Below are 57671 nucleotides of genomic sequence, written 5' to 3'. Positions count from 1 at the left end.
GGTTGCAGGTTCTAGGAAGAACATGATGCCCATCAAACCTACAAGAGCAAGTACGATAGTGTATGGCAATGCCATGACAACCATGCGGCCGTATGATAGACGAATCAATGGTGCCAGTGCAGATGTTAGCAAGAATAGGAAGGCTGCTTGACCGTTTGGAGTCGCAACAGAAGGTAGGTTAGTACCTGTGTTGATTGCTACTGCAAGTAGGTCGAATTGTTCACGGGTGATTTGACCGTCGATCAATGCCGCTTTCACTTCATTGATGTAGACTGTCCCTACGAATACGTTATCCGATACCATCGACAATAGACCGTTTGCGACATAGAACAACGCAAGCTGCGTACCTTTGTCTTCAACGGCGAGAACCGCGTCGATAACAGGTTTAAACAACTCTTGGTCAATGATAACGGCTACAATCGCGAAGAATACCGCTAGTAGTGCCGTGAATGGCAGAGCCTCTTCAAACGCTTTACCCATTGAGTGTTCTTCAATCACACCCGTGAACGAAGTCGCGAGGATAATTACCGAAAGGCCAATCAGACCAACTGCCGCCAAGTGTAGTGCAAGTGCTGCAATTAACCACACGGCAATAAGACCTTGAATCCAAAGTTTAGCGACGTCTTGATTTGTACGTGTTTTGCGTTCTTCTCGGTCGAAATCAACAAGGATTTGACGAACGTTATCAGGCAGTTGTGCACCGTAACCACAAATTTTCAGCTTCTCTACAACTGCACAAGTGATCAAACCGCAGAAGAAGACTGGAAGTGTTACCGGTGCCATGCGAATCAAGAACTCACCAAAGAACCAACCAGCTTGGTCAGCAATGATTAAGTTTTGTGGTTCGCCAACCATCGTCGTTACGCCACCTAGTGCGGTACCTACACCAGCATGCATAAGTAGTGAACGTAAGAAAGCACGGTAGTTTTCTAGGTCGTCACGAGTTAGCTCAGTGATGGTGTCATCTTGAGTATGATCGTGGTCGCCAATTGGGTTTCCTGAAGCCACTTTGTGGTAAATCGAGTAGAAACCAACGGCAACGCTGATAACAACTGCGATTACGGTCAGCGCATCCAAGAATGCTGACAAAAACGCGGCAGCGAAACAGAATGCGAGCGAAAGTAACGTTTTAGAACGGATACCAAGCAGGATCTTCGTAAAAATGAACAGCAGAAGCTGTTTCATGAAGTAGATACCCGCAACCATGAATACCAATAGTAGAAGTACTTCGATATTGGCAACTAGCTCATGCTTCACCTGGGCAGGGCTAGTCATACCGATAGCAACCGCTTCTATTGCGAGGAGGCCTCCGGGTTGAAGTGGGTAACACTTCAGCGCCATTGCTAATGTGAAAATAAATTCCGCTACTAGCAACCAACCTGCAACAAATGGGTCAATTAAGAAGAAAACAATCGGGTTAATAATTAGGAAGGCTATAATGGCAACTTTGTACCAATCAGGCGCTTTACCAAGGAAGTTCTTGATAAAGGCATTTCCGAGCGACATCGGCATGATAATTCTCTTTATAACAAAATTATGAATAGACACTACAATAGTGCTTAAGTATCTGTTTGTTAGACTTATTATTTAGTCTTTTAAAACAATAACTTAGAAAAACAACAATCCATTGTCTTACTGTAGTCTTGCCAAGTTACTTCCCCTGAACTTAAGCACCGCTCACTTTCGACCGCAACTCTACACCTCGGCATTTTATAGTCAATAACAAAACGTGATGCTTCCGACTAAAACTGCTTTTTATTTGTAATAACGCGATCAAAACGGCGTTACTATACCACGAAAAGCTTAAAAAAATCACTTTGGAATTTAAAACGAAGTCAATTACGAGAAAAGATCAATTAAGAAAGAATATTAATCGTAAAACACAAATTTATTTTGCATATTTTGAGCAGAAAAATGTGACGAGGTAGGCTTTATTTTATATGACTTTATGACTGCTGTATTTTATACAGAATATGACTTTTGCGCCTTTGGTTCCAAGTGGTTGGTATTTTAAATTGAAGATATATGTAGAGTATTAACTCTATATTTAGAAATCGTTTCATTTATTGATCGTTAATTTTCGCTAATCGTTAAGTAGTGGTATGATGAGTGGTATCGACCCTTAGAAATCAATATTGGATAAAAACAGAATGGTCATTAAGGCTAAGAGCCCTGCGGGTTTCGCAGAAAAATACATAATCGAGAGCATTTGGAACGGCCGTTTTCCTCCTGGCTCAATTTTACCCGCTGAACGTGAACTATCTGAACTGATCGGGGTTACTCGAACTACACTACGTGAAGTATTGCAACGTCTTGCTCGTGATGGATGGTTGACTATCCAGCATGGTAAACCAACCAAAGTGAACCAATTCATGGAGACTTCTGGTCTGCATATCTTGGACACGCTAATGACGTTAGATGTTGATAACGCGACAAACATCGTTGAAGATTTGCTTGCGGCACGTACGAATATCAGTCCAATTTTTATGCGCTATGCGTTCAAAGCAAACAAAGAGGCGTCTGAGCGTACAATCCAGAACGTAATTGAATCTTGTGAAGCACTTGTTAGCGCACCTTCTTGGGATGACTTTATTGCCGCGTCTCCATATGCAGACAAAATCCTGCAAAGTGTCAAAGAAGACAACGAAAAAGATGAAGCAAAACGCCAAGAGATTCTGATTGCTAAGACGTTCAACTTCTATGACTACATGCTGTTTCAACGCCTTGCATTCCATTCTGGCAACCAAATTTACGGTTTGATTTTTAACGGTTTGAGAAAGCTTTATGATCGTGTAGGCAGCTACTACTTCTCGAACCCAGCATCACGTGATCTGGCATTGAGATTCTACCGTCAGTTGTTTGAAACCTGTGAAACAGGTCAGCGTGATCAGCTACCGATTTTGATTCGTCATTACGGTATGGAAAGTGCACAGATCTGGAATGAGATGAAGCTGCAACTTCCAACCAACTTCACTGAAGACGACAGCTAAGCTTCAACTTAACGACGTTTTCAAGAATAAAGAAACCGCAGTCACTCGACTGCGGTTTTTTATTTTAACTACTAGGCTAAAGATAACTTTGGTAGCGGTTGATACAGGACTTCAATAATATCTGACAGAATGTGGTCGTAAGTGTTAAATATGGTCAAAGATAAATCCGAAGTAATATCATACAACTTCTCTACTTTAAGCGTGTTGATATCCCCATCAATGTATTCGTTGAGTGCCTGTATGGAACTTACTGATGTAGGAGAGGCAAGGCTCAAAGGGCTGATAACCGCAAGCTGATTAAGCCTTCTTATCATTACTGACGCATAATTGCGCATTCGTTCAGGACCGCCGCGATCTTCCATATCTTGGATACTGATCCGTAACTGAGTTAATGTTTCTAAGCTGTCGATGACAGTTTGCCAATTCATGTGATATTCGTCATTAAGTTCATCTCTTTGAGCGATAGCCAACCACGCAATGGTCACTTCATCCATCAGGAACAAACAGTGACGAATTAACTGACCATGTTCCATCTGATTACGTGCTACAGAGTTATCCTCCCATTGCTCCATCAGTTTATCGATTTTGATTTGCAGCACGCGATACATGGGTTTGTTCTCGAAGTGTGACGTATCAAGTAATAGGTGTAACTTATTGCTCAACTCACGATGGACGTGTTCTATCTCATTTTCGTGGTTTTGATGATATTGGAGAGAGTGGTGAGTCATTGCTCGATGACGTCGTAATAGGTAGACAACATCACGCAATAAACTGAGTAGCTGGTATTTACGAGCATGTTGCTTCTCGCGCTTCGCAGCCAAGTGATAAATCCCCGCCAGAATGGCAATTGAAATGAAAGTTGAAATCAAAACAAACATAACCAACTCCTTGTTAGTGCTTTTGACCTAGCAAGTAAGTAGGAGCAGTTTTAATGCCAATAATTAAAGTCAATAAAAACAAGGTTTTATGAGTTTTGATTAAAATCAGGCGTACAAATTTGGTGCGTACTCTCACCAAAAGTGTGAATTTGGTCAAAAAAAATCCCCGCCGAATTGGCAGGGATTTTTAAGCAATACGATAACGTAATGAATTACATTACACGCATACCTGGCTGAGCACCTTCGTGTGGCTCAAGGATCCATAGGTCGCTGCCGCCAGGGCCCGCTGCTAGGATCATGCCTTCAGACATACCAAACTTCATCTTACGAGGTTTTAGGTTCGCTACCATTACGGTTAGCTTGCCTTCTAGCTCTTCAGGTTTGTAAGCTGACTTGATGCCAGAGAATACTTGGCGAGTCTCACCACCGATGTCCAGTTGGAACTTCAGTAGCTTGTTTGCTTTTGGCACTTCTTCACACGAGATGATGCGCGCGATACGCATATCAACGGCTGCGAAAGCATCAAACTCAATCTCTTCAGCGATAGGATCTTTGTCTAGCTCAGTTTGGCTTGCTTTTTCTTTCTCAGCTTCAGCTTTCTCTTTTGCTGCTATTTCTGCCGCAGCGTCTTCCTTCGATGCTTCGATCATTGCTTCGATGTTCTTAGGATCGATACGGTTAAACAACGCTTTGAACTTAGTGATCTCGTGATCAGTTAGCGGAGTAGCAACGCCTTCCCACGTTAGCTCTTCGTTTAGGAAAGCTTCAGTGCGAGCCGCAAGCTCAGGCATCACTGGTTTCAGGTAAGCCATTAGTACGCGGAATAGGTTGATACCTACAGAAGAAACTTCTTGAAGCTCTTTCTCTTTACCTTCTTCTTTTGCAAGAACCCAAGGTGCTTTCTCATCGATGTACTGGTTCGCTTTGTCTGCTAGCGCTGTGATTTCACGGATAGCACGGCTGAATTCACGAGTTTCGTACAGCTCACCGATACGCTCAGCTGCTGCAACGAATTCGTTGTAAAGCTCTGGTTCCGCAAATTCAGCAGATAGCTTGCCTTCAAAGCGCTTAGTGATGAAACCTGCGTTACGAGAAGCTAGGTTAACAATCTTGTTTACTACGTCAGCGTTTACACGTTGAGTGAAGTCTTCAAGGTTAAGGTCAAGGTCGTCGATACGGCTATTTAGTTTCGCTGCGTAGTAGTAACGTAGACACTCAGGGTCTAGGTGGTTTAGGTACGTGCTCGCTTTGATGAATGTGCCTTTAGACTTAGACATCTTAGCGCCGTTTACTGTTACGTAGCCGTGTACGAATACGTTGTTTGGCTTACGGAAACCAGAACCTTCAAGCATCGCAGGCCAGAATAGGCTGTGGAAGTAAACGATGTCTTTACCGATGAAGTGGTAAAGCTCAGCAGTGCTGTCTTTCTTCCAGTATTCGTTGAAGTCTAGGTCATCACGCTTGTCACATAGGTTCTTGAATGAGCCCATGTAACCGATAGGTGCATCTAGCCATACGTAGAAGAACTTGTCTTTTTCACCAGGAATTTCGAAACCGAAGTAAGGCGCATCACGAGAGATATCCCACTGTTGCAGACCAGACTCGAACCATTCTTGCATTTTGTTTGCTGTTTCAGCTTGCAGTGAGCCAGAGCGTGTCCACTCTTTTAGCATGCTTTCGAACTGAGGTAGGTCGAAGAAGAAATGCTCAGAGTCTTTCATTACTGGAGTTGCGCCAGATACTGCTGATTTTGGGTTAATCAGTTCAGTTGGGCTGTACGTCTCACCACAGTTATCACAGTTGTCGCCATATTGGTCTTCTGACTTACACTTAGGGCAAGTACCTTTAACGAAGCGATCTGGTAGGAACATTTCCTTCTCAGGATCGAACAACTGAGAAATAGTACGGCTAGAGATAAAACCGTTTTTCTTCAGCTCAAGGTAGATGTGAGAAGCCAGTTCACGGTTCTCTTCTGAGTGTGTGCTGTGGTAGTTATCAAAGCTAATATCAAAGCCAGCGAAGTCTTTTTGATGCTCTTCGCTCACTGCAGCGATCATCTCTTCTGGCGTAATACCCATCTGTTGTGCTTTTAGCATGATTGGCGTGCCGTGAGCATCGTCAGCACAGATGAAGTTTACAGTGTTGCCACGCAGGCGTTGGTAGCGAACCCAGATGTCAGCTTGAATGTGCTCAAGCATGTGACCTAGGTGAATCGAACCATTAGCGTACGGAAGGGCACAAGTTACCAGCAGTTTTCTTGGATCGTTTGCCATACTTAATAATCGCTTTTTGATAGGTATAAAAAATAGAGACTAATACTACCCCATGAGTTCCCTAACGCCAAGGCATCAAACCATGGATTGCCTTAGTTTTTTTGGGGTTCTGAATCTCGCCGCTGGGTGCTACGATTAGATGCATAAAGGAGGCCTCATGCATCAGTTCACTTCAAAACAAGATTTTTGTCATTGGCTTAACCAGTTTCAACATCCGCAGTTGGTGGAAAACTGGGCAGATATTAATGGTATGGTTGCGATCCCCGCGCAAGGTGGTATTCAAATTACCTTGCCGTTTGCGAGCAACGAACTCCAAGTTGCGTTGAGCCATTGGGTTAAAGAGCAACAAGCATCGGGTGATGTTCCAGCGTTCGATTTTCAAATCGAGTTGAATATCAAAGCGCTTGAGACGCAAGTTACCAATGCCGTTAAAGGCGTGAAAAACATTATCGCAGTTAGCTCAGCAAAGGGAGGCGTGGGTAAATCGACAACGGCAGTCAACCTTGCTTTAGCCATTGCACAGTCGGGGGCGAAAGTTGGCTTGTTAGATGCTGATATCTATGGCCCATCGGTTCCTATGATGCTAGGTCAAGAAGACGCAAAACCAGAAGTTCGCGATGCGAAATGGATGGAGCCTATTTTCGCACATGGTATCTATACTCATTCTATCGGTTACTTAGTGGATAAGTCGGAAGCGGCCATTTGGCGCGGCCCGATGGCCTCTAAAGCGCTTTCACAGTTGCTGACGGAAACCGATTGGCCAGAGCTTGATTACTTGGTGATTGATATGCCACCTGGTACGGGTGATATTCAATTGACGTTGTCACAGCAGATTCCAGTAACAGGTACTGTGCTTGTTACGACACCACAAGATCTTGCATTAGCGGATGCTCGTAAAGGGGCGGCGATGTTCCATAAAGTGAACGTCCCAGTTGTCGGTGTAGTTGAGAACATGAGTTATCACATTTGTGGTCAGTGTGGTGCGGTCGAGCACATTTTTGGTACTGGCGGAGCTGAAAAAATGTCGCAAGAGTTTGGCTTAGCCTTACTGGGTCAAATCCCATTGCACATTTCAATGCGGGAAGACATTGATTTGGGCACTCCAACCGTCGCAAGACGTCCGGAGAGTGAGCATGCTGGCTACTACAAGCAATTGGCCGATCGTGTTTGTAGCATCATGTATTGGCAAGGAAAGACCAAGCCAGATGCAATCAGTTTTACAATGGTAAACTAAGTTCTTAAATAGTACTGGTTGAAAACTGTTCGTTTTATCGTTTGCCTAGAGGTTGATCCTCTAGGTAGACAGAAACTTATAACGAAACTCTAATTCCAGCTAGTAACTATGGGGTGAACTCCCTATAATCACGCAGTTTATCTTTTTATGTGACTAGAAAATCATCATCGGGTGCAAACTAATGTCTGATAATAATCAATGCGTCATCGTAGGTATTGCTGGCGCTTCTGCTTCTGGAAAAAGTCTGATCGCGAGCACGATTTACAATGAGCTTCGCGAGAAAGTGGGCGATCATCAAATCGGTGTCATCACGGAAGATTGCTACTACAACGACCAAAGCCAACTAAGCATGGAAGAGCGTGTAAAGACTAACTACGATCACCCGAGCGCGTTAGACCACGACCTACTTTGTGAACACTTGGAAAAATTGGTGCGTGGCGAAGCCGTAGAAGTGCCTGAGTACAGCTACACTGAGCACACTCGTACAAGTAACACCACACCAATGACCCCTAAAAAGGTAATCATTTTAGAAGGCATCTTGCTGCTAACGGACCCACGCCTGCGTAACCTAATGCACGCAACTGTGTTTATGGATACGCCTTTGGATATTTGTCTACTTCGTCGTGTTAAGCGTGACGTTGAAGAACGCGGTCGTACAATGGACTCTGTTCTTAAGCAATACCAACAAACTGTTCGTCCGATGTTCATGCAATTTATTGAACCTTCAAAGCAATACGCAGATATCATCGTTCCTCGTGGTGGTAAAAACCGTATCGCAATCGACGTTCTTAAAGCGCACATTGCAAAACTTCTGAAAGCTTAAGCCTTTAGACGGCTATATCGCTTTATTTTTGTGATAAGAAGTGGCACCTTAGGTGCCACTTCTTTTTTTTGTTTTTAAATTAGTCAGTTGCAGATAAAAATTGGATGTTTTTCACGCTTTTGCGGAACTGTCTGCGATAAGTGGCGTCAGCTATTATAATTTTAAAAACACACGAGCAAGGAAAAAGCGAATGAAGAAACTGCTCTTAATTATCGCCATACCTGTTGTGGCAATTTTGGCCGTTGTTTTAGCATTAATTATTTTCATCAATCCGAATCAATTTAAACCCCTTATTGTGGAACAAGCGCAGAAGCAAACGGGTTTAGAGTTGGTGATTGAAGGCGATATCAGTTGGCAGTTTTTCCCATCGATTGGTTTCGAACTGGGACGCACCGAGCTGCGCAATCCTCAAGGTTTTAGCCAACCAAACTTATTCAAAGTCGACGCCGTCGGTGTGGATGTCTCAGTTACGCCTCTGTTGAGCAAACAATTAGAAATTGGCAATGTCACACTGGATGGCGCTGAGTTCTATTTAGAAACCTTGAAAGATGGCAGCAAAAATATTGATGCTCTTACCAAGGCGCAAACTCAACAAGCTGAGCAAACAACGAATACTACGCCGAAGCAGGAGAGTGCAACGCAAGGTTCTGGCTCCGATTGGACAATCAATCTTGCAGGAGTCAGCATCTCAAATGGTTATGTTGAAATCCAAGACAAGCAAGCAGATAGCCATATTAAGCTTTCTGATATCTCTTTAAATCTCTCCCAGTTTGCTTTTGATAACTGGACCACCGCAGATTTTGGTGTGAAAGGTGAGATGAATGAGCAGAAGTTTACCGCCCAAGGTAAAGCTGACTTTAAGTTGGCGAAAGGTCTTGCAAACTATGCTCTGAAAGACATTAACTTTGATGCGACTTATGCGGATGCGACAAACAAGATTGATTCGGCAACTATCGGTCTGGACACTTTTGAGTTCGATAAGGCCAATAACCTAAGCTATGCGCTCAAAGGCGAAGCGGGTGGCATGACACTCGATATGAAAGGCGGCGGTGAGCTGAACGTTGATAAGGCGATTAGCAAAGTGCAATTAAACAAGTTGACGCTCAACTCAACTTTTGAGGGGGATACGCTGCCGCAATCACCAATGAAAGTGGATATGGCTTCGGATCTTTCGTTTGACCTAACTAAGAGTCACCTGAGCTTTGTGTTGGAGAAGCTAACGGCGAACGCCATTGCACTTGATGGTAAAGCGGATGTCACTCTGGGGGATATTCCTAAGGTACGCTTTGCTGTGCACAGCCCTAATATCGACTTAGATGAATTTTTGGGCTTGAATAGTCAAGCTCCTGCGGGTGATAAACCAGCATCTGGTGGTAGCAAAGCACCAGCAGGACCAGAAGTTGAACCGGACCTGTCTGCATTGAAAACGTTAGACGTGAAAGGCGATATCACGATCGATAAATTCAAAGCGGCGAATGCAAAGATGGAAGCCGTAAAAGCAAGCTTCTCTATCAATCGTGGTGTGTTTGATCTGAACTCGTTCACCTCTAAGCTATATCAAGGTACGATTTCTGCAACAGCTAAGTTGGATGCTCGTAAATCACCTGCGACTTATACGGCTAAGAAGTCGATCAAAGGTATTCATGTTCAACCGCTACTTATTGATGTAGCGAACAACGATATGCTTGAAGGAACAGGTAATATTGACGTTAATGTCAAGGGCAGTAGCCTCACTCCAACAGGCATCAAAAAGAACTTAGTTGGTACTATCGCGATTAACTTTACCGATGGTGCAGTTAACGGCATTAACGTTGCTCAATTGATTCGTGAAAACTACGCACGTTTTAAAGGGCAGAGCTTAGACGGCACAGATGAAGTGAAGAAAACCGACTTCAGTGCTATGACAGCAACATTGAAACTGAATAAAGGTGTCGTTTCAACGGATAACATGAAAGCCCAATCACCGTTATTGCGTGTGCGCGGTAAAGGTAAAGCCAACTATCTGAATGAAACCGTCGATTTTACGATCAGTACCTCAGTGGTTGGTTCTTTAGAAGGGCAAGGTGGTAAGAACATTGATGAACTTAAAGACATTACCATTCCTATCAATGTATCTGGAAAATGGGCAGAGCCTAAATTCAAACTGGTCTTTGATGATGTGTTAAAACAAAAAGCGCAGAAAGAAATTGATCGTGGTGTAGAGAAGCTAACGGACAAGATCAAAGATGAGAAGACCAAAGAAGCCGTTGATGGCCTATTGAAAGGCTTGTTCAATTAACTGCGGTCTAAATCTAAAAGAGAAAAGGGTTGGCAATACGCCAACCCTTTTTTATTAATTATTGCACGATGAATAGATTACCAATCCACACCTTTTAAAGCTTTTACGCCAGATTCAAAAGCGTGTTTGACGTTCTTTACTTCCGATACTGTATCGGCCATTTCAATCAGAGTGCGGTGTGCTCCGCGGCCAGTGATCACGACAGATTGCATTTTAGGACGGTTGTTTAGGGCTTCTACGACCTCATCCAAGTCTATGTACCCATAGCTCACCATGTAAGTTAATTCGTCAAACAGAATCACATCGATCGATTCGTCTTTAAGCATACGCTTACATTCTTGCCAAACTAACTGAGCAGCATCTGTATCCGCCGTTTTATTCTGTGTTTCCCATGTAAAACCCGTGGCCATCACTTGGAATTCTACCCCAAGTTTTTCAAGTAGATTACGCTCGCCGTTGTCCCAAGTACCTTTAATAAATTGAGCAACGGAACAATTCAAACCGTGACCAACTGCACGAGCGATCGTTCCGAAGCCCGAAGTTGACTTCCCTTTACCGTTACCTGTGATAACCAGTAGCAAGCCTTTTTCCTCTTGAGCCGCAGCAATTTTTGCGTCTACCTGTTCTTTTACTTTTTGTTGGCGAGCCTTATGGCGTGCTTCTTTGTTTTCTTCGATAGACATATTACTTCCTCAATTCCTTGTCGTGCCTTGCCCAAGCTGACTTGGGTTCATTGGATTATCTCGCTATGATAGACCAACACATGGTGAAGAAAAACCATCGATAATTCAGGGAATAAAATGAAGAAAATACTCGTTGTTTGTATGGGAAATATTTGTCGCTCTCCAACTGGAGAGGCGGTACTGAGAGCGAAAGCCGAAAAGCTTGGTGTGGATGTCGAAATTGACTCGGCTGGCACAATTGGTTACCACGCAGGTAATTCACCAGATGCACGCTCTATGCAAGCCGGTAAGCAACGAGGCTATTCTTTTAAAGGAATACGTTCACGTCAGGTAAAGGTTGAGGATTTTGGAGAGTTTGATCTTGTACTCGCAGCAGACAAGGCGAATCTTGCGGATCTTCTGGATATTTGCCCGGTAGAGCATCGCCATAAAGTCTCGCTATTTTTGAGCCATTCGGACTCCAAATACGATGAAATTCCTGACCCATATTACGGTAGAGAAAGGGGGTTTGAATTGGTATTAGATTTGATTGAAGAAGCTTCAGAAGCGATTTTGAACAAGCTATAAATGTAAATAAACAGATAACAAAAAGGGACGAGTATGACTCATCCCTTTTTCGCTTTCTAAAGAACTATACCTGAACGATCTAATTTGGGATTAACCCGCTAGAATGTCTGTTGCTACTTTATAGCTTGGATCTTCTTTCACATTGATTTCAACCAAGCTACCCGCTTTATCAAGAAGCTTGCGACAGTCAGGACTTAGATGACGCAGATGAAGCGTTTTACCAAGTGCGGCATAGCGCTCTGCAAGCGTTTCAATCGCTTCGATTGCGGAGTGATCTGTTACGCGAGAGTCTGCGAAGTCAACGATAATATCTTTTGGATCGCCGTGCGCGTTAAACAGTTCTAGGAAGTTTGCCGCTGAGCCGAAGAAGATAGGGCCATGGATTTTGTATTCTTTAGAGCCTTCTTCATTCAAACGAGTGTCTGCGTAGATGTGTTTTGCGTGCTGCCATGCAAACATCAGCGCTGATGCAATAACACCGACAGCAACGGCGACCGCAAGGTCAGTCAGCACCGTAACGACAGTTACTAGAACGATAACAAAGAAGTCTTGTTTAGGTACACGACGTGCAAGCTTGAAGGTCGCCCATTCAAATGTGCCGATTACAACCATGAACATCACACCGACTAGCGCAGCTAGAGGGATCATTTCGATAAGCGATGATGCAAATAGGATAAAGATCAGAAGTGCACTTGCTGCAACGATGCCAGAAAGTCGACCACGACCACCTGAATTTACGTTGATCATTGATTGACCAATCATTGCACAGCCACCCATCGCACCAAATACTGAACACGTCATGTTTGCCATGCCTTGACCGATACATTCACGGTTCGATTGACCGCGAGTATTCGTCATTTCATCTAGAACAGTCAGCGTCAACAGAGACTCAATCAGACCGATAGCTGCAAGGATGATTGCGTACGGCAGAATGATTTGTAGTGTTTCAAGTGTCAATGGTACCGCTGGAATGGAGAATGTAGGGAGAGAGCCCGCCAAAGTCGCTGCTTCGTCACCAGACATAGTACGTAGGAAGTCTACTACTGTGCGAGTTTCCAGATCCAAACCAACAACAAGCGCTGTCACTGTCACGATCGCAACAAGCGAAGATGGCACAGCTGTGGTGATCTTAGGTAGGAAGTGGATGATGCCCATCGTCAAAGCAACCAAACCTAGCATAAGGAACATTTGGTCCTGTGGTAACCAAGTTAGTATACCGTTGATATCAGGTGCTTTAAACTGACCTAACTGTGCTAGGAAGATAACAATAGCTAGACCGTTTACAAAACCAATCATTACTGGATGTGGAACGATACGGATGAATTTACCTAGTTTGAATAAACCAGCGGCAATCTGAAGAATACCCGCCAGCATAATCGCGGCAAATAGATATTGCACGCCGTGGGTTGCAACTAGCGATACCATTACCACTGCCATTGCACCGGTCGCACCTGAAATCATGCCAGGACGGCCACCAAAGATAGAGGTGATAAGGCCTACAATGAATGCAGCATATAGACCGACCATTGGATCTACACCTGCAACGAAGGCGAATGCTACTGCTTCAGGAACCAGCGCCAGCGCAACGGTTAAGCCTGAAAGCACATCATTTTTTACGGAGTGCTTAGAAAATTGAGGAAATTCGAACATGGTTTGTATTGAGTTCTCTTGGCGATGAATTTCTCTCGACACATATTCATATTTGCACAAGTACTGATAGGTGAAGTGTTAGCCACTTCGATCAGCACAAACCGTAGTAAAAAAAGAGCAGCATCAGAATGGTGTCGAAAACTTGAGTCGGCGAATGCTACCGAAAAGTGTGATTAAGTTCAAGAATGATAGGGATAATGACCGACAAATGTGATCAGTCGTTGATATTAATATGAACAATTTCAGTTAACACGATAAGTAACAAAAAAGGCTGCCAAATGGCAGCCTTTTATTTAGCTTTAAGCTATGACAGTTTTAAACTTAGTTAAAGTTCGGTTTTGTCATTGCCGCTGTTGCACTGTTTGTTGCTACTTGGCTACCAGCGCCTTTCGACGTGTAACGTTCAGCTTTAAGTGGTGCTGCGGTAACAGAAATTTCGCGAATTTCTTGAGGGCCCGGTGCTTTCGTCATTGGTGCGCTAGCTTGTGGTTTAGCTACAACTTTGATGACTTCTGCTTTTGGCTCTGCTGTTACTGCTGGTGTTTCGATTGCAACGGCAACTTCTTCTGCTGCTTCTTCAATCGCTTCTACCACAGGTGCTGCTTCTACAACGGTTTCTGTTGCGTCAACCACTGGAGCTTCAACAGCCTCAACGACTTCAACAACTGGAGCTTGTTCAGCCACGACTGGTGCTTCAACAACAACCGTTTCTACAACTGGTGTTTCAGTTTTTGCTTCAACAGTCTCTTGAACTTTCGGTTCAACAGCTGGTGCTTCAGTAACAATAGGTTGTTCACGATGAATGATAACTTTACCCATCGCCATTTCTGGACAAGCAAAACCACCTTGCATTGCTGGTACCGCTGATGTTGCAATAACGGTTTCTTCCTGAACTCGCTCTTCCTTCTTAGGCGCTGGTTTTGGAATGTAACGTGGCATTACCTTACCCATTGCCATCTCTGGAGAGGCTACACCACCTTTACGTAGGCGGAATGGGTTAGGGCGGCGATCACGACCACGACGACGACGTTGACCACTTGCACGTAGGTGACGTGGAGAACGACGGTTACGACGTTGCTTCGACTCTGCCTTGTTGTCTTGTTGTGCTTCTGCTGCTGCCTCTACTGGCTTTTCAACTGGCGCTTCAACAGGTTCAACGGCTTTTACAGTTTCAACTGCTTGCTCGGCGGCTTGTTGGTCCTTCACACGAACAGATTTGTTCAGTTTGCGACGTTGACGACGCTCTTTCACTTTTTCTGCTTTCGCGTTTGGCTTCGCTTTGTTTTCTTCAGGCTTCGCCTCTGAACCAGTACGAGCTTCGGCAGCTAGTTGTAGACCTTTTTCCGCAACTTTAGCGTTTGCCTTTTGCTCTTGAGCTTTTTCAGCTTGTTGAGGTTTTGGCTTGCGCTTTTGGTTACGGTTTTGCGGTTTATTAGACTGCTGCTGTGTTTCGTTCTGCTCTGTTGACTGCTCTTCACGTGGTTTACGACGACGTTTGTTGTCGCGGTTGCCATCACGGTTATCTCTGTCACCACGATTCTCACGGTTTTCGCCACGCTGATTGTTGCGACGGCGGTCGTTGCGATCACGTTTGTTGCGTTTATTGTCGCGGTTTGGTTTCTTCTCTTCTTGTTTCGGCTCTTCTTTAACTTCTTCAGAACCACCAAATAGGAAGCTACCTAGTGCTTTGAATAGACGGCTGAACAACCCAGGTTTCTCTTCCTGTACCACTTCTTTCTTCTTAGCAGCTGGTGCTGGTTTAGAAGCCGGAGCTGGTGCAGTTTGAGTTGGTGAAGCGAAGCCTTTTAGTACTGGTTCTTCAATACGTTTTGGTTTGATTTCAACTTCAACAGGTTCTTTGCCTTCTGCTTCTTTCATTGCTTCCAATTTCTTAGGAAGTAGGTAAGAAAGCAGGTCAAACTCTTCACCTTCGCGTACACGAATCACTTCGAAGTGTGGCGTTTCCATATCAGAGTTAGGAACAACGGTGATCTTAACTTCTTGGATACGCTCGATGTGGTTTACTGAGCGACGCTTTTCGTTCAAAAGGTAAGAGGCAATCGGAACAGGTACAACGGCAAGAACTTGCGCGGTGTTGTCTTTCAGTGCTTCTTCTTCTATTAAACGAAGGACGGATAGAGCTAGAGATTCATTATCACGAACGACACCTGTACCGCTACAGCGAGGACAGATATGGTGGCTCGCTTCTGCAAGAGAAGGGCTCAAACGTTGACGAGACATTTCTAGAAGGCCAAAGCGAGAAATACGACCAATCTGAACGCGAGCACGGTCTAGGCGAACAGCTTCACGTAGACGGTTTTCGACTTCACGTTGGTGGCGAACTGGTGTCATATCGATAAAGTCGATAACAACCAAACCACCAAGGTCACGTAGACGCAATTGACGAGCAATTTCGTCTGCTGCTTCTAAGTTAGTATTCAATGCTGTTTCTTCGATATCACCACCCTTTGTTGCGCGAGCAGAGTTGATGTCGATAGAAGTTAGCGCTTCTGTTGGGTCGATTACGATAGAACCACCGGATGGTAGACGCACTTCACGTTGGAAAGCCGATTCAATTTGGCTTTCGATTTGGTAGTGGCTAAATAGCGGTACTTCGCCTTCGTATTTTTTAACGCGGCTGATGAAATCTGGGCGTACCAGCTGAATGTGCTCTTTAGCACGTTCGTAGATGGTATTGCTGTCGATTAGAATCTCACCGATATCACGACGTAGGTAGTCACGGATTGCACGAACGATTACGTTACTTTCTTGGTGGATTAGGAATGGAGCAGGGTTAGAATCTGCTGCGCCCTTAATCGCACCCCAGTGGTTAAGTAGTACGTTCAAATCCCACTCAAGTTCTTCTGCACTCTTACCTACGCCTGCAGTACGTACGATTAGACCCATACCTTGTGGTAGTTCTAACGTGCTTAAAGCGGCTTTCAGTTGAGTGCGCTCGTCACCTTCGATACGGCGAGAAATACCGCCAGCACGAGGGTTATTAGGCATGAGAACAAGGTAGCTACCCGCAAGAGAAATGAACGTAGTTAGGGCTGCCCCCTTACTACCACGTTCTTCTTTTTCCACTTGCACGATTACTTCTTGACCTTCAGTCAGCACTTCTTTAATGCTTGGGCGACCTTGGTAAGTGTAACCTTCAGGGAAATATTCGCGGGCAATTTCTTTGAGAGGGAGGAAACCGTGACGCTCAGCACCGTAATCAACAAATGCGGCTTCTAAGCTTGGTTCGATACGTGTGATACGTCCTTTGTAGATATTCGCTTTTTTAGATTCATGACCTGGACTCTCGATATCAAGATCGAAAAGTCGCTGGCCATCAACCAGAGCGACACGCAACTCTTCTTTTTGAGTTGCGTTAATTAACATTCTTTTCATTGAAAATTTCTCGTTGTCTTTTCTTTTATATTTCTTTGCAACTTGTCACTGGTTTTTCGCTCTTTCACGGTGCCTGATCCCATGGCTTATATTTTGCAGCCTCCCGGCTGGAAGGGGATGCTCTCGGGCACTTCAGTCATCACAAATTCTTTTGGGTTTCGTTGGAAACGGAAACTTGTGACCCGCTATTCGGGCGGTTGATACTCAACGTGAATATGCGAGGAGTAGAGTGACAAGTGTGTTGAACTCAATGTGTCTTACGCCAATGCTGCACCTGACATTCAACAACCTACTCACATTGCTTGGGGTAAATGATTGGTAATGAACAAAATGTAACCAAACCTTCCTTAGCAGCTGTGAACTATAGCAGCGCAGGTTGATATCAGCAATCTGCTTTAGCGCAAACGATGGAAAAATTGGCGCTAAATTCAATTTTTGTAATTTATAACTGGCTGTTTCATAAGCACTTGAGTCTCGCAAACTGAGAAAGACGAGAAACAAATAGAGAAGTTGATAAAGACTTTTAATAATCTAAACAAAAGCTTGGCGTGTTTTGGGGCTATTTATGACTACAAGTATTTCTTTTGCAGCAAGAATAATGTGAAGTCACACAGATTTGGGTTTACAATAGCGGCCATGAGCGAAATAAGAACACAAGTCCAGTTCGTCGATATCGACGAAGATATGGCGGGTCAACGCATTGATAATTTCTTGCGTAACCAATTAAAAGACATCCCAAAGAGCATGATTTATCGAATTGTGCGCAAGGGCGAAGTACGCGTAAATAAAAAGCGCATTAAAGCAGAGTACAAACTAAAAGCAGGCGATCTTGTTCGTATTCCTCCAGTTACGGTAGAAAAGAAAGAAGACGACGTTGCACCAAGTACGAAGCTAAATAAAGTGGCAGAGTTAGAAGATAAGATCATTTTTGAAGACGATCATCTTTTGATTCTCAACAAGCCATCCGGTACGGCAGTACACGGGGGAAGTGGTTTGAAGTTTGGTGCGATTGAGGCACTCAGAGCACTGCGTCCACAAGCTCGCTTCCTTGAACTTGTTCATCGCATTGACCGTGATACATCCGGAATCTTACTTGTTGCGAAGAAGCGTTCAGCACTGCGTCACCTGCAAGCACAGTTCCGTGAGAAAACAGTGAAGAAGTTTTACTTCGCGCTTGTGATGGGCGAGTGGAAAAACAGCTGCAAAGTTGTTAATGCGCCACTTCTTAAAAACGAAGTGAACAGTATTGTTCGAGTGAATCCAAACGGTAAGCCGTCTGAGACGCGTTTTAAAGTGTTGGAGAAGTTCGAGCAAGCAACGTTGATTCAAGCCAGCCCAATTACGGGGCGTACTCACCAGATTCGTGTGCATACTCAATACACGGGCCACCCAATTGCATGGGATGACCGCTATGGGGATCGTCGTTTTGATGCGTACACTGGTCAGGTTGGTTTGAACCGTTTGTTCCTACACGCAGCTAACATCAAGTTCCAGCACCCATCGAATGATGAGTGGATGGAAATCAACGCGCCGATGGAAGCGAAATTAGAGAAAGTCTTAGCGGGTTTGCGTAAAAAGTAGAGGTAAGAGTATCTACTCCTTCTGGACTGCAAAAAACTATGTAAAAGCCGATGTTAATACATCGGCTTTTTTGATCGTTGAGTTGGAGTACAAGGGCGTTCGGAATGCAGCGCTCTAATATTCGGAAGCGCTCCGTTGGAGGGCATGTGAAAGAAGCTAAGTTCTAACTGGAGTTGACAGAATTGGTATGTAGAAAGACAAAATAGAGCTGATTCCTGATTCCTGATTCCTGATTCCCTACAAAATATCTAGCCCTTGTTTTTGCAGCATGTCGATCAAATCAATAAGCGGCAGCCCGACTAACGTATTCGGATCTTTGCCGACTAACTTCTTAAACAGACAAATCCCCATGCCTTCACTCTTAAAACTGCCTGCGCAGTAAAATGGTTCTTCTCTATCGACGTAACGTTCGATTTGTTCTTGGGTTAACGCTCTAAAATGCACTTCAAACGTATCGAAGCCGACCTCAGTATGGTTCGTATTAGTGTTGTGTACGGCAAGGCCAGTATAGAAAGTGATAGTTTTACCGCTTTGAGCTAATAATTGCTTAATGGCGTTTTCTCGGTTCAACGGCTTGCCAACTATATTACCGTCAATAACACAGACTTGGTCACTGCCTATCACTAAGCTGTTATCGGTTGTGTCACAAGAGGTGGCTTTACTAATTGCGAGCCTTTGCACCAATTCTAAAGGTGTCTCGTTCGGCAAAGGTGTCTCGTCGCTGTTCGGTGACAAGCAAGTAAAAGGCACTGCTAGTTTTTCCAGCAGTTGTTTACGAAAAGGGGAGGTTGAGGCTAAAACCAGTTGGTAATTTTTCATTTTGAATTACAATTCGCACAAGCATTTCCAATAGGATAATCGATCAAAATCGATTCTGGCTAATGCTCTGTATGTTAAGCGTAAAAAAGTACAACTTTTTTGCCTTTTTCTTTGACTAATTTTGATTTGGAAGATAATATTCGCGCCCTATGCAAAAGGTAAAAATACCGCGAACGGTTGATCCGGCGAAGTCCGCACAGAAACGATTAGATTACGATGGCATCATCCAAGCTAGTCTTTTCAAGCGCTTAGCGGAAACAACTGAAGGCGTAAAACGCGACGCAGAAGTCTCATTGTCATTTGATCTTGATGAACAGCGACTTGTTGTTATCTCTGGTAAAGCTAACATCGAAGTCGATTTAGAGTGTCAGCGTTGTAATGAGGTATTCACACATCAGTGTGAAGTTGAATTCCTTTACACTCCTTACTACGGTGAGAAGACGGAAGAGGAAGCACCAGAAATTTATGATTTGGTAGATCTAAATGAGTACGGTGAATTAGACCTTATACAACTAGTTGAAGACGAGTTCATCTTAACATTGCCTCAAATCGCAATGCACGACGAAGCGGATTGTAGCGTTGATTCAAATAACATGGTTTTTGGTGAGATTCCTGAAGAAATTGAGGAAGAAAAACCGAATCCATTCGACGTTTTGAAAAATCTGAAAAAGTAACTGGTGTGGTAGCCGCTTCTTCTTTAGGTTTTTAACCCAATAGTATAGGAGTAGGGTCAATGGCCGTACAGAAAAACCGTAAAACTCGTTCTAAGCGCGGTATGCGTCGTTCACACGATGCGCTAACTACAGCTGCACTATCTGTAGACGCGACTTCTGGTGAAACTCACCTACGCCACAACGTAACTGCTGAAGGTTACTACCGTGGTCAAAAGGTTATCAACAAGTAAGGTTGAACCTTTGCAAAGTATTACCGTTGCACTTGATGCAATGGGCGGGGATTTCGGTCCACGCGTAACAGTGCCTGCCGCCGTGCAGGCACTGTCTCATTTCCCAGAGCTAAAAGTGATTCTTATAGGTGATCAACCTCTGATCACGTCTCAATTATCCCAACTAGGCACCTCGACCAGTTCTCGTTTGAGCATTCTTCATAGCGAGAAAGTGATTTCAAATTCAGAAAAGCCTTCATTAGCATTACGTAACAGCCAAAACAGCTCTATGCGTATGGCTATCGATCTCGTTTCTGAAAACGGAGCAGATGCATGTGTGAGTGGTGGGAACACCGGTGCCCTTATGGCGCTCTCACGATTTATTCTTAAACTGCTTCCTGGTATTGAGCGTCCTGCTTTAGTTTCCGCATTACCAACCATCAGTGGCAAACGTACTTGGATGTTAGATCTTGGTGCAAATGTGTCGTGCGATGCTGACAGTTTATTTCAGTTTGCTGTAATGGGCAGTGCATTAGCCGAAGAGCATCTTGGCCACCCACCTCGAGTGGCGGTACTGAATATTGGTGCTGAAGAAATTAAAGGAAACGATTTAGTCAAACGCTGTGCAGAAATGCTTTCTCAAACCGACGCAATTAATTTTGTGGGTTATATTGAAGGTAATCAAATTTTGCATGACGTGGCCGATGTCATTGTTTGTGATGGCTTTGTCGGTAACGTATGCTTAAAAGCCAGCGAGGGAACAGCGCAACTCTTTATCGAAAAACTAAAAACCAGCATGATGGCATCAACGATAAAGGGATGGATTGCTAGAAAACTGTTTTCTCGGCTATTTAATGAACTAAAAACACTGAACCCCGACCAGTATAACGGCGCAAGTTTGCTAGGATTGCGCGGCATCGTCATAAAAAGCCATGGAAGTGCGGATGTATCTGCGATTGTCAATGCACTTGGCGAGGCAGTACACGAGGTCAAACGACAAGTACCAAGCCGTATTAGCGATCGTTTGGAAGCGGTTTTACTCGAGAGGCATTATTAGTCTTCATGTATAGCAAAATTTTAGGTACTGGCAGCTACCTGCCATCTCAGGTGCGTACTAACGCAGACCTAGAGAAAATGGTAGATACAAGTGACGAGTGGATCGTAGCTCGTACTGGTATTAAAGAGCGTCGAATTGCAGCTGAAGATGAAACAGTTGCAGATATGGCATTCTACGCAGCTGAAAACGCTATCGATATGGCCGGCATCGACAAAAACGATATCGACCTGATTATCGTTGCTACTACTAGCAGTAGCCATACTTTCCCTTCATCTGCGTGTCAGGTGCAAGGAAAGCTTGGCATTAAAGGTTGTCCTGCATTCGACTTAGCCGCTGCTTGTTCAGGCTTTGTATACGCATTGTCTGTTGCTGATCAACACATCAAATCTGGCATGTGCAGAAATGTGCTTGTGATTGGTGCAGACGCATTGTCGAAAACATGTGATCCAACGGATCGCTCAACTATCATCTTATTTGGTGATGCTGCGGGTGCCGTTGTCCTTGGTGCAAGCGAAGAGCCTGGTATTATCTCTACGCACGTATATTCAGACGGCCAGTTTGGCGATCTATTGAGCCTGCCTGTTCCTGAACGTGGTAAAGATGCGAACAAGTGGCTGCATATGGCTGGAAACGAAGTGTTCAAAGTAGCCGTTACTCAGCTTTCAAGGCTAGTAAAAGATACGCTTGAAGCGAACGACATGCATAAGTCTGAACTAGACTGGCTGGTTCCGCATCAAGCGAACTACCGCATCATTTCAGCGACAGCGAAGAAGCTTTCGATGTCACTAGACCAAGTCGTGATTACACTTGATAAACACGGCAACACATCAGCAGCAACCGTGCCAACAGCACTGGATGAAGCGGTACGTGATGGTCGTATTAAACGTGGTCAAACTCTGCTTCTTGAAGCGTTTGGCGGCGGATTCACTTGGGGCTCAGCTCTGGTGAAGTTCTAATTTTCACAAGAATTCAAAATTTAAGATGCGCTGCGGTGCATCTTATTTCTTTTTACTTTGCTTAAAGGAAAACAACATGAGCAAGTTTGCTATCGTATTTCCAGGTCAAGGTTCACAAGCTGTAGGTATGCTTGCTGACCTAGGCGAACAATATGACGTAGTGAAACAAACATTTGCAGAAGCATCTGACGCACTAGGTTACGACCTATGGGCGCTTGTTCAAAATGGACCTGCAGAAGATCTAAACCAAACTTTCCGTACTCAGCCTGCATTACTAGCTTCATCTGTGGCTATCTGGCGTGTATGGCAAGATCTTGGCCTAGAGCAACCAGCAAACCTAGCGGGTCACAGCCTAGGTGAGTATTCAGCGCTTGTGTGTGCTGGTGTGATTGACTTTAAAGAAGCAATCAAACTGGTTGAGCTACGTGGTCAACTGATGCAAGAAGCGGTACCTGCGGGTACTGGTGCAATGTACGCGATCATCGGTTTAGATGACGAAGCCATTGCAAAAGCTTGTGAAGAAGCAGCACAAGGTGACGTCGTTTCTCCAGTAAACTTCAACTCGCCTGGTCAAGTTGTTATTGCAGGTAGCAAAGACGCAGTAGAGCGCGCCGGCGCACTATGTAAAGAAGCAGGTGCTAAACGTGCTCTTCCTCTTCCAGTTTCTGTGCCTTCACACTGTGCACTAATGAAACCAGCAGCAGAGAAACTAGCCGTTGCGCTAGAGTCTATTGAATTCAATGCGCCACAGCTTCCAGTAATCAACAACGTTGATGTGGCAGCAGAAACAGATCCTGCAAAAATCAAAGATGCACTTGTTCGCCAGTTACACAGCCCAGTTCGCTGGACTGAGAGCGTGCAGCTAATGAGTGAGCAAGGCGTAGAAAATCTTCTTGAGCTTGGTCCTGGTAAAGTACTTACAGGTCTAACAAAACGTATCGTGAAAACACTAAGCGCAGCAGCTGTTAACGACGTCGCGTCGCTAGAAGCCGCTAAGTAATTTACTCACGATAAGAAAAGGGAAACACAACATGATGAATCTAGAAGGTAAGATCGCTCTAGTGACAGGCGCAAGCCGTGGCATTGGTCGTGCGATTGCTGAGCTTCTTGTTGAACGCGGTGCAACAGTAATTGGTACTGCGACTTCTGAAGGTGGCGCAGCAGCGATCAGCGAATACCTGGGTGAAAACGGTAAAGGCCTAGCACTTAACGTGACTGACGTTGAATCTATCGAAGCAACACTAAAAACCATTAATGATGAGTTCGGTGTAATCGATATTCTAGTTAACAACGCTGGTATCACTCGCGATAACCTACTAATGCGTATGAAAGATGACGAGTGGAACGACATCATTAATACGAACCTAACGCCAATTTACCGCATGTCTAAGGCGGTTCTACGTGGCATGATGAAAAAACGCGCTGGTCGCATCATCAACGTAGGTTCTGTTGTTGGTACTATGGGTAACGCTGGTCAAACGAACTACGCAGCAGCGAAAGCAGGCGTAATTGGTTTCACTAAATCAATGGCTCGTGAAGTCGCTTCTCGTGGTGTAACGGTTAATACAGTCGCTCCTGGTTTCATCGAAACTGACATGACTAAGGCGCTAAATGATGACCAACGTGCAGCAACGTTATCGAACGTGCCTGCAGGTCGTCTAGGTGACCCACGTGAAATTGCATCAGCAGTAGTATTCCTAGCTTCACCTGAGGCAGCTTACATTACTGGTGAAACTTTGCATGTAAATGGCGGCATGTACATGGTTTAATGCACAGTTCGTGCAAAATAAGCTATTTTACTTTATGAAAAATAGCCTATAGTTGCTGTTAACTGTCATTAAGTTGTGATGGTCGTGCACAAGATTTGTGCATGATTTAAGTCAAAAATGTATTGAAATTCGGTTAAATTCGCTAATTTTGTGGTTTGACCAGCAAGGACCCCCTTGCAACTTTCCATAGTTCGAATAAACTACGGAATCATCGCATTAGGCGAAATCTGTAAAGGAAAAGAAAAATGAGCAACATCGAAGAACGCGTAAAGAAAATCATTGTTGAACAGCTAGGTGTAGACGAAGCAGAAGTTAAGAATGAAGCTTCTTTCGTTGACGATCTAGGTGCTGACTCTCTAGACACAGTAGAGCTAGTTATGGCTCTAGAAGAGGAATTCGACACTGAGATTCCTGACGAAGAAGCTGAGAAAATCACTACTGTTCAAGCTGCAATCGACTACGTAAACAGCGCTCAGTAATTATCTCTCCCAGGCGGTCTCCTAGACCGCCTGTGTTCTTTCTAACTTCTTCTATCCTCTCATAGAAACATTCAATTCCCGGAGAATTATATCGTGTCCAAGCGTCGTGTAGTTGTCACAGGCATGGGTATGTTGTCACCGGTAGGCAACACAGTAGAATCATCTTGGAAAGCCCTGCTAGAAGGTCAAAGCGGAATCGTGAACATCGATCATTTCGATGCAACGAACTTCTCAACTCGTTTTGCAGGTCTTGTTAAAGATTTTGATTGCACAGAGTACATGTCTAAAAAAGATGCTCGTAAAATGGATCTATTTATCCAGTACGGCATCGCAGCAGGTATCCAAGCGTTGGATGACTCTGGCTTAGAAATTACCGAAGAAAACGCAGCTCGAGTTGGTGTCGCAATCGGCTCTGGTATTGGCGGTCTAGACCTAATCGAAAAAGGTCACTCAGCACTTGTTGAGAAAGGCCCGCGTAAAGTTAGCCCATTTTTTGTTCCTTCGACCATCGTAAACATGGTTGCAGGTAACCTATCTATCATGCGTGGTCTTCGTGGTCCAAATATCGCGATCTCTACTGCATGTACTACAGGCCTTCACAACATCGGCCACGCAGCTCGTATGATTGCATACGGTGATGCAGAAGCGATGGTAGCTGGTGGTGCTGAAAAAGCATCTACTCCACTAGGTATGGCCGGTTTTGGTGCAGCAAAAGCGCTTTCTACTCGCAATGACGAACCACAAAAAGCGTCTCGTCCTTGGGATAAAGGCCGTGATGGTTTCGTTCTTGGTGACGGTGCCGGTATTATGGTTCTTGAAGAGTATGAACACGCGAAAGCACGCGGCGCTAAGATTTACGCAGAGCTTGTTGGCTTTGGCATGTCTGGTGACGCTTACCACATGACTTCTCCAAGTGAAGATGGTTCAGGTGGCGCTCTAGCGATGGAAGCAGCAATGCGTGACGCAAACATCACAGGTACTCAAGTTGGTTACGTGAATGCTCACGGTACATCAACGCCTGCGGGTGACGTTGCTGAAATCAAGGGTGTGAAACGTGCTCTTGGTGAAGAAGGCTCTAAGCAAGTACTTGTCTCTTCGACTAAATCGATGACTGGTCACCTACTAGGTGCTGCAGGTTCGGTTGAAGCTATTATTACGGTTCTATCGCTGGTTGACCAAATTGTTCCACCAACGATCAACCTTGATGATCCAGAAGAAGGCTTAGATATCGACCTTGTGCCGCACACAGCGCGTAAAGTTGATATGGAATACGCTATCTGCAATTCGTTCGGCTTCGGCGGAACAAACGGTTCGCTTGTATTCAAAAAATTTGCTGAGTAAAAATCTCTAACACTGTTTAGAGACACGAAACTTGTATTCTAACGGCTCGATGCTTAGCATTGAGCCGTTTTGTTTTATTTGGCGCTCACAAAGCAAGGGTATTTGAATGTTCTGGGTAAATGGACTTCCACAAACGCACGTTTCAGTTAGCGATCGTTCTTTTCAGTATGGCGATGGTTGCTTCACCACTATTTTGACTAAAAAAGGTGAACTGGTTTATTGGCCAGAACATATCGAGCGGCTGGAGGCGTGCCTAAAAACATTACAAATACCTTCTCCAAATTGGTGCACTGTCCATGAATGGGCTACCCAAGCTATTTTGAAAGATGAATTGGCAGGTATCAAAATTCACATCAGCCGTGGTGAAGGTGGGCGAGGGTACAGTCCAAGTGGCATTGAGGGACCTACGGTCAGTGTCTCTAACTTTGCGTTTCCTTCTCGTTATCCTTTTTGGCAAGAAAATGGTGTTCACTTAGGGGTCTGTGAAACCCGCCTTGGTATTCAACCGCTTCTGGCCGGACATAAGCATAATAACCGAATAGAACAAGTTCTCGCCAAAGCAGAAATAGAGGGCTCTGAATTTACCGATGCTGTGACGTTAAATGTGCAAAATCATGTCATTGAAACTACAATGGCAAACCTTTTTTGGGTTAAAGATAATAGTGTGTTTACACCGGATTTGAGTTTATCTGGTGTCGCTGGCGTCCAGCGCCGTAAAGTTCTGGAATATTTAGATGTTATTGGTATTAAAGTGGCAGTGAGTACTTATTCGCTTGCCGAGCTGCTTGAGGCCGATGAGATCTGGATGTGTAACTCTCTATTAGGTGTTGCTCCTGTTAGGAGTATTACGTCGCAAAACAATAAGACTCTATTTCCAATTGGAAAATTGACACAACGACTTCAAGGGAATCTAAATACGTGATTAAAAAACTGTTTGCTTTTGTTGTACTGATTGCCGTTATTGGTGCAGCTGGTGTTTTTTACGTTGTTTCACAGACTAAGCAATATGTTAACTCGCCAATTCTTATAGAGCAGCCTCAGCTGTTTACCGTAGAAAATGGCACCAGCTTTCACCGAGTGATGCGTGATCTTGTAAAAGACGACATCATAGAAGCTTCTGATTACATTCGTTTAATGCCCCACCTTTACCCAGAGCTTCTTCAGGTGCGAGCAGGCACTTACCAACTTGAGCCTAATGTGTCGTTGTACGAAACTCTCGAACAACTTAATACTGGCAAAGAGCATCAATTTGCGATTACGTTTGTTGAGGGGAGCCGTTTTTCTGAGTGGGTCGAACAACTGAGTGCTGCGCCATATGTTAAGCATGATATGACAGATTTATCTGAAAAACAGATGGCGGAAAAATTGGGTATTAAACGAGATAAGCTAGAAGGTTTGTTTTTAGCAGAGACGTATCACTACACTGCGGGCGCAAGTGAAAGTCAAATTCTGAAGCGTGCTCATGATAAGTTGAATGCCATTTTGGATGCTCACTGGGGGCAACGCCAAGAAAAACTGCCAATCAAAGATAAATATGAAGCATTGATCTTAGCGTCTATCATCGAGAAAGAGACGGCGATTGATTCTGAGCGTGAACGTGTAGCTTCTGTGTTTGTAAACCGTTTGAATAAACGTATGCGCCTACAAACAGACCCGACGGTTATCTATGGTATGGGCGATGCGTATGATGGCAACATCCGGAAGAAAGACTTACGAACACCAACGCCATACAACACTTACACGATTAATGGCTTGCCGCCAACACCAATTGCCATGGCTGGTGAAGCATCGATTGAAGCGGCTTTAAACCCAGAAAACAGCAACTATCTATATTTCGTAGCAAGTGGAAAGGGCGGACATGTATTTTCGAAATCCCTTGCTGAGCACAATCGTGCTGTACGTGCCTATTTAAGAGAACTAAGAAAGAACAAATGATGAAAGCAAACTTTATTGTCGTTGAGGGCCTAGAAGGCGCGGGTAAAAGCACTGCCATTAAAACAGTTTTAGATACGCTAAAGATGGCGGGTATCGAAAACATTGTTAATACTCGTGAACCTGGCGGCACACCGCTAGCAGAAAAAATGCGTGCGCTTGTAAAAGAAGAGCATGAGGGTGAAGACCTAAAAGACATGACCGAACTGCTTTTGCTTTACGCAGCGCGTGTTCAGCTAGTCGAAAACGTCATCAAGCCAGCTCTAGCAAACGAACAGTGGGTGGTGGGCGATCGTCATGATTTGTCTTCTCAGGCTTACCAAGGTGGTGGTCGTCAAATCGATGCATCTCTTATGAAGAACCTACGTGATACCACGTTAGGTGAGTTCAAGCCTGCATTCACACTGTACATGGATATCGATCCACGTGTCGGTCTTGAGCGTGCTCGTGGTCGTGGCGAACTTGATCGTATTGAAAAGATGGACATCAGCTTCTTTGAGCGTACTCGTGAGCGTTATTTAGAGCTGGCGAATGCAGACGACTCTATTGTTATTATCAACGCACAACAGGCGATTGAAGAAGTGTCACGAGACATCAAAGCCGCTCTTAATGAGTGGTTAGAGCAACAATAAGTGATATCTGGATTGAGGTGATTCATGTTGAATGATTTTCCATGGTTACAGCCAGTTTGGGATAACCTAAAAACGAGCCTAGATTCCGAACGGGTTCCCGGCGCTTTGATGCTGCAAAGTGAGAAAGGTTTGGCCGTGGATAAGCTCGTGGAAGTTTTCAGTCATGCTTTGTTGTGCCAAAACTACGCCAGCGAAGCTTGTGGTTTTTGCCATAGCTGTCAGTTGGTGAAGTCTCAAAGCCATCCCGATTTACACTGGATAAGGCCAGAGAAAGAAGGCAAAGCGATTACGGTTGATCAGATTCGCGCCTGTAATCGTCTTGCTCATGAGTCTTCTCAATTGAATGGCTATCGTGTGTTTATTATCGAGCCTGCGGATGCAATGAATGAGTCTGCATCTAATGCTTTGTTAAAAACACTCGAAGAACCAGGACACAAATGCTTGTTCTTACTTGTCACGCACAATCAAGAGCGATTACTGCCAACGATTCAAAGTCGTTGTCAGCACTGGGTGGTGGCATCCCCTTCGACTGAACAGGCAATGAACTGGATTAAAGAGCAAGGCGAGTCAAATGTGCCTGCTTATGCGCTAAAGTTGAATATGGGCTCTCCAATAAAAACCCTAGAAGCTGTGAAAAGTGGTGAGTTAGATGAATATCAAACGTTTGAACGCTGTTTTATCGACACGCTATCTTCGCCGATATCGGATGTTTTTCAGTGCGCGACTATGATTGCGAAGAACCCTGATAAAGCGTTGGGTTGGGCATGGTATTTATTAACAGATGCGCAGAAGGCTCAGTTTGGCGTTGTCGAGGTGGATCAACTGCCTGGCGCGACGAAGTTCCCAACAAATAATTATGATGGGTTGTACCTATCAACGAAAAAGCTCCTTGAGCTTAAAGCACAGGTGCAGAATTTTCCGGGTTTGAACCTTGAACTACTATCAATGAACTGGTTAATTGAATCACGAGAGGCATTATGTTCGTAGATTCGCATTGTCATTTAGACAAGTTGAATTACGACGATCTTCATATCAATGTTGAAGACGTTATTAACAAAGCAAAACAAGCTAACGTAACCGAACTTCTATCGGTCGGTGTGACGTTGGACTCTTTCCCTAAGATGTTAGAGCTGATCACGCCTTACGATAATGTATACGCGTCTTGTGGTGTGCACCCACTTGATGTGGAAAGTGCATTTTCACTAGAGACGCTGCATCGTCATGCTTCTCACGAGAAAGTCGTGGCGATTGGTGAAACGGGGTTAGATTATCATTACAAACCAGAGACAGCGGGACTGCAAAAAGAGCGTTTTGAGCAGCAAGTTGAATTAGCGGTAGAACTAAATAAACCACTCATCATTCATACTCGTAACGCTCGTGAAGATACATTAGAAATTCTACGTAAAGGTGGAGCGGATAAATGTGGTGGTGTGATTCATTGTTTTACGGAAGATCTGCCATTTGCAGAAGCTGCGTTGGATTTGGGGTTCTACATCTCAATTTCGGGTATTGTGACTTTCCGTCAAGCGACAGAATTGAAGGAAGTAGTGAAAGCATTACCGCTAGAAAAGCTACTTATTGAGACGGACTCACCGTATTTAGCTCCCGTGCCACATCGTGGAAAAGAGAACCAACCCGCTTACGTAGTCGAAGTTGCAGCCTATATCGCACAGCTAAAAGAATGCTCGCTAGCAGAGGTAGGGCAAAAAACCACCGAAAACTTCCGAAATCTTTTTTTGCGATGAAAAATCAATAAGCGTAGTAAAAAAGGGGCAATAGCCCCTTTTTTGTTTAGAAATACGCCAAAAAGATCATTTAGTTTAATGTTTACTAAATTTGTTGATTTAACCGCATTCAAATCCCTCAAATGTAATTTTGTTACTAAAAATAACATCAGTCTTTATTTTATTTACGCCTTAAAATTAATTCTGTTGATAATAAAGTCTTTATAAAACAGTAATATAAGTTTAATGCAAACCTTTTCATTAGCGCTTTTTCGGTGTGATCTGAGACTTGTTTTGAAACTAAATTTCGTAACTGTGTGGAAAGTTTGAGGGCCATCAATATATATTTAGAGCCGGAAAATATAATGCAACGTGTGGTTACATTTTCATTGGGTGCTAACATTGAGGCTACGGGGGTGTGCCGTTAGTGCCCAAATAATACTTATAATTTATCAGGAGCATAAACATGTTTAAGAACCTTTTTGCAAACCTGCAAAAAGTTGGTAAAGCTCTGATGCTACCAGTATCAGTTTTGCCAGTCGCAGGTATTCTACTAGGTGTTGGTGCTGCCCACCTTAGCTTCATTCCAGAGATCGTTTCGAATCTTATGGAACAAGCTGGTGGTTCAGTATTCGGCCAAATGGCACTTCTATTTGCTGTTGGTGTAGCACTTGGCTTCACAAACAACGACGGTGTAGCAGGTCTTGCTGCTATTGTTGGTTACGGCATTATGACAGCAACGCTTGGCGTTATGGCTGGCATCATGGGCGTTGAGAAAATCGATACAGGCGTACTAGGTGGTATCCTTGTCGGTGGTGTTGCTGCTTGGGCATTCAACCGTTTCTTCAAAATTCAACTTCCAGAGTACCTTGGTTTCTTCGCTGGTAAGCGTGCAGTGCCAATCATCACTGGTTTTGCTGCGATTTTCCTTGCGGTAGTACTTTCTTTCGTATGGCCACCAATCGGCGGTGCAATCTCTGCATTCTCTGACTGGGCTGCACATCAGAACCCACAACTAGCATTCGGTATTTACGGTGTTGTTGAACGTTCTCTAATCCCATTCGGTCTACACCACGTATGGAACGTACCATTCTTCTTCGAAGCTGGTACTTGTGTGAACGCTGCGGGCGAAACTCAAAACGGCGTACTAACTTGTTACCTAGTTGCTGATGAAGCATCTCGTGCTGCTGGTAATGGCTTCGGTCAGCTAGCGGGTGGTTACATGTTCAAGATGTTTGGTCTACCAGCTGCAGCAATCGCAATTGCTCACTGTGCTAAACCAGAAAACCGCGCGAAAGTAATGGGTATCATGGCATCTGCTGCGTTGACTTCATTCCTAACAGGTATTACTGAGCCAATCGAATTCTCATTCCTATTCGTTGCTCCACTACTATACGGTATCCACGCTCTACTAGCTGGTTCTGCATACGTTGTTGCTAATACTCTAGGTTTCGTACACGGTACATCATTCTCACACGGTCTGATCGACTTCCTAGTTCTATCTGGCCACGCTCAGAAGATGGGTCTGATGGTTGCTGTTGGTCTAGTTTACGCGGTCATTTACTACGTAGTATTCCGCACAGTAATCACTGCTCTTGACCTAAAAACTCCTGGTCGTGAAGATGAAACAGAAACTGCTGCGGTTGCGACTGGTTCAGACATGGCTGGTGAGCTTGTTGCTGCATTCGGCGGTAAAGCTAACATCACAGGTCTAGACGCATGTATCACTCGTCTACGTGTAGCAGTTGCTGATACAGCAGCCGTTGACCAAGACAAGCTAAAACAACTTGGCGCTGCTGGTGTTGTAGTTGTTGCAGGTGGTGTACAGGCTATCTTCGGTACTAAGTCTGACAACCTGAAAACAGAAATGGATGAGTGGATTCGTAACCACGGCTAATCTCAGTCATTCATAAAAAAGGAGGCTTCGGCCTCCTTTTTTGATCTGTAAATTTTGGTCTACCTTTTTCTTTTCTATTGTTACTGTTTTCTCTCTTAGTCACTTCCTTAGTTACAGTGCGTGATCTTCTTCTCAGCCTTACCTTTGTAGCTTTATTCGTACGTCATCCTTACTCGTTACTGACAAAATAAAATGGTGTTATGTTTGAATTATGCACGCTGTTTTTTAGAGGGGGAGATGTTGATGAAAAAACTAATTTTGTTGGCAGCAGCTGCATTGCCAAGCGCCGTAATGGCTGCAGATGGACCAAAGAATTTTTCTGTGGGTATGGCTGTTGATCAGCAGTTGAGTGTCGTGATTGAAATTGAAGATAAGTATCGCGGCATCATTGGTAATGATGGGATGGCGTTTGACTACATTGCGAAGCGCGGGACGTTCGATCAAAGCATGCCACTGACCTGGTACGTCGGTATTGGTGGTTGGTATGAGTGGGATGACGAATTTGGTGTCCGTGTTCCATTGGGTTTGAACTGGGACTTATCTAAAGGTTGGGACCTCTACGCTCAAATTCACCCAGAACTTGAGCTTTATAAAGGACCTGACCTACAAATCGGTGGGGCACTTGGTATCAAGTATAATTTCTAACAGACACAAAAATGCCGGCTTTGTCGCCGGCACTTTATTTTTTAACTTCTAATTATGATTATTGCTTGTTCATTGCACGTTTGATGCAAATTGCGGCTCCGCCCCAAGTAATACCCAGACCGATAATCATCATGATGATTGCACTTGTCGTCATTACGCTTTCTCCTTGCTCATTACGTTAATTAATACACCAAACACGAACAGCGCAGCAATCATTGCCCAACCTAGGGTTAGGTCGTAGCCACCGTAGCCTTCTGTTAGAAGCGCGTACAGTTTTGTTGCCAAGATAATCGCTAGCATGATAGGCGTCACGAAACGTAGACAGATTTCAAACCATTGACCGATAGAGAAGTCAGAGCGTTCATTAACGTAATTGCGAACTTCTGGCACTTGTTTCAATAACCAAGCCATCAGAACGATTTCTACAAGGCCGCCAACCATAATACCAACGTTGTTTGCGAAGTGGTCGACAAGGTCAAGTAGAAGCAGTCCGCCGTTGGTCGCGAATGCCATCGAGACAACAAATCCCGCACCAATTACGACGTTAGCGGCTTTTTTACGACTCCATTTTAGCTTGTCGATAACCGCTGAAGTGACTGCCTCCATGATCGAAATGTGCGAGCTTAAACCAGCAACAACCAAAGCAAAGAAGAACAGCGGGCCAAGAATGTATGGTGCTGGTAATAAGTTAATTGCCGCAGGTAATGTCACAAATGCCAATCCAACACCTGCAGATACAACTTCAGTGAGTGGTTTGCCTTGCTCTTGCGCCATATAACCCAACACCGAGAAAATCATGATACCCGATAGAATTGAGAAGCCACAGTTGATCAATACCGTCATAAAGGCGTTATTGGTGATGTCCGATTTCTCTGGTAGGTAGCTTGAGTACGCCAGCATGATCGCAAAGCCAATGCTCAACGTGAAGAAGATTTGACCATAAGCCGCAGCCCATACCTTCACATCCCAAATTTTGCTGAAATCAGGCTCGAACATGTAGTTCACACCATCTAGCGCACCAGGTAGGAAAATCATGCGGCCAATCAAGAAGATCACCATAACAAACAAAATAGGCATCATGATCTTAGAAGCGCGTTCAATACCCGATTTAACACCGCTCACAATGGCTGTGTAGGTAATCGCCCAAGCAATCAACATAGATACTGCGATCTTCCATTGAATACTGCCTAAATCCGTTGGTGAATTATCACCAAGCTTTAGGTATTCACTAAAGAAGAATGCATTCGTATCTGAGCCCCAACTTTGAGTAAACGACATACCAAAATAAGAAATTGCCCAACCAATAACGGCAACGTAATAGACTGCGATAACTGCAGCAACACCCACCTGAAACCAACCTAACCACTCAAACTTAGAGTGGATCTTCGCGAGTGTTTTTGGCGCAGAACCACGGTACTTTTGACCCATACTGAACTCTAGGATCATGAATGGAATACCTGCTGTGATCATGGCGAAAAGGTAAGGAATAAAAAAGGCACCGCCACCATTCTCATAAGCCATATAAGGGAAACGCCAGATGTTACCCAAACCGATGGCTGAACCGACTGCGGCTAAAATGAATCCCGCACGGGATCCCCATTGTTCTCGCTTCATATTTGACTCCTGTACAACTCCCTAAGGAATGAAGCTCTTTCAGGCATTATGAAAAAAACCAGTAGAAGAAAGGGCAACTGTTATCCATCAGTTTTTGTCCTTAATTCCGAATTGTTACAAAATTCTGGTGTTTTACTTTGCAATGCCTGCAAAGAATTAGAATTAAATGCTTAGTATTTTGATTTGTGTTTGTAAAAGCTGAAATATTCTTCTGCTTTCTGTAGTTAGACTAACTTTTTACATTATTTAGCGCAATAGATTCTAAATGTTAATGGCAGGATTTTATGTGGTTTAAATATTGTTAAATGGTGTTTTTGTAGGGCATACGATCGGTAACTAGTGGTTATTTTTGAAATAAATATCTAATTTATCAATGTGATCTTGGTCTAATAAACTGTTTTTGTTTTATAGGGTGTCTGTCTGTATTGATGACACCCTATAGAAGATATTACGTTAAAACGACGTGTTAGAAGCGGAAGGTAAAACCAATATTTGACTGGAATTGGTTCATCCAATCGGTTTCAAACTTGATAATACAAGATGAACCGTCAGTCGGTAGGACGCAGGCTCCTGATGTGTCGTTATCGACAACAGTGCCCAACCAACGGATCTGAGCTGTCATCGCAAAGGTTTTCGAGAATTCGTATTCAAGACCGGCGAAAGCACTGCCAGAAAACCCGTATTTGTCATTAACCCAATCAACATCGGCATAAGAGGCTCCTAATCCCAAGCCAACATAGGTTTGCCATCCTTGAGAAAGAGGGTAGTAAATACTGCTTTGAAATTGGAGATAGTGAATATCTGCGGAGTTATTGATGTCTTGTAGTTCTGAGGATTGGTTTGAATAGAAAAAACCAATACGACCCATCTCGAAAGGTGTTTCTACGGATATCGCATAATTGATGGAAGGGTCTAAATCGTAGGTGCGGCTGTTTTCATCCTCTACTTTTCCGCCCCCTGTAAAGCCGACGTAGGGAGTAACGATAACGTTTGCTTGAGCAGCCATAGAACTGCTCAATAAGATACTCCCAACTAGCCAGCCAATTTTATAGTTCATTTGCTATCTCCTTATTATGACTAAGCTAATTGTGATGCCTTAGTCAAAATCGTGCGACTAAATTAGGCAATTCTTGAACATAATTCACACTGGTGTTATTAATTTGTTACAACTAAAGGAGGTGTCTATGGAACACGATCTAAAATCCGCCCTACTCATTGTCGTCACGGTGTTCGCAGTTTTACTGTCTTTTGGCATTATTGCGATTACTACGGCTTAACTAACATACTGGCATCACGCCTATGATACGTAACAGCGGTATAATCACCGACAGCCATGCAGAGCTTGATGTAGATGTTTACGAGCGCTTTAGAAATGGCAAAACTGCCCTTGTCGCACAAGGTGGAGGGCAGAGAGGGATTTTTACCGCTGGTGTATTGGATGCATTTCTTCTTTCCAATTTCGACCCGTTTGATGAGTTCTATGGAACTTCAGCCGGCGCGCTTAACCTCTGTGCTTATCTCTGCCGACAACACGGAATGGGGAAAGCTTTCATTACTGACCTCACGACATCTGACGAATTCTTCAATCTCTTCCGCTACATCCGTAAAAAGCAGTATTTGGGGCTAGAATGGGCCTTAGAGCGGATTCAGGATTACCCTTACAAACTTGACTTAGATATGGGTAAAAGTGTGTTAGGAGCCCGTAACGCCTTCGCAGCGGTTACTAACGCCGACACTCTCTCAGATCAATACCTGCCGATTTTGAGCCCAAATTGGGTTAATACCATGGTAGCGACGTGCGCCATACCAAAATTGTACCAAAGCCCCGTGAGTATTAATGGTCAGCAGTTTGTGGATGGAGGTGTATCTGCGTCTATCCCAGTGCAAGAAGCATGGCGACAAAATGCACGTAATATTATTGTGATTCGTACCGAGCCTTTTTCTGAATCAGAAGCTAAAGCGCAAAGTGAGATTGGTGATGGTGGCGTTGAGTGGTATCGAGAATCTATTAATTCAGTACAAGAATCTTGGCAACAAAAAGTTACTCAATGGAAAGATGATTGGAGTGACTTCCTTCAACAAAAAATCAATGCCGCTCATGACTCTAAGTTAACTGGCCACAAACTGCTGAATGGCGGACGTTGGTTGTTTGGGGCGGACAATTTGTATCGTTTGAGTCATTTGATCGGGGAGAACTTCGACTCTGGGCTGGCAGATATGTTGATGATTCACTATCAAACGTTCGAACTGACACAAGCTTTCTTGTCTGCACCACCGGATGATACCTTTATCCTCCAGTTGGCTCCTAAAGAAGAGCTCCAGTCCTCTTCTCTACTTAGTGACCCAGAAGCGCTAGAGCATGACTACCAACTCGGACTACAAGCGGGTTTTAACCTAATTCAGCTCTATGATAAGTTAAACGTAGATGGCCGAGAGACCGCTTAGGTTTGAATCCGTAATTAGATAAAAGAAAAGGCTCCAGTTGGAGCCTTTGTCATGTATTCGAGTCAAATGCTACGCAGATAGGATTCGCATACAGTTCGTTGAACCAACCACATCCATGACATCACCTTGAGTGAAGATCACGAGATCCCCTTCATCGAGCAATCCTTGTTCTTTAAGCGTTACAATTGCCGCGTGAGCGGTCGTCAATCCAGCGCCCCCCTTAGAATCAAAGAACACTGGTGTTACACCACGGTATAGTGCTGCACGGTTCAATGTGGACTCGTTACGAGAGAGTGCGAAAATCGGTAGACCAGAACTCAAACGTGACATCATCAATGCTGTGCGGCCTGATTCTGTTAATGAAATCATCGCTTTTACGCCTTCCATATGATTGGCAGCATACATAGTCGACATTGCAATGGTCTCTTCTGCGGTCGCAAACGTGCGATCCAATCGGTAAGTCGAGAGGCTTGCTTCTGACATTTTTTCTGCACCCATACAGACTTCTGCCATGGATTTAACGGTTTCTACTGGGTATAAACCCGCAGCTGTTTCACCTGAAAGCATAACGGCGTCTGTACCATCAAGCACGGCGTTGGCAACGTCCATTACTTCTGCACGAGTTGGCATCGGTGCGGCCATCATAGATTCCATCATTTGGGTTGCAGTGATAACAATGCGGTTTAAGCTACGCGCACGGCGGATCAGCTTTTTCTGTACGCCGATAAGCTCTGGATCGCCAATTTCTACCCCTAAGTCACCACGAGCCACCATCACCACATCGGAAGCGAGGATGATGTCATCAATTGATTCATTGTTCGCTACCGTCTCTGCTCGCTCGACTTTAGCGACAAGCTTCGCTTCTAAGCCAGCGTCACGCGCTAAACGACGTGCGTAGTTCATGTCTTCCCCGTTGCGAGGGAATGAGATGGCTAAGTAATCCACTTTGATTTCTGCTGCGGTTAGGATGTCTGCCTTATCTTTTTCTGTTAGAGCATCCGCAGAAAGACCGCCACCTTTTTTGTTGATGCCTTTGTTGTTGGACAATGGACCACCAACAGTGACTCGGGTGTGAACTTTATTTCCTTCAACGCTGGTAACTTGGAGCTGTACTCGGCCATCATCAAGTAACAGGATATCGTTAGTTGAGACGTCCTGTGGAAGTTCTTTGTAATCTAAGCCAACCGATTCTTGGTTGCCTTCGCCTTTAGGTAAGTCACTATCTAAAGTGAACTTGTCTCCGACACTGAGGATGATTTTATCATCTTGGAAAGTTGAGACTCGTATTTTAGGGCCTTGTAAATCGCCGAGAATAGCAACTTGTCGACCCAGTTTAGCCGCAATCGCACGGACTTTATTGGCTCGTTGAATATGGTCTTCGCTCGTACCGTGGGAAAAGTTCATACGTACGACGTTTGCGCCCGCTTTGATGATTTCTTCAAGGACATTGTCTTTGTCGGTTGAAGGGCCTAGCGTTGTGACGATTTTTGTTCTTCTCAATATAGAAGTCATAGATTCTCCGAAGAATGCAGGTGTAGGACGAGATAACTGGAATTCTATTCTCGCTAAGTATATGCACACTATGTACATATTGTTCGTATTTAGGTCAAAGTGCTGAAAAAACGCTGAGTCTCAGGCTTTGCCTCCTAATTTGATGAATAAAATAAGTCAATTTTTAAACAATTTAACAGGAGTAGATTTCTCGTTATTTGATTGAATACACAAACAAACATGTTTATACGTGATGCTTGTCACGGGGATTTATCAATTCACTTCACAATTACTTCGCAAAGTAAAAAAATTATCCCGTTATAGAATTTCGGAGTGCAAGATGTACATGGCTCAACCGGGCCATATTGATCATATCAAACAGGTCAATGCTGGTCGTGTATACAAACTAATTGACCTGAAGGGTCCAATTTCTCGAATCGATTTATCCAAGAAAAGTGAGCTTGCACCTGCGAGTATCACTAAGATCACTCGAGAGTTGATTGAAGCACATCTGATTCATGAAACTACCGTGCAAGAGGCGACCAGTCGTGGCCGTCCAGCGGTAGGTTTGCAAGTCAATAATGAAGGCTGGCAATTCTTATCGATGCGTTTAGGGCGAGGGTATTTGACCATTGCTTTGCATGAACTTGGTGGGGATGTGCTTATCGATACCAAAATCGATATCCACGAGCGCGATCAAGATGATGTTTTGGAACGCTTACTCTACGAAATTGATGAATTCTTTCAAACCTACGCCGATCAACTTGATCGTGTGACTAGTATTGCTATCACGTTGCCTGGTCTGGTGAACTCAGAGCAGGGTATTGTGCTGCAAATGCCGCATTACAATGTTGAGAACCTTGCTCTAGGGCCTGAGATCTACAAAGCAACAGGTTTACCAGTGTTTATTGCCAACGATACACGTGCGTGGGCATTGGCTGAGAAGCTGTTTGGTCACTCACAAGAGAACGATAACTCGGTTCTGATTTCGATTCACCACGGCTTGGGGGCCGGTATCATCTTAGATGGGCGTGTCCTACAAGGCCGTCATGGAAACATTGGAGAACTTGGCCATATTCAAATTGACCCGAATGGTAAACGTTGTCACTGTGGTAACATTGGCTGCTTAGAGACCGTTGCGAGTTCACAAGCTATTCGTGAAGAAGTGGTGACTCGTATTGCTGATGGCGAACCCTCAATTCTTGCTGATCAGGAAGAAATGAGCATCGAAAGTATTTGTGAGGCGGCGGCAAATGGTGATCCTTTGGCTGTCGATGTTATCGAGAAGCTTGGTCGTTACTTGGGGTCTGCAATTGCTATTGTGATCAACTTGTTTAACCCAGAGAAGATTTTGATTGGTGGGGTAATCAACCAAGCGAAAGAGGTGCTTTATCCTGCCGTTCGCCGCTGCATTGAAGAGCAGAGTTTACCGGTCTACCACCAAGATCTTGAGCTGGTGGAATCTCGTTTCTACAAACAAGCGACCATGCCGGGTGCCGCGCTTATCAAACAAGCTTTGTATGATGGTCAGTTACTGATGAAGGTAATTGAAGGCTAATTTCCCGTATTGTTGTGGCGTAGTTTTAAAGGGTGAGCTTTAAGAGTTCACCCTTTTTTGATCGCCAATTTGATGCAAAGCGCCAATCTGAGCTTTGCTTCATTGCTATATCAATAGCATTAATGTAATTTCCCTAAGTAATGTAAAACACTCATACAAAAGTTTTACTTTGTTGTTTCAGCACGGTTTTCTTTAAAGAGTGAAGGATAGTTATTCAGAGTTAGGTAGTGGTATGTCCGGAGTGTTAAATACAGTGGATCAGCGTACGAATCTAGTGGGTGAGAACCGACTGGAGCTTTTGCTGTTCACATTAAATAGTCGCCAGTTATTTGCGATCAACGTTTTCAAAGTGAAAGAGGTGATCAAACTGCCGCCACTGACCAAGCTACCTGGTTCGCACTACAATATTCGTGGTGTCGCTTCTCTCCGTGGTGAAGCAGTACCTGTGATTGATTTGCGTGGTTCAATTGGCTTTCCCCCTTTGCGTGGTGAAGCGGAAGAAGAAAACCTGATCATCACGGAATATAACCGCTCAGTTCAAGGCTTCCTTGTTGGGCCTGTACGAAACATCATCAATACAGCTTGGACCGAAATTCAGCCTCCACCTTCCACATCTGGTCGCTCTAACTACCTCACGGCAATTACCCAAGTGAAAGAAGGGGATAGCTCTCAAATCGTCGAAATCATCGATGTAGAAAAGGTGTTAGCGGAAATCATCCATTACGATGTCACGATTTCTGAAGGCGTGTTAGACCACGAACTTGCTCAAGCTATGATTGGTCGTAATGTGCTGATTGTGGATGACTCCTCAACAGCTCGTAACCAAGTACGTGATACCTTGTCTCAATTAGGTTTGAATATTATTGAGTGCCGAGATGGCCTTGAAGCATTGACGGTATTAAAACGTTGGTGTGACGAAGGTAAAGATGTCGCGAACGAGTTACTGATGATGATTACTGATGCTGAAATGCCAGAAATGGATGGCTATCGACTGACGCATGAAGTCCGTAGTGATCCGAGAATGTCCAAACTGTTCATCACGCTAAATACTTCTTTAAGTGGGAGTTTTAATGAAGCCATGGTGCAAAAGGTGGGCTGTGACCGCTTTATATCTAAGTTCCAACCAGATCTTCTTGTTGAAGTTGCACAAGAACGTTTGCGTCAGGTGGTTTAGGTTATCCAAGGTATAATTATCTTGTTACAAACTCATTCATAAGTTTTTATGATGTCTGCTTCATAAGTTGCTATACTTTACTTACATATTTTTTAAAGTGAAATATGTCAGGTATATCACGTTACTTTTCACCTACGAGTCAACTCGACTCATCAGTATAGGGTACTTCCTTTTAATGATATGGCTAACATCTAAAGTTATTATGACTTTATCTTTGTTACTGTATAGGGAATACAAGAAAAAACGTACGGAAGCGGAAGCTGATGACTAATTTCAGCGGAATTGAAAAGGGAGGGGCGACCTCCCTTTATTTTATTCAGTTTACCCGGTGTCAATCTGTCTCTATTCTCATTTCTTTAATGAAAATCCCGCGATTTATTTTGCAGTCCCGCAAGGTGTTGAGTGCAATCAATGAGCCTACCTGCAATGATGTGCGTGACTTCTCCCTCTCTTTCTAAAATTCCTTTTACCATTAACACCTTTGAGGTGAGATAAGCTTGTTTCTGCGCGCGCGCTGTTGCTCGCCACACAACCACATTAATGTTACCAGTGTCGTCTTCTAACGTGAAAAAGGTGACGCCAGCTGCAGTGCCTGGGGATTGCCTGCCTGTGACGACACCGACAACCGTTACCAAGGACTTGTGCTCTTTTTCTACGAGCTGCTTCATACGAGTAAAGCGTGGTAGTTTGCCAGCTTCCTCCAGTAGGGTAATTGGGTGACGGCTAAGTGATAACCCTGTACTGGCATAATCTTCAATGAGATTTTCGTACTCAGAAGGCTGAGGTTGATAGCTCACCTCAGGCTCTTCAATTTGATTAAATAAGGGCAAGTCTGATAACGAATCCATAGCTGACCAACGTGCGTTATATCGGTTACCTGAGAGTATTTGAAAAGCATTCGCAGAAGCTAATAACTCAATATCACGACGACTTCTCAGAATTTGTTTTACCTCTTGGATAGAACGATAACCATGAGTTGGGCGGTGTTCAACCAAGCGGATAGCGTTTTCTTCATTAAGGCTTTTGACTAACCGCAAGCCTAGTTGGATACCAAGGCGTCCATTGGGGCGTTTTACCAAGTGGTGCTGGTAGTGTGAGTGGTTTACGCAAGTAGGCAGTACTTCCACTCCGTGTCGACGTGCATCCTGAACCAGCTGTGAAGGGCTATAAAAGCCCATGGGTTGGCTATTCAGTAGCGAAGTATAGAACTCAGCGGGATAGTAGAACTTTAGCCATGCAGAGCAATAAGCCAGTACCGCGAAAGAGGCGGAATGGCTCTCAGGAAAACCATACTCACCAAAGCCACAAATCTGATCAAAGATACGTTCGGCAAACTCAAGATCGTAGCCGCGTTCAAGCATCCCATCGATAAGCTTTGGTTTGAATTTAGCGAGATCGCCGTTCTTCTTCCATGCTGCCATTGCTCTACGCAATTGATCCGCTTCACCGCCGCTAAAACCAGCCGCGACCATTGCCAACTTGATCACTTGTTCTTGGAAAATCGGTACGCCCATGGTGCGCTCTAGTACGTTTTTCACTTCTTCCGATGGGTAGCTGATCGGTTCTTCACCATTTCGTCTTTTTAAAAACGGGTGCACCATATCTCCTTGGATTGGGCCCGGACGAACAATGGCAATCTGCACGACTAAGTCGTAGTAACGTGCAGGTTTTAAGCGTGGCAGCATGCTCATCTGCGCGCGAGACTCAATCTGGAATACGCCAACAGTATCGGCTTTTTGGATCATGCGGTATACGTGCGGATCGTCTTGCAGGCGCGTGATCTCGGCAATCGACAGGGATCGCTGGTGGTGCTTCTCGACTAATTGAAAGCATTTACGGATCGCGTTCAACATGCCAAGTGCAAGTACATCGACTTTCAATAGCTTTAAGCTTTCTAAATCATCTTTATCCCATTGAATAATGGTGCGATCTTCCATCGAGGCATTCTCGACAGGCACCAGTTCATATAAAGGGCCAGATGAAATCACAAAGCCGCCGACATGCTGAGATAAATGGCGCGGGAATCCGATGATCTCATTCACCAACTGGATAAACTGCTGGCCTTTTAATGACTCTGGTTGTAACCCCAATTCGATGATTTGCGCTTGCCAACCTTGGCTACGATCACGGCGATTGACGTTTTTAATGAAAAAGTCGAGTTGAGTTTCTTCAATCCCCAACGCTTTTCCTACTTCACGCACTGCACTTTTAAAGCGATAACTGATCACGGTGGCTGCCAAAGCAGCACGTTCGCGCCCGTACTTTTTGTAGATGTATTGAATCACTTCTTCACGACGCTCGTGCTCGAAATCCACATCGATATCTGGCGGCTCGTCTCGCTCTTTACTAATAAAACGCTCGAATAAGACAGAGATTTGCCTCGGGTCAACCGCGGTGATTTCTAAGCAGTAGCACACCACGGAGTTAGCCGCGGATCCACGTCCTTGATAGAGGATGCTTTGCTGCTTAGCGAACATCACAATGTCGTGAATGGTTAGAAAATAATAATGGTACTCTAGCTCTTTAATGAGTGTGAGTTCACGCTCAATCGTTTGATTGATGTCTGTTGGAACTCCTTCGGGAAAGCGTCGTTGCTTACCTCGATCAACTAAAAAACGTAAGTAAGAGTCTGGTGTGTAACCATCTGGAATGAGTTCGGTTGGGTACTCGTATTTCAGTTCAGACAGCTCGAATTCGCACAAATCTGCGATGGTTTTGCTTTCTGCAAGCCACTCTGGTTTATAGATGCGGAGTAGCTTATTCATTGGGCGCAACGCTCTTTCTGCATTGGATAGGCGATCAAAACCAAGTTTATCGACATTGCATCCATGCTTAACGGCAGTGAGTACGTGCTGTAGAGGTAGGCGTTCGACAGCATGCATCAAAACACCACCACAAGCGGTAATAGGAAGCTGAAATTCATTAGCCAATAACTCACAATGAGTTGTGTATGCTTCATCACTTCCACTGAGGTGACGTTGAATCGCGACCCATAATCGTTCGGAATGGTGTTGATTAAGCCAACGTCCCCAGTAGTGATCACTTTCCTGATGTGCAGGTAACCACAGCACGAAACAGTGACGAATCGACATTAAATCCCATTCGGAAAGTTGGTAGCTGCCTTTCTCGCTGCGTCTTCTTGAATTGGTGATGATACGGCACAGCTCAGCGTAGGCTTTTCGACAAGGGCAAAGCAGCACGACTTGGCATTCCTCGTTCAACCAAAACATGCTGCCAACGATTTGTTTAATATCGAGCTTGTGCTGTTTAATAGTCGCGTACGCTTTGACGACACCGGCAACAGAGCATTCATCAGTAATCGCAATAGCTTGATAACGATAAAAAGCGGCTTGCAGTACTAACTCTTCCGCATGAGAAGCCCCAGTGAGAAAGGAAAAATTGGACTGACAAAATAGTTCTGCGTAACTCATAACAACCTAACAAAAATAACTGCCGATTTAACAAAAATAGCCATGAAGAAACCAATGCTTGTGTTGATCGCGAAAGACCCATAACCAGCGCCCTTGCTTGGTATGTGCTACGTAGTAATCACGCATGATTTCATCGCCATCCCACCATCCAGAGACAATTCGCTCTGGTCCATGAATGAGAGATACTTGCTCTTGTAGCGCGATAGGTTCGGGTAATTGCATCGCTGGGCGTAACAACGCAGGGATGGTGTTAATCGACACATCCGGCTCATCGGCTGGGCGATACTGACTGGCTTTCTCAGGTCTTGGGTCGCAGGCGATATTCGGTTTGAGTACTGCGCTTTTACCCAATTTAGCTTGCAGTAGAGAGAGCAACTCTAATGCATTCATTTGGCCCTTTTGCCCAGCAAAGAGATCACGAGTTGCGCTTAAAGGCTCTCCTTGACGGACGATTTTTAACGTTAAGCCCATCACTGGGCCGTTTAAGGTCAATGATTCTAGATTCAAACTGGCGAGTTGTTGCCAACGCTGATATAAGTAATCGCCCTGCGCTGAAGTCAATTGAAGATGTTGTTCTTGCTTATCTCGCTGGTGGAGCGTCAAGCACAGCTCAAACGCGACTTTATCGCGCAGCTTGAGGAAGGTTTCGAGCTGCTGAAGGAGCTTGGCTAACGGTCTTTCCACCCATTGCACGTTTTCAATTTCAAACAGCAATTCTAGATAGACTTGGAATGATTCTGTTGGATGATAAAAATCAACAGGATGTTTGAACTGGCCTGTTAACCGCCCAACGTAGTTGACTAAATCGATATCAAATCGGCGAGCAATATCTTGTAACGGCAACTCAAGCAAACCTTCGAGGGTTGTAACTCCAACGCGCTGTAGCTTATCGACAGTTGAGGTCGACAAATCGGTCAATGTCAGTGGCAAAGGTTGTAACGCTTGTAGCATGAAGGCTTTATCTTCACTCAAACAATTACTGCCAGATAAGGCCATCAATTTGGCTGAAAAGGGTGAAAAGCCGCAGCCGAACTGAAAGCTCAGCTTGAGCGTTGCTAGGTGAGTCGTGACTTTTTGCCAGTAATTTTGCAGCCCTTCATATAAGTTAAGCATCGGGGTTGCGCGTAGTAGAACCCCTTGGCTTGGCATCAATACGACATCAGACGTAATCAAATACAGCCATTGAGCAATTTCTTGTAACTTGCTCAATTCGGTTTGCGGATGATAAGGATGCACTTGCAAATCCCGGCACAAAGAAGCCGCGCTACCCAAGCCCATATTTGGCTTAATGCCTTGTTGCTCGGCAATCTTGTTGTATTGAATGATCCGACAACGTTGGCTTTCTACAATCACCACGGGCTGCTCTTGGTTATCACCAAAGAGTGCATCTAACTGTAGGCGAGGGAAGTGCAAGTATATCCACAAAGCCATATCACTAACCTTGATTCGCCAATGGGAAATTGACCACCGTGGATGGAATACGAGTTGTGCTTGGAATCACCAGTTGCGGGTAGTGGTGCTGGAAGTTGATATCGACGCTGCCTTTGCTCCAACCGCCTTTTCTTTTGAGCACTTCTACACTCACACCTTGCTCGTGACCGTGAAGTTTTAAGCTGAGTGACACAGGCAAAGACAAGCGATTTGCCATGTTAGGTTTGAGCATAAACAGAGGGCAAGCGCCTTGCTCACTTGCCACTTGCAGGCGTTTTACTTGGTGGATCTCTAGTTCATCTTGCCATAGCAAAACGTTAGTACATACGCCGCTTTTGAGGCATTGCTCTGCTGCCCATAAGGCATCGCGTTGATGTTCCGGTGTGACAACCCATACTTGGTTGATGTCCAACCCAATGCTGTGTAGGAACAATGAATTCATCAATGCGGGAGGCTGAATGAATGCCGTTACTCCTCTTGCCAGAGATGCTTTTAAATAAGGCGCTAAAAGACGCAATTCACCAATACTGCCAACGGACTCCATTTCCACGACGCCATGGGGAGGAAAACCGCCCCCAAGCAAGGTATCTAACTCAGGAAAACCTGAGCTATGGAGAGTCTGGTGTGTATCAGCTTTGGTTAAATTTGCTTGCCAAACAAGATGTTGGCTTTTTAAATTCTGAATAATGTCTTGCATAATAAAATACCTGTATATATGTACAGTATATTTCTGTGATGGAAAGTCGCAAGATTTTTATAGGCAGAAATACGAAAAAAGGCAGCGTTTGCTGCCTTTTCAATCGATTATGCGAGGTCGTGAGAATTTATCACTTACGCTTTGGTTGTGCGTCAATACACTGACCGTTGATATCAGTGACGGCTGGATCCATTAAATGCAGGTACAACGGCATAATATCTAAAGGTGTTTTTAATGTATTTGAATCTTCACCAGGGTAGGCTTTTTCACGCATACGAGTACGAGTTGCACCGGGGTTAATGGCATTAACTCGCATTGGTGTGTCACTCAGTTCGTCGGCGAGAACCTGCATCATGCCTTCGACGGCAAATTTGGAGATGGCGTACGAACCCCAGAAAGCACGGCCTGAATGGCCAACCGTTGAAGAGGTAAAGACAATACGACCAGCATCTGATTTGCGCATGATAGGCAGCAGTGCCTGAGTCATCAAGACTTCTGCTTTCACGTTAATCTGCATGATGTCGTCAAAGTCTTCTTCATTGATTTGCTCAAACGGGCACAGCGTGCTTAAAACGCCAGCGTTGTGCAGCAGGCCATCCAAACGACCAAATTGACCTTCGATGGTTTCTGCCATATCGATGTAGTGCTGCTTAGTTGCGCCTTTTAGATCAAGTGGAATGATCGCGGGTTGAGGGTAACCTGCAGATTCGATTTCATCGTAGATGGATTCAAGGTTTTGAACGTTTCGACCAAGTAGAATCACAGTCGCACCGTGCTGAGCGTAAGAAAGTGCCGCTTGGCGACCAATACCATTGCCTGCACCAGTGACAAGAATGACTTTACCTTTTAGGGCATCTGCTGAAACGGAGTAGTTCACGGTAGTTAATCCTTATTATTGTATCTAATTCCGACGAACAGACGTCATCTTGGTGTAGAAATGCGCCTGTTTCTCAATGGAAAATCTTGGTAATCGTGACAAGTTGGTTACAATACACCAATTCATGTGTTATACCAATTCCAGAACGGTTGTCCGGTATGTTATTTGAACACCATCAATCAGAACAAGAGGTTACTGATTTTCTTGCCTTCTCTCTGATTTTTCTACGTAACATATTGATGACTATTACTGGTATGAGATAGAGGAACTCTCATTGGAATTTTTATTAGATTATGGTCTGTTTTTAGCCAAGATTATCACCGTTGTTGCGGCCGTGGTTGTGCTGCTGATTATTGCAAAATCGGCGGGTGGTAAATCGGGTGCTGCGAAAGGCGAATTGGAAGTCACCAATCTTTCTGAGCGTCATAAAGATGCAATCGAACAGTTAGAACATCACTTGCACGATGGCGCTTTCATCAAAGCTCGTGATAAAGCGGCTAAGAAGGAAGAGAAAGAAAAGAACAAATCTCGCGAGAAAGAAATCAAACAAGCGAGCAAAGAAGGTTCTCTTGATAGCAAGCGCGAACCGCATCTGTTCGTGTTGGACTTCAACGGAAGTATTGATGCAAAAGAAGTGGGCTCTCTACGTGAAGAGATCACTGCAGTATTAGCAGTAGCTCGTGAAGGCGATGAAGTGCTGCTTCGTCTAGAGTCTGGTGGTGGTATGGTCCATGGCTATGGCTTAGCATCTTCTCAACTTGATCGAATCAAAGCTGCAGGTCTGCCTCTGACGATTTCTGTCGACAAAGTGGCAGCAAGTGGTGGCTACATGATGGCATGTGTGGCAGACAAGATTGTGTCTGCGCCGTTTGCGATTGTAGGTTCTATCGGCGTTATCGCGCAGATCCCTAACTTCAACAAACTGTTGAAAAAACACGATATCGAATATGAGCAGCTAACAGCTGGTGAGTACAAGCGTACACTAACGATGTTTGGTGAGAACACCGACAAAGCGCGTGATAAGTTCAAACAAGAACTTGAAGAAACACACGTACTGTTCAAAGACTTCATCAATGAACGTCGCCCAGCACTAGAACTTGAAAAAGTCGCAACAGGTGAGCACTGGTTTGGTACGCAAGCGAAAGAGCTAGGACTGGTAGATGAAATCAGCACTTCCGACGATCTGGTTGTTGCGGCATGCAAAGAGAAAACCGTACTAGCAGTGCATTACGTGCAAAAGAAAAAACTGGCAGACAAGCTTGCCGGTGTTGCAGGCAAAGTAGCAGACAGTGTTGTGCTTAAACTTGCAGAGCGTGGTCAAAAGCCAATTGTGTAATGTTTAAGAAATAACAAAAAAACCAACTGTTTAGTTGGTTTTTTTGTTTCCGCTGAGGGTTGTTAGTTCAGCTCTAACCGTTATTGGTTCAGTTCTAACTGATAGAAGCTTGCTTGAGCATAATCACCCGCTTCCATACCGCGCCATTCACAGTCTGAACTACTCTTCTTCGTGTTACATTGGTTGTAAGCACCGGCTTTGTAATACATCCAATCGTTACCATAGCCTTGGTCTACTTCATGACCTTGGTATTTGCCTTCTGCTAGATTCACATCAAATGTCTTAGTGACTTCATTTTTCTCACCAGGGTTCTTAGTGAAAGTCAGGTGCATGATCTCACCTTCCACATTCACGCTGTATGAGAAGATTTCTCCCAGTTTGATGCCGTCTTGTGGGTCTGCGTCGCCTTTACGTAAGTTGTATTGTCCGAACACGTTGTGGCGGATGTCTTGGCGAAGTTTCTTACCATTTTCATCTTTCGCGTCTTGAAGTTCTTTGGTTGGGTTTAACTCGTAGTTCCACGAAAGAGAGCCGTATTCATGCTCAGGCAGTTTTCGGTAAGAAATCTTTAAAGGCTCATTGTCAGAGCCATGAATTTGGCCAATCACGACAGCGAATGCGCCATTCTTTTTGTAGTTGCCACTTGTACTTACTTGGTCAACAGATAGGGTCGCGTTTAGCTCGCCACCAATCGCACCATACTCAGCAGCATTTGGGTGAGAAGCGGCGACAAAGTTGTTTTTTGGCTCACCGTAGTGCGTAGCAAGCATGGCACGAAGTTCACTACGGGTGTTCTTACTATTAGGAGTGGTCGGTGCTTCATTTGGTGCAACAAAAACCACGGCGCCTGTTTCTTTGTTGGTATAGAACCACTCAGGGTGAACATAAGGGTTTTCTGTATTGCCCAGCTCATCTTTGGCTATTTCTAATGCTTTACCTTTGCGTTCACCTTCTTTAGTTAGTTCAGGCAAGGTAATTTTCCAATTCGTCATATCAAAGTTTTGAGCTGGAGCCTTTGTCGGATCTAGCTCATATTTGTTCGCTAATTCATTAGACGAAGTTGCAGCCATAGCAGACGCAGAGGCAATGCTGGCAGCAAGAAAAGTAAGCGCTAATTTCTTCATATTGTGTTCTCAATTTTTATAGGGTCGTCGATAAGATGATTTAATATACAATAATATTGTATTACTAATATGTGATCGGGTCGGAAAAATGAAACTTAGAGAAAATCCGCCATTTGGTATTGCGTTTTAAAGAGAAAAAATCAGAAGAGAGAAAACGGCAAATTCTGAACCGGGGAGAGGGCAAAGAAATGGTATCCTGAGGCTATTAGGTATATACTCCCGCACCGTAAAATTAAGAATGAAATGAATTTGGGTGGAAGCACCGAAATTCGCACATCAACGTGGAGAAAAACATGTCCTCTCAAACTCCGGTTGTTACCGTAGATGGACCTAGTGGTGCAGGTAAAGGCACTTTATGTATGTTGCTGGCGAAGAAGTTGGGCTTTCATCTTCTTGATTCTGGCGCAATTTATCGTGTACTTGCACTCGCAGCGATTCACCACGGCGTAGACACTGAGTCAGAAGATGCGCTTGTTCCACTTGCTACTCATCTAGACGTTCAGTTTGTTGCTGAAGGTGACCTAGTAAAAGTGATTCTAGAAGGCGAAGACGTCTCTGGTGAGCTTCGTAAAGAAGAAACGGGGATGGCGGCGTCTAAAGTAGCAGCTCTGCCACGCGTTCGTGAAGCATTATTGCGCCGTCAGCGTGCATTTGAGACCGCTCCGGGTCTGGTTGCTGATGGCCGTGATATGGGTACGGTCGTATTCACGAATGCACAAGCGAAAATTTTCCTTGATGCGAGCGCAGAAGAGCGTGCAAATCGACGCCTTAAACAGTTGCAAGAGAAAGGGTTAGATGTTAGATTTGCTGACCTTTTGAGCGAGATCCAAGAGCGTGACGATCGCGATCGTAACCGCCCAGTGGCACCACTACGCCCTGCAGAGGATGCGCTTGTGCTAGATTCTACGTCGATGAGTATCGACGAAGTAGTAGAAAAGGCACTACAATATATCGAATCGAAGCTAGCTGAGTAATAACACTCGGCTAGACTAAGAGCGTTGGTCGCAAGGATGATGACTGGCGAATTTAATAACCCCATGCGGTAGGATACCCGTGGACGTTTAATTTATTGAAGATTAAATAAATGACTGAATCTTTTGCTCAACTCTTTGAAGAGTTTCTAAACGAAACAGAATTCCAACAAGGCAGCATCGTTAAAGGTACTGTAGTAGCTATCGAGAACGGTTTCGTTCTTGTTGACGCTGGTCTTAAGTCTGAATCTGCTATCCCTGCTGAACAGTTCAAGAACGCTGCTGGCGAACTTGAAGTTGAAGTTGGTGCTGAAGTAGACGTAGCTCTAGACGCTGTTGAAGATGGTTTCGGTGAAACTCAACTTTCTCGTGAGAAAGCTAAGCGTCACGAAGCTTGGATCGTTCTTGAGAAAGCTTACGAAGAAGCTGAAACTGTTGTTGGTATCATCAACGGTAAAGTTAAAGGCGGTTTCACTGTTGAACTAAACGGTATCCGTGCTTTCCTTCCTGGCTCTCTAGTAGACGTACGTCCAATCCGCGACACTGCTCACCTAGAAAACAAAGAGCTAGAGTTCAAAGTTATCAAACTTGACCAAAAACGTAACAACGTAGTTGTTTCACGTCGTGCAGTTATCGAATCTGAGAACAGCGTTGAGCGTGACGAGCTTCTAGAAACTCTACAAGAAGGTTCTGAAGTTAAAGGTATCGTTAAGAACCTTACTGACTACGGTGCGTTCGTTGACCTAGGTGGCGTTGACGGTCTTCTACATATCACAGATATGGCTTGGAAGCGCGTTAAGCACCCATCTGAAATCGTTAACGTTGGTGACGAGATCCAAGTTAAAGTTCTTAAGTTCGACCGTGAGCGTACTCGCGTATCACTAGGTCTTAAGCAACTAGGCGAAGATCCATGGGTAGCAATCGCTAAGCGTTACCCAGAAGGTCACAAACTAACTGGTCGCGTAACTAACCTAACTGACTACGGCTGCTTCGTTGAAATCGAAGAAGGCGTTGAAGGTCTAGTACACGTTTCAGAAATGGATTGGACTAACAAGAACATCCACCCATCTAAAGTTGTTAATGTTGGCGACGAAGTTGAGGTTATGGTTCTTGAGATCGACGAAGAACGTCGTCGTATTTCTCTAGGTCTGAAACAGTGTAAAGCTAACCCATGGCAGTCATTCGCTGAAGCACAAGCTAAAGGCGACAAAGTTACTGGTAAGATCAAGTCTATCACTGACTTCGGTATCTTCATCGGTCTAGAAGGCGGCATCGACGGTCTAGTTCACCTATCTGACATTTCTTGGAATGTTGCTGGCGAAGAAGCTGTACGTGAGTACAAGAAAGGCGACGAGATCTCTGCAGTTGTTCTAGCAGTAGACGCTGAGCGTGAGCGCATTTCTCTAGGCGTTAAGCAAATGGAAAACGACCCATTCAATGCTTACGTTGCTGACAACAAGAAAGGTGTTCTAGTTAACGCTACTGTAACTGCTGTTGACGCTAAAGGCGCTACAGTTGAAATCGCAGAAGGCGTTGAAGGTTACATCCGTGCTTCTGAAGTATCACGCGATCGCGTAGAAGATGCTTCTCTAATCCTAAGTGCTGGTGATGTTGTTGAAGCGAAGTTCACAGGTGTAGACCGTAAGAACCGCGTAATCAACCTATCTATCAAAGCTAAAGATGAAGCTGATGAGCAAGAAGCAATGGCATCTATCAACAAGCAAGACGAAGCTGCTTTTGGTAATGCAATGGCTGACGCTTTCAAAGCTGCTAAAGGCGAATAATTTACTCGCTTAAGCTAAAAAGGGGCCGCAAGGCTCCTTTTTTATGCTTGCTATAAACTAAGTAGTAATACTAATGTTGATAAACTATGCTAAAAAAAGACATTTTTTGATTGCACATTTTGTGTAAAAATTGTCTAGAATTGATAGCAAGTGTTTGTTGGAATTAGTATTACTTACTATAATGAGTGATAAAGATACTCAAAGAGGGCAACTATGACTAAGTCTGAACTGATTGAAAGACTCTGCGCTGAGCAAACACATTTATCAGCGAAAGAGGTAGAAGATGCTGTAAAAGATATTTTAGAGCACATGGCCTCTACACTAGAGACCGGTGACCGTATTGAGATCCGTGGCTTTGGTAGTTTTTCTCTTCATTACCGCGAGCCTCGCGTAGGTCGCAACCCTAAAACGGGCGACAAGGTGGAGTTAGAGGGTAAATACGTTCCTCACTTCAAACCAGGCAAAGAGCTTCGTGAACGCGTAAATATGGATAGCTAAGGCTCTCTTATTAGTTTGAAAAAGCGGCATACTCTCGTGTATGCCGCTTTTTTATAACTAGATTATTGGTAATATACATGGTCTGAAGAAACATTTTACTGCATAATCTTACCTACTTACTCCTCGAAGGGTGATGTAACATGAAAATTATAAAAATCATTGCTGTTTTAGCTCTCTTTTTAATTGCACTGGCTTTAGGTTCTCAAAACCAAGAGATCGTAACCTTTAATTATCTTCTGGCGAAAGGTGAGTTCCACTTATCAACCTTGCTGGGTGTAGTGTTTGTCGTTGGTTTTGGCATAGCATGGGTTATCTTTGCTAGCATTCAGTTCAAAACTCAACTGCAAGTGCGTCGTCTGAAAAAGAAACTTAAAAAGTATGAGCCCGCTGAAGCAGAACAACCTGCAAAACCAGCAGTAGAAAAACAGGCATAAGGATAAGGCTTAACTTTAATGCTTGAACTACTCTTCTTGTTATTGCCAATAGCCGCCGCCTATGGTTGGTACATGGGCCACCGTAGCGCTCAGCAAGACAAGCAGAAGCAATCTCATCAGATATCCCGTCAGTATGTGACGGGTCTTAACCTGCTCCTATCTGATCAATCAGATAAGGCGGTTGACCACTTCATTGAATTGCTCCAAGTTGATAACGAAACGATAGATACTCACCTAGCGTTGGGTAATCTTTTCCGTTCTCGTGGTGAAGTCGACCGAGCAATTCGAATCCACCAAAATCTCATTTCTCGTTCTGGCCTCACGCTAGATCAGAAGAACCTCGCACTTCAGCAGCTCGCAAAAGATTACATGGCCTCTGGTTTCTTAGACCGTGCAGAAAAAATCTTTGAACAGTTAGTTGAGGAGCCAGACCATCGTGAAAGTGCACTTCAGCAACTTGTCACCATCTACCAACAAACGCGTGAGTGGGAAAAAGCCATTCATTACGCAAATCAGTTGGCGAAGATGGGTAAGAAGCGCACTCGTATTCGTGCCAACATTGCACATTTCTGGTGCGAGTTAGCCATGCTTGACCAAGCTGATGGTAACACCAGTAAAGCGATTCAACATTTCAAGAAAGCACTGTCAGAAGACCCTAAATGTGTTCGTGCGAGTATTGCCCTTGGCCGGGTGTATTTAGAGTCAGAAGATTACAAACACACCATCAAGTATCTGACAGGCGTGCTTGAGCAAGATAAAGACTTTATTAGTGATGTCCTACCAACGATTGCTGAGTGTTATCACCATTTAGGTCAGGAAGATGAACTCGTAGAATTCTTACGTGCCTGTATCGATAAAAAGGCGGGTGTATCGTCCGAATTAATGTTGGCGCAACTTGTCGCGCATCATGAGAGCGTTGGTGCCGCGCAAGAGCTGTTGACGAAACAACTACTGAAAAACCCAACCATGAAAGGCTTTTACCGCCTTATTGATTACCATATTGCAGAAGCAGAAGACGGTCGTGCAAAGGACAGTCTATCGACACTGCAAGCCATGGTTGGTGAACAGTTAAAAGTGAAGCCACATTACCGATGCAGGAAGTGTGGCTTCTCAACCCATTCCCTTTACTGGCATTGTCCATCTTGTAAAGGATGGGGGACGATCAAGCCAATCCGCGGATTGGACGGTGAATAATTTTAATGCAGCTGGCAGAGTTTCTGTCCGCTGCATTTTTTTAAGCTTTATTTGATAAGAACCAAAAATAGTTAGGAGATGAAATGATCGACCAAAAAGTTATTGTCGCACTGGATTATGACAACCAAGCTGATGCGCTTGAATTCGTAGATAGAATTGATCCTGCGTCATGTCGCCTAAAAGTGGGCAAGGAAATGTTTACACTATTTGGTCCTGATTTCGTACGTGAACTGCATAAACGCGGGTTCTCTGTGTTCCTAGACCTGAAATTTCACGATATCCCGAATACGTGTTCAAAAGCCGTGCGAGCAGCCGCTGAGTTGGGTGTATGGATGGTAAACGTTCACGCAAGCGGTGGTGAGCGTATGATGGCTGCTTCGCGTGAAATCCTAGAGCCGTATGGTACAGATCGCCCGTTATTGATTGGTGTAACGGTACTGACCAGTATGGAACAAAGCGACTTAGCTGGGATTGGCTTAAACGTGGCTCCTCAGGAGCAGGTGGTCCGCCTTGCAACGCTAACTAAGAACTCTGGCCTAGACGGCGTAGTCTGTTCAGCTCAAGAGTCTTCAATGCTTAAGAGTGAGCTTGGTAAAGAGTTTAAGCTCATTACTCCTGGGATTCGCCCAGCAGGTTCTGAACAAGGCGACCAACGTCGTATTATGACACCAGTCGATGCGATTCAAGCAGGCTCAGACTACCTAGTGATTGGTCGTCCTATTACACAAGCTACCGATCCAGCAGCAGTGCTTAAATCCATCAACGAAAGTTTGGCGAATATGTAAACATTGTTGAAATGGAAGATGGAAAGGTGAAGTGAAAGTGCTTCACCTTTTTTGTTTTTTTTAACACAGAAAATCTGAGGTGTAAGCTTGAATTGAATATCGCCGGATAGTGTTAGATTAGGCGATAGGACTGCTACGATCACACTTTGGTAACATAACTCGCTGTGATGATGTGAAATTGCAAGCATGTGTTATGGATGGGTTGCGTTACAAATGTGTAACGAATACTATGAGGTTGATGCATTCACTGCGTTGTAAGGTCTAGGATGACCTCGTGAAACTCTCTGATATTAATACGTAAAGTGGACAGGAATTCACTTGGTATTAGCGCTTATTATTTCCTTTACTGTGCCTTGGCATAGCCTCTCCGAGATTCACTTGTTGTCGCTCCATCAGTCTTACCGCGTAAACACAACAAGGAAGAATACAATGATAAAAACCCTGCCATTTGCAGCACTGGCAACCTTGATGGCAACCAGCTTTCAAGTTAGCGCAGCTGAGCTACCAGCAGAGGTAGAATGGATTTCAAACAATAATGAGCCTCTGTTTGCTTCAGAAGAAGCGGTACGAGGTGGAACATACCGTACTTTTATTCGAAGCTTCCCTCAAACGTTACGCAGTGTCGGTCCTGATGCGAACTCTGGTCTTCGCCAATACTTAATGGATGGCACTCCTAAACTCGCTCAGCGCCATCCTGATACGGGTAAATGGATTCCCCAACTTGCTAAGGAATGGGCATTTGGCGATGACAACAAAAGCGTTTATTTCAAGTTAGATGAGACGGCAAGATGGTCCGATGGTGAGAAGATAACCGCCGATGATTACGTGTTTATGATGAAGTACTACACGTCAGAAGACATCATTGATCCGTGGTACAACGATTTTTTTAAAACAAGCATTGTAAGCGTAGAGAAAATCGATGACTACACCATCCAAGTAAACCTTGCTGTGGAACAGAGCCAAGATGCTTTGATGGTTCTGATCAACATGCCAAGTAATGGTTTTCAGCCTCGCCCAGAGCACTTTTTTGAAGGGGAAAAAGATGAAAACAAAGATGGTATGCCGGACAACTTTGTTCGTAAGTTCAACTTCAAATCAGAGCCTACCGCGGCACCTTATTACATTGATAAAGTAAAGAAAGGTAAGAGCGTGACGTTTAAACACGTTGGTGAAGACTGGTGGGGTTATAACAACCGTTACTACAAAAATCGTTACAATGTAGACAAGGTTCGTATTACCGTGATTCGTGATGAAGACATCGCAATGAAGCACTTCGAGAAGGGCAATTTAGACTACTTCGAGATGGTGTTACCTAACTTCTGGCATGATAAAACAGACAGTGAAGTGTACAAGAAAGGCTATGTACAAAAATACTGGGGCTTCAACCAGTCGCCTCAGGGGGCGGGTGGTCTGTGGATGAACACGGCAATGCCGATGCTAGACAACTTAGAAGTGCGTAAAGGTGTGATGGCAGCAACAGACTACGACGGTATGATCGCAAACATAATGCGTGGTGACTACTCTCGTAAGCCACATGGTCTTGGTTTTGGCCACGGTGAGTATGATGATCCAAGCAACACACCACCGAAGTTTGATGCTGCAGAGGCAGTAAAACATTTCGAGAAAGCCGGCTTTGATAAAATTGGTTCGGATGGTATCCGCGTCAATGATAAAGGTGAGCGTTTGAGTTTTGCGATTACCTACGGTTACAACTCACACACTCCACGTATTGCGTACTTAAAAGAGCAAGCGAAGTTGGCAGGTTTGGAGTTTACCTTAAACCTTGTTGATGGTTCTTCGGCGTTTAAATACATTCTGGAGAAGAAGCACCAACTAGCATTTTTGAATATGGGCTCTGGTGAGATCCCTGCGTACTGGGAATACTTCCACTCAGATAATGCGAATAAGCCTCAAACTAATGCACATACAAACTACAGCAGCCCAGAGCTAGATAAGCTAATTGAAGCGTATGATAATGAGTTTGAACAACAAAAACGCTACGACTTGTCTCGTCAGATCCAAAAATACATCGGTGATGCAAACGTCATTGTTCCTGGTTACATGGTCCCTTACACACGTGATGCCCATTGGCGTTGGGTTAAGATTCCTAAGAATGGGATGACAAAAAATACCGAATGGATTTTGCACCCAATGGATATTTCAAACTTCTGGATTGATAAGTCTGTGAAGAAAGAAACAGAGAAAGCGATGAAGGCGGGCAAATCGTTCCCTGAAGTGACGGTTATCGACGACCGTTACAAGCTGTCATCGAACTAGTTGTTAGATAGCAAACAACAAAGCCCCGAAACTCGATTGTGTCGGGGCTAATTATATGGTCCG

The 57671-nt window shown here is 44.4% G+C and carries 49 protein-coding genes (1 of these 49 running past the window's edge); 33 read left to right on the top strand and 16 right to left on the bottom strand.

Annotated elements, in window-relative coordinates; genetic code table 11:
• A protein-coding gene (nhaB, locus tag BCT11_RS22065) for a Na(+)/H(+) antiporter NhaB (protein WP_102389305.1) crosses the window boundary here: on the bottom strand, window positions 1–1512 show its 5' portion. It extends 75 nt beyond the left edge of the window; only the first 1512 of its 1587 coding nucleotides appear in the window; the start codon lies at window positions 1510–1512; its stop codon lies off the left edge, out of view.
• A 638-nt stretch (window positions 1513–2150) separates the two neighbouring features.
• Here nhaB and fadR point away from each other — a divergent pair.
• Window positions 2151–2990 carry a fatty acid metabolism transcriptional regulator FadR gene (fadR, locus tag BCT11_RS22060; RefSeq protein ID WP_038869421.1) on the top strand — a complete coding sequence of 280 codons (840 nt, stop codon included), beginning with the start codon at window positions 2151–2153 and terminating at the stop codon, window positions 2988–2990.
• Between the two features lie 71 nt (window positions 2991–3061).
• Here fadR and BCT11_RS22055 read toward each other — a convergent pair whose 3' ends face one another.
• Entirely contained in the window at window positions 3062–3868 is an 807-nt protein-coding gene (locus tag BCT11_RS22055; RefSeq protein ID WP_102389304.1) for a hypothetical protein, read from the bottom strand.
• A 212-nt stretch (window positions 3869–4080) separates the two neighbouring features.
• Entirely contained in the window at window positions 4081–6141 is a 2061-nt protein-coding gene (gene metG, locus BCT11_RS22050; RefSeq protein ID WP_102389303.1) for a methionine--tRNA ligase, read from the bottom strand.
• A gap of 157 nt (window positions 6142–6298) precedes the next feature.
• On the opposite strand from metG, the gene apbC reads away from it, so the two are divergent.
• From apbC to BCT11_RS22035, 3 genes are all read left to right on the top strand, one after another.
• Entirely contained in the window at window positions 6299–7375 is a 1077-nt protein-coding gene (gene apbC, locus BCT11_RS22045) for an iron-sulfur cluster carrier protein ApbC (RefSeq protein ID WP_039977053.1), read from the top strand.
• Window positions 7376–7556: 181 nt separating this feature from the next.
• Window positions 7557–8198 carry a uridine kinase gene (gene udk, locus BCT11_RS22040; protein WP_038869428.1) on the top strand — a complete coding sequence of 214 codons (642 nt, stop codon included), beginning with the start codon at window positions 7557–7559 and terminating at the stop codon, window positions 8196–8198.
• A gap of 190 nt (window positions 8199–8388) precedes the next feature.
• On the top strand, window positions 8389–10476 hold the full coding sequence (locus BCT11_RS22035) for an AsmA family protein (RefSeq protein ID WP_102389302.1): 2088 nt from the start codon (window positions 8389–8391) through the stop codon (window positions 10474–10476).
• Between the two features lie 77 nt (window positions 10477–10553).
• Here the strand turns inward: BCT11_RS22035 and cobO are convergent, their stop codons facing one another.
• Window positions 10554–11159, bottom strand: a complete 606-nt coding sequence (gene cobO / locus BCT11_RS22030; protein WP_038869430.1) for a cob(I)yrinic acid a,c-diamide adenosyltransferase — start codon at window positions 11157–11159, stop codon at window positions 10554–10556.
• 117 nt (window positions 11160–11276) lie between these two features.
• Between cobO and BCT11_RS22025 the strand changes: the two genes are divergently transcribed.
• The gene (locus tag BCT11_RS22025; protein WP_042604471.1) at window positions 11277–11726 is read left to right on the top strand and encodes a low molecular weight protein-tyrosine-phosphatase; all 450 of its coding nucleotides are present in this window, start codon (window positions 11277–11279) and stop codon (window positions 11724–11726) included.
• Between the two features lie 90 nt (window positions 11727–11816).
• Here BCT11_RS22025 and BCT11_RS22020 read toward each other — a convergent pair whose 3' ends face one another.
• Entirely contained in the window at window positions 11817–13376 is a 1560-nt protein-coding gene (locus tag BCT11_RS22020; RefSeq protein WP_102389301.1) for a SulP family inorganic anion transporter, read from the bottom strand.
• Between the two features lie 321 nt (window positions 13377–13697).
• A complete protein-coding gene (gene rne, locus BCT11_RS22010) occupies window positions 13698–16772 on the bottom strand; it encodes a ribonuclease E (RefSeq protein WP_102389300.1) in 3075 nt (1024 codons plus the stop codon).
• Between the two features lie 636 nt (window positions 16773–17408).
• On the opposite strand from rne, the gene rluC reads away from it, so the two are divergent.
• Window positions 17409–18353, top strand: a complete 945-nt coding sequence (gene rluC / locus BCT11_RS22005) for a 23S rRNA pseudouridine(955/2504/2580) synthase RluC (RefSeq protein ID WP_009707033.1) — start codon at window positions 17409–17411, stop codon at window positions 18351–18353.
• Window positions 18354–18590: 237 nt separating this feature from the next.
• Here rluC and BCT11_RS22000 read toward each other — a convergent pair whose 3' ends face one another.
• A complete protein-coding gene (locus BCT11_RS22000; protein WP_038869442.1) occupies window positions 18591–19172 on the bottom strand; it encodes a nucleoside triphosphate pyrophosphatase in 582 nt (193 codons plus the stop codon).
• 149 nt (window positions 19173–19321) lie between these two features.
• On the opposite strand from BCT11_RS22000, the gene yceD reads away from it, so the two are divergent.
• The 15 genes from yceD (at window position 19322) to BCT11_RS21925 (ending at window position 32487) form a co-directional block, all read left to right on the top strand.
• On the top strand, window positions 19322–19846 hold the full coding sequence (gene yceD, locus BCT11_RS21995; protein WP_038869444.1) for a 23S rRNA accumulation protein YceD: 525 nt from the start codon (window positions 19322–19324) through the stop codon (window positions 19844–19846).
• Between the two features lie 59 nt (window positions 19847–19905).
• Window positions 19906–20076, top strand: coding sequence for a 50S ribosomal protein L32 (gene rpmF, locus BCT11_RS21990; protein WP_005396978.1), 171 nt, complete (start codon window positions 19906–19908; stop codon window positions 20074–20076).
• Between the two features lie 10 nt (window positions 20077–20086).
• Window positions 20087–21112, top strand: coding sequence for a phosphate acyltransferase PlsX (gene plsX / locus BCT11_RS21985; protein WP_038869447.1), 1026 nt, complete (start codon window positions 20087–20089; stop codon window positions 21110–21112).
• A gap of 5 nt (window positions 21113–21117) precedes the next feature.
• Complete coding sequence (locus BCT11_RS21980) at window positions 21118–22068, top strand: beta-ketoacyl-ACP synthase III (protein WP_102389299.1); 951 nt, start codon at window positions 21118–21120, stop codon at window positions 22066–22068.
• A gap of 76 nt (window positions 22069–22144) precedes the next feature.
• Window positions 22145–23068, top strand: coding sequence for an ACP S-malonyltransferase (gene fabD / locus BCT11_RS21975; protein WP_038869450.1), 924 nt, complete (start codon window positions 22145–22147; stop codon window positions 23066–23068).
• A gap of 34 nt (window positions 23069–23102) precedes the next feature.
• Complete coding sequence (gene fabG, locus BCT11_RS21970; protein ID WP_010449297.1) at window positions 23103–23837, top strand: 3-oxoacyl-ACP reductase FabG; 735 nt, start codon at window positions 23103–23105, stop codon at window positions 23835–23837.
• A 245-nt stretch (window positions 23838–24082) separates the two neighbouring features.
• Complete coding sequence (gene acpP, locus BCT11_RS21965) at window positions 24083–24316, top strand: acyl carrier protein (RefSeq protein WP_004406112.1); 234 nt, start codon at window positions 24083–24085, stop codon at window positions 24314–24316.
• A gap of 93 nt (window positions 24317–24409) precedes the next feature.
• Window positions 24410–25657 (top strand): beta-ketoacyl-ACP synthase II, encoded by a 1248-nt coding sequence (gene fabF / locus BCT11_RS21960; protein WP_102389298.1) that lies wholly within the window; start codon window positions 24410–24412, stop codon window positions 25655–25657.
• A 106-nt stretch (window positions 25658–25763) separates the two neighbouring features.
• Window positions 25764–26579, top strand: a complete 816-nt coding sequence (gene pabC, locus BCT11_RS21955) for an aminodeoxychorismate lyase (RefSeq protein ID WP_042602465.1) — start codon at window positions 25764–25766, stop codon at window positions 26577–26579.
• Window positions 26576–27592 carry an endolytic transglycosylase MltG gene (gene mltG / locus BCT11_RS21950; RefSeq protein ID WP_042602466.1) on the top strand — a complete coding sequence of 339 codons (1017 nt, stop codon included), beginning with the start codon at window positions 26576–26578 and terminating at the stop codon, window positions 27590–27592. The genes pabC and mltG overlap by 4 nt, the downstream gene beginning before the upstream one ends.
• Window positions 27589–28221, top strand: a complete 633-nt coding sequence (gene tmk, locus BCT11_RS21945; protein ID WP_102389297.1) for a dTMP kinase — start codon at window positions 27589–27591, stop codon at window positions 28219–28221. The genes mltG and tmk overlap by 4 nt, the downstream gene beginning before the upstream one ends.
• A gap of 24 nt (window positions 28222–28245) precedes the next feature.
• Window positions 28246–29208 carry a DNA polymerase III subunit delta' gene (locus BCT11_RS21940; RefSeq protein ID WP_063344673.1) on the top strand — a complete coding sequence of 321 codons (963 nt, stop codon included), beginning with the start codon at window positions 28246–28248 and terminating at the stop codon, window positions 29206–29208.
• Complete coding sequence (locus tag BCT11_RS21935) at window positions 29199–29966, top strand: TatD family hydrolase (RefSeq protein ID WP_039977044.1); 768 nt, start codon at window positions 29199–29201, stop codon at window positions 29964–29966. The genes BCT11_RS21940 and BCT11_RS21935 overlap by 10 nt, the downstream gene beginning before the upstream one ends.
• A 445-nt stretch (window positions 29967–30411) precedes the next feature.
• Window positions 30412–31842 (top strand): PTS glucose transporter subunit IIBC, encoded by a 1431-nt coding sequence (ptsG, locus tag BCT11_RS21930; RefSeq protein ID WP_038869464.1) that lies wholly within the window; start codon window positions 30412–30414, stop codon window positions 31840–31842.
• A gap of 243 nt (window positions 31843–32085) precedes the next feature.
• Window positions 32086–32487, top strand: coding sequence for a hypothetical protein (locus tag BCT11_RS21925; protein WP_038869518.1), 402 nt, complete (start codon window positions 32086–32088; stop codon window positions 32485–32487).
• Between the two features lie 58 nt (window positions 32488–32545).
• On the opposite strand, the gene BCT11_RS27955 is transcribed toward BCT11_RS21925, so the two are convergent.
• The 3 genes from BCT11_RS27955 to BCT11_RS21915 form a co-directional block, all read right to left on the bottom strand.
• On the bottom strand, window positions 32546–32641 hold the full coding sequence (locus BCT11_RS27955; protein ID WP_095760653.1) for a MetS family NSS transporter small subunit: 96 nt from the start codon (window positions 32639–32641) through the stop codon (window positions 32546–32548).
• A complete protein-coding gene (locus BCT11_RS21920) occupies window positions 32641–34101 on the bottom strand; it encodes a sodium-dependent transporter (RefSeq protein WP_038869467.1) in 1461 nt (486 codons plus the stop codon). The genes BCT11_RS27955 and BCT11_RS21920 overlap by 1 nt, the downstream gene beginning before the upstream one ends.
• 466 nt (window positions 34102–34567) lie before the next feature.
• The gene (locus BCT11_RS21915; protein WP_038881634.1) at window positions 34568–35158 is read right to left on the bottom strand and encodes an outer membrane beta-barrel protein; all 591 of its coding nucleotides are present in this window, start codon (window positions 35156–35158) and stop codon (window positions 34568–34570) included.
• Window positions 35159–35285: 127 nt separating this feature from the next.
• Here BCT11_RS21915 and BCT11_RS21910 point away from each other — a divergent pair, with 127 nt between their 5' ends.
• Window positions 35286–35378 (top strand): YnhF family membrane protein, encoded by a 93-nt coding sequence (locus tag BCT11_RS21910; protein WP_005444835.1) that lies wholly within the window; start codon window positions 35286–35288, stop codon window positions 35376–35378.
• 22 nt (window positions 35379–35400) lie between these two features.
• Window positions 35401–36546, top strand: coding sequence for a patatin-like phospholipase family protein (locus tag BCT11_RS21905; protein WP_102389296.1), 1146 nt, complete (start codon window positions 35401–35403; stop codon window positions 36544–36546).
• 69 nt (window positions 36547–36615) lie between these two features.
• On the opposite strand, the gene pyk is transcribed toward BCT11_RS21905, so the two are convergent.
• Entirely contained in the window at window positions 36616–38058 is a 1443-nt protein-coding gene (gene pyk / locus BCT11_RS21900) for a pyruvate kinase (RefSeq protein ID WP_102389295.1), read from the bottom strand.
• 319 nt (window positions 38059–38377) lie between these two features.
• On the opposite strand from pyk, the gene BCT11_RS21895 reads away from it, so the two are divergent.
• Both BCT11_RS21895 and BCT11_RS21890 read left to right on the top strand, forming a co-directional pair.
• The gene (locus BCT11_RS21895) at window positions 38378–39595 is read left to right on the top strand and encodes an ROK family protein (RefSeq protein ID WP_038869476.1); all 1218 of its coding nucleotides are present in this window, start codon (window positions 38378–38380) and stop codon (window positions 39593–39595) included.
• Window positions 39596–39827: 232 nt separating this feature from the next.
• Window positions 39828–40769 (top strand): chemotaxis protein CheV, encoded by a 942-nt coding sequence (locus BCT11_RS21890; RefSeq protein ID WP_038869478.1) that lies wholly within the window; start codon window positions 39828–39830, stop codon window positions 40767–40769.
• 356 nt (window positions 40770–41125) lie between these two features.
• Here BCT11_RS21890 and BCT11_RS21885 read toward each other — a convergent pair whose 3' ends face one another.
• The 4 genes from BCT11_RS21885 to BCT11_RS21870 all read right to left on the bottom strand — a co-directional run bounded on the left by BCT11_RS21885 (window position 41126) and on the right by BCT11_RS21870 (window position 47205).
• Window positions 41126–44200 carry an error-prone DNA polymerase gene (locus BCT11_RS21885; RefSeq protein WP_102389294.1) on the bottom strand — a complete coding sequence of 1025 codons (3075 nt, stop codon included), beginning with the start codon at window positions 44198–44200 and terminating at the stop codon, window positions 41126–41128.
• Window positions 44201–44227: 27 nt separating this feature from the next.
• On the bottom strand, window positions 44228–45631 hold the full coding sequence (locus tag BCT11_RS21880) for a DNA polymerase Y family protein (RefSeq protein ID WP_061036381.1): 1404 nt from the start codon (window positions 45629–45631) through the stop codon (window positions 44228–44230).
• A 4-nt stretch (window positions 45632–45635) separates the two neighbouring features.
• A complete protein-coding gene (imuA, locus tag BCT11_RS21875) occupies window positions 45636–46328 on the bottom strand; it encodes a translesion DNA synthesis-associated protein ImuA (RefSeq protein ID WP_039977036.1) in 693 nt (230 codons plus the stop codon).
• Between the two features lie 130 nt (window positions 46329–46458).
• Window positions 46459–47205 carry a YciK family oxidoreductase gene (locus tag BCT11_RS21870; RefSeq protein WP_039977035.1) on the bottom strand — a complete coding sequence of 249 codons (747 nt, stop codon included), beginning with the start codon at window positions 47203–47205 and terminating at the stop codon, window positions 46459–46461.
• 274 nt (window positions 47206–47479) lie between these two features.
• Between BCT11_RS21870 and sohB the strand changes: the two genes are divergently transcribed.
• Window positions 47480–48541, top strand: a complete 1062-nt coding sequence (gene sohB / locus BCT11_RS21865; protein WP_102389293.1) for a protease SohB — start codon at window positions 47480–47482, stop codon at window positions 48539–48541.
• Between the two features lie 80 nt (window positions 48542–48621).
• On the opposite strand, the gene BCT11_RS21860 is transcribed toward sohB, so the two are convergent.
• Entirely contained in the window at window positions 48622–49665 is a 1044-nt protein-coding gene (locus BCT11_RS21860; protein ID WP_102389292.1) for a polysaccharide lyase family 7 protein, read from the bottom strand.
• A 293-nt stretch (window positions 49666–49958) separates the two neighbouring features.
• Between BCT11_RS21860 and cmk the strand changes: the two genes are divergently transcribed.
• The 7 genes from cmk (at window position 49959) to BCT11_RS21825 (ending at window position 57608) form a co-directional block, all read left to right on the top strand.
• Window positions 49959–50639, top strand: a complete 681-nt coding sequence (gene cmk, locus BCT11_RS21855; RefSeq protein ID WP_038881643.1) for a (d)CMP kinase — start codon at window positions 49959–49961, stop codon at window positions 50637–50639.
• 110 nt (window positions 50640–50749) lie between these two features.
• Window positions 50750–52420: a 30S ribosomal protein S1 gene (gene rpsA / locus BCT11_RS21850; RefSeq protein ID WP_005533588.1), complete on the top strand. Its 1671-nt coding sequence runs from the start codon at window positions 50750–50752 to the stop codon at window positions 52418–52420.
• Between the two features lie 213 nt (window positions 52421–52633).
• Complete coding sequence (gene ihfB / locus BCT11_RS21845) at window positions 52634–52918, top strand: integration host factor subunit beta (RefSeq protein ID WP_038869491.1); 285 nt, start codon at window positions 52634–52636, stop codon at window positions 52916–52918.
• Between the two features lie 140 nt (window positions 52919–53058).
• Window positions 53059–53352: a lipopolysaccharide assembly protein LapA domain-containing protein gene (locus tag BCT11_RS21840; RefSeq protein WP_038869494.1), complete on the top strand. Its 294-nt coding sequence runs from the start codon at window positions 53059–53061 to the stop codon at window positions 53350–53352.
• An 18-nt stretch (window positions 53353–53370) separates the two neighbouring features.
• Window positions 53371–54546 carry a lipopolysaccharide assembly protein LapB gene (gene lapB, locus BCT11_RS21835; RefSeq protein ID WP_005431114.1) on the top strand — a complete coding sequence of 392 codons (1176 nt, stop codon included), beginning with the start codon at window positions 53371–53373 and terminating at the stop codon, window positions 54544–54546.
• 83 nt (window positions 54547–54629) lie between these two features.
• Complete coding sequence (gene pyrF / locus BCT11_RS21830; protein ID WP_045405744.1) at window positions 54630–55331, top strand: orotidine-5'-phosphate decarboxylase; 702 nt, start codon at window positions 54630–54632, stop codon at window positions 55329–55331.
• Window positions 55332–55760: 429 nt separating this feature from the next.
• A complete protein-coding gene (locus tag BCT11_RS21825; RefSeq protein ID WP_102389291.1) occupies window positions 55761–57608 on the top strand; it encodes an extracellular solute-binding protein in 1848 nt (615 codons plus the stop codon).
• The last annotated feature ends 63 nt before the right edge of the window (window positions 57609–57671 follow it).

It is taken from the genome of Vibrio sp. 10N.222.52.B12 (assembly GCF_002875385.1).
GTDB classification, from domain to species: domain Bacteria; phylum Pseudomonadota; class Gammaproteobacteria; order Enterobacterales; family Vibrionaceae; genus Vibrio; species Vibrio jasicida.
The sequence above is the reverse complement of the archived record's forward strand: the minus strand, read 5'-3'. Positions and strand labels throughout refer to the sequence as shown.

Coding starts and splice junctions, on each gene's coding strand:
- rpmF (WP_005396978.1), top strand. CDS start 19,906: ATGGCCGTACAGAAAAACCGTAAAACTCGTTCTAAGCGCGGTATGCGT.
- imuA (WP_039977036.1), bottom strand. CDS start 46,328: ATGCAAGACATTATTCAGAATTTAAAAAGCCAACATCTTGTTTGGCAA.
- BCT11_RS21825 (WP_102389291.1), top strand. CDS start 55,761: ATGATAAAAACCCTGCCATTTGCAGCACTGGCAACCTTGATGGCAACC.
- BCT11_RS21920 (WP_038869467.1), bottom strand. CDS start 34,101: ATGAAGCGAGAACAATGGGGATCCCGTGCGGGATTCATTTTAGCCGCA.
- BCT11_RS21860 (WP_102389292.1), bottom strand. CDS start 49,665: ATGAAGAAATTAGCGCTTACTTTTCTTGCTGCCAGCATTGCCTCTGCG.
- ptsG (WP_038869464.1), top strand. CDS start 30,412: ATGTTTAAGAACCTTTTTGCAAACCTGCAAAAAGTTGGTAAAGCTCTG.
- metG (WP_102389303.1), bottom strand. CDS start 6,141: ATGGCAAACGATCCAAGAAAACTGCTGGTAACTTGTGCCCTTCCGTAC.
- acpP (WP_004406112.1), top strand. CDS start 24,083: ATGAGCAACATCGAAGAACGCGTAAAGAAAATCATTGTTGAACAGCTA.
- BCT11_RS27955 (WP_095760653.1), bottom strand. CDS start 32,641: ATGACGACAAGTGCAATCATCATGATGATTATCGGTCTGGGTATTACT.
- BCT11_RS21980 (WP_102389299.1), top strand. CDS start 21,118: ATGTATAGCAAAATTTTAGGTACTGGCAGCTACCTGCCATCTCAGGTG.
- BCT11_RS22035 (WP_102389302.1), top strand. CDS start 8,389: ATGAAGAAACTGCTCTTAATTATCGCCATACCTGTTGTGGCAATTTTG.
- pabC (WP_042602465.1), top strand. CDS start 25,764: ATGTTCTGGGTAAATGGACTTCCACAAACGCACGTTTCAGTTAGCGAT.
- BCT11_RS22020 (WP_102389301.1), bottom strand. CDS start 13,376: ATGTTCGAATTTCCTCAATTTTCTAAGCACTCCGTAAAAAATGATGTG.
- lapB (WP_005431114.1), top strand. CDS start 53,371: ATGCTTGAACTACTCTTCTTGTTATTGCCAATAGCCGCCGCCTATGGT.
- BCT11_RS21935 (WP_039977044.1), top strand. CDS start 29,199: ATGTTCGTAGATTCGCATTGTCATTTAGACAAGTTGAATTACGACGAT.
- BCT11_RS21905 (WP_102389296.1), top strand. CDS start 35,401: ATGATACGTAACAGCGGTATAATCACCGACAGCCATGCAGAGCTTGAT.
- rluC (WP_009707033.1), top strand. CDS start 17,409: ATGAGCGAAATAAGAACACAAGTCCAGTTCGTCGATATCGACGAAGAT.
- rpsA (WP_005533588.1), top strand. CDS start 50,750: ATGACTGAATCTTTTGCTCAACTCTTTGAAGAGTTTCTAAACGAAACA.
- BCT11_RS21940 (WP_063344673.1), top strand. CDS start 28,246: ATGTTGAATGATTTTCCATGGTTACAGCCAGTTTGGGATAACCTAAAA.
- fabG (WP_010449297.1), top strand. CDS start 23,103: ATGAATCTAGAAGGTAAGATCGCTCTAGTGACAGGCGCAAGCCGTGGC.
- BCT11_RS22000 (WP_038869442.1), bottom strand. CDS start 19,172: ATGAAAAATTACCAACTGGTTTTAGCCTCAACCTCCCCTTTTCGTAAA.
- BCT11_RS21840 (WP_038869494.1), top strand. CDS start 53,059: ATGAAAATTATAAAAATCATTGCTGTTTTAGCTCTCTTTTTAATTGCA.
- BCT11_RS22055 (WP_102389304.1), bottom strand. CDS start 3,868: ATGTTTGTTTTGATTTCAACTTTCATTTCAATTGCCATTCTGGCGGGG.
- pyrF (WP_045405744.1), top strand. CDS start 54,630: ATGATCGACCAAAAAGTTATTGTCGCACTGGATTATGACAACCAAGCT.
- fadR (WP_038869421.1), top strand. CDS start 2,151: ATGGTCATTAAGGCTAAGAGCCCTGCGGGTTTCGCAGAAAAATACATA.
- BCT11_RS22025 (WP_042604471.1), top strand. CDS start 11,277: ATGAAGAAAATACTCGTTGTTTGTATGGGAAATATTTGTCGCTCTCCA.
- yceD (WP_038869444.1), top strand. CDS start 19,322: ATGCAAAAGGTAAAAATACCGCGAACGGTTGATCCGGCGAAGTCCGCA.
- cmk (WP_038881643.1), top strand. CDS start 49,959: ATGTCCTCTCAAACTCCGGTTGTTACCGTAGATGGACCTAGTGGTGCA.
- BCT11_RS21890 (WP_038869478.1), top strand. CDS start 39,828: ATGTCCGGAGTGTTAAATACAGTGGATCAGCGTACGAATCTAGTGGGT.
- BCT11_RS21885 (WP_102389294.1), bottom strand. CDS start 44,200: ATGAGTTACGCAGAACTATTTTGTCAGTCCAATTTTTCCTTTCTCACT.
- cobO (WP_038869430.1), bottom strand. CDS start 11,159: ATGTCTATCGAAGAAAACAAAGAAGCACGCCATAAGGCTCGCCAACAA.
- apbC (WP_039977053.1), top strand. CDS start 6,299: ATGCATCAGTTCACTTCAAAACAAGATTTTTGTCATTGGCTTAACCAG.
- rne (WP_102389300.1), bottom strand. CDS start 16,772: ATGAAAAGAATGTTAATTAACGCAACTCAAAAAGAAGAGTTGCGTGTC.
- tmk (WP_102389297.1), top strand. CDS start 27,589: ATGATGAAAGCAAACTTTATTGTCGTTGAGGGCCTAGAAGGCGCGGGT.
- BCT11_RS21925 (WP_038869518.1), top strand. CDS start 32,086: ATGAAAAAACTAATTTTGTTGGCAGCAGCTGCATTGCCAAGCGCCGTA.
- fabD (WP_038869450.1), top strand. CDS start 22,145: ATGAGCAAGTTTGCTATCGTATTTCCAGGTCAAGGTTCACAAGCTGTA.
- udk (WP_038869428.1), top strand. CDS start 7,557: ATGTCTGATAATAATCAATGCGTCATCGTAGGTATTGCTGGCGCTTCT.
- BCT11_RS21910 (WP_005444835.1), top strand. CDS start 35,286: ATGGAACACGATCTAAAATCCGCCCTACTCATTGTCGTCACGGTGTTC.
- BCT11_RS21915 (WP_038881634.1), bottom strand. CDS start 35,158: ATGAACTATAAAATTGGCTGGCTAGTTGGGAGTATCTTATTGAGCAGT.
- BCT11_RS21880 (WP_061036381.1), bottom strand. CDS start 45,631: ATGGCTTTGTGGATATACTTGCACTTCCCTCGCCTACAGTTAGATGCA.
- BCT11_RS21895 (WP_038869476.1), top strand. CDS start 38,378: ATGTACATGGCTCAACCGGGCCATATTGATCATATCAAACAGGTCAAT.
- pyk (WP_102389295.1), bottom strand. CDS start 38,058: ATGACTTCTATATTGAGAAGAACAAAAATCGTCACAACGCTAGGCCCT.
- ihfB (WP_038869491.1), top strand. CDS start 52,634: ATGACTAAGTCTGAACTGATTGAAAGACTCTGCGCTGAGCAAACACAT.